General features: G+C 66.3%; 54 protein-coding genes and 1 pseudogene (1 of these 55 cut by a window edge). 21 read left to right on the forward strand and 34 right to left on the reverse strand.

Going from position 1 to position 56086, the window contains the following annotated elements; translation table 11 throughout:
* The 3 genes in view from ACETK3_RS04580 to ACETK3_RS04590 are tightly spaced (at most 54 nt apart) and all read right to left on the reverse strand, a layout consistent with a single transcriptional unit that may run on beyond the window.
* Positions 1-647 carry the 5' portion of a phosphoadenylyl-sulfate reductase gene (locus ACETK3_RS04580; protein ID WP_236799219.1) on the reverse strand. It extends 82 nt beyond the left edge of the window, so only the first 647 of its 729 coding nucleotides appear in the window; the start codon lies at positions 645-647; the stop codon falls past the left edge of the window.
* A complete protein-coding gene (locus ACETK3_RS04585; protein ID WP_236799220.1) occupies positions 647-2392 on the reverse strand; it encodes a nitrite/sulfite reductase in 1746 nt (581 codons plus the stop codon). The genes ACETK3_RS04580 and ACETK3_RS04585 overlap by 1 nt, the downstream gene beginning before the upstream one ends.
* 54 nt (positions 2393-2446) lie before the next feature.
* Positions 2447-3316, reverse strand: coding sequence for a sirohydrochlorin chelatase (locus tag ACETK3_RS04590; RefSeq protein WP_237428711.1), 870 nt, complete (start codon positions 3314-3316; stop codon positions 2447-2449).
* Positions 3317-3376: 60 nt separating this feature from the next.
* On the opposite strand from ACETK3_RS04590, the gene ACETK3_RS04595 reads away from it, so the two are divergent.
* Together ACETK3_RS04595 and ACETK3_RS04600 are read left to right on the forward strand one after the other, a co-directional pair.
* Positions 3377-4030, forward strand: coding sequence for a trimeric intracellular cation channel family protein (locus ACETK3_RS04595; protein WP_237428712.1), 654 nt, complete (start codon positions 3377-3379; stop codon positions 4028-4030).
* A gap of 52 nt (positions 4031-4082) precedes the next feature.
* Positions 4083-4511, forward strand: coding sequence for a hypothetical protein (locus tag ACETK3_RS04600; RefSeq protein WP_236799223.1), 429 nt, complete (start codon positions 4083-4085; stop codon positions 4509-4511).
* Between the two features lie 111 nt (positions 4512-4622).
* Here the strand turns inward: ACETK3_RS04600 and ACETK3_RS04605 are convergent, their stop codons facing one another.
* The 5 genes and pseudogenes from ACETK3_RS04605 to ACETK3_RS04625 all read right to left on the reverse strand — a co-directional run bounded on the left by ACETK3_RS04605 (position 4623) and on the right by ACETK3_RS04625 (position 9066).
* Positions 4623-5141, reverse strand: coding sequence for an endonuclease domain-containing protein (locus tag ACETK3_RS04605; RefSeq protein ID WP_237430531.1), 519 nt, complete (start codon positions 5139-5141; stop codon positions 4623-4625).
* A 234-nt stretch (positions 5142-5375) separates the two neighbouring features.
* Positions 5376-5462: pseudogene (locus ACETK3_RS04610) on the reverse strand (hypothetical protein); the annotation flags it as partial.
* Between the two features lie 386 nt (positions 5463-5848).
* Positions 5849-6949 (reverse strand): polyprenyl synthetase family protein, encoded by a 1101-nt coding sequence (locus ACETK3_RS04615; protein WP_236799224.1) that lies wholly within the window; start codon positions 6947-6949, stop codon positions 5849-5851.
* Entirely contained in the window at positions 6946-8286 is a 1341-nt protein-coding gene (locus tag ACETK3_RS04620; RefSeq protein WP_237428713.1) for a geranylgeranyl reductase family protein, read from the reverse strand. Before ACETK3_RS04620 ends, ACETK3_RS04615 begins: the two co-directional genes overlap by 4 nt.
* A gap of 3 nt (positions 8287-8289) precedes the next feature.
* Entirely contained in the window at positions 8290-9066 is a 777-nt protein-coding gene (locus ACETK3_RS04625; protein WP_236802912.1) for a demethylmenaquinone methyltransferase, read from the reverse strand.
* Between the two features lie 111 nt (positions 9067-9177).
* On the opposite strand from ACETK3_RS04625, the gene ACETK3_RS04630 reads away from it, so the two are divergent.
* The 4 genes from ACETK3_RS04630 (at position 9178) to ACETK3_RS04645 (ending at position 13549) form a co-directional block, all read left to right on the forward strand.
* Entirely contained in the window at positions 9178-10578 is a 1401-nt protein-coding gene (locus ACETK3_RS04630) for an isochorismate synthase MenF (protein ID WP_237428714.1), read from the forward strand.
* Between the two features lie 243 nt (positions 10579-10821).
* Positions 10822-11781: an ABC transporter substrate-binding protein gene (locus tag ACETK3_RS04635; RefSeq protein WP_236799227.1), complete on the forward strand. Its 960-nt coding sequence runs from the start codon at positions 10822-10824 to the stop codon at positions 11779-11781.
* A 35-nt stretch (positions 11782-11816) separates the two neighbouring features.
* The gene (locus ACETK3_RS04640; protein WP_237428715.1) at positions 11817-12776 is read left to right on the forward strand and encodes an amino acid ABC transporter permease; all 960 of its coding nucleotides are present in this window, start codon (positions 11817-11819) and stop codon (positions 12774-12776) included.
* A complete protein-coding gene (locus ACETK3_RS04645) occupies positions 12773-13549 on the forward strand; it encodes an amino acid ABC transporter ATP-binding protein (protein ID WP_306968954.1) in 777 nt (258 codons plus the stop codon). Before ACETK3_RS04640 ends, ACETK3_RS04645 begins: the two co-directional genes overlap by 4 nt.
* A 96-nt stretch (positions 13550-13645) precedes the next feature.
* Here the strand turns inward: ACETK3_RS04645 and menD are convergent, their stop codons facing one another.
* From menD to ACETK3_RS04685, 8 genes are all read right to left on the reverse strand, one after another.
* A complete protein-coding gene (menD, locus tag ACETK3_RS04650; RefSeq protein ID WP_373462154.1) occupies positions 13646-15463 on the reverse strand; it encodes a 2-succinyl-5-enolpyruvyl-6-hydroxy-3-cyclohexene-1-carboxylic-acid synthase in 1818 nt (605 codons plus the stop codon).
* A gap of 109 nt (positions 15464-15572) precedes the next feature.
* Positions 15573-17639: a PhoX family phosphatase gene (locus tag ACETK3_RS04655; protein ID WP_237428716.1), complete on the reverse strand. Its 2067-nt coding sequence runs from the start codon at positions 17637-17639 to the stop codon at positions 15573-15575.
* Positions 17640-17811: 172 nt separating this feature from the next.
* Positions 17812-18852 carry an o-succinylbenzoate synthase gene (locus ACETK3_RS04660; RefSeq protein WP_237428717.1) on the reverse strand — a complete coding sequence of 347 codons (1041 nt, stop codon included), beginning with the start codon at positions 18850-18852 and terminating at the stop codon, positions 17812-17814.
* A gap of 35 nt (positions 18853-18887) precedes the next feature.
* Positions 18888-20240, reverse strand: coding sequence for an Nramp family divalent metal transporter (locus tag ACETK3_RS04665; protein WP_236799231.1), 1353 nt, complete (start codon positions 20238-20240; stop codon positions 18888-18890).
* A 112-nt stretch (positions 20241-20352) separates the two neighbouring features.
* On the reverse strand, positions 20353-21369 hold the full coding sequence (locus ACETK3_RS04670; protein ID WP_236799232.1) for a magnesium and cobalt transport protein CorA: 1017 nt from the start codon (positions 21367-21369) through the stop codon (positions 20353-20355).
* Positions 21366-21860 (reverse strand): GbsR/MarR family transcriptional regulator, encoded by a 495-nt coding sequence (locus ACETK3_RS04675; RefSeq protein ID WP_236799233.1) that lies wholly within the window; start codon positions 21858-21860, stop codon positions 21366-21368. Before ACETK3_RS04675 ends, ACETK3_RS04670 begins: the two co-directional genes overlap by 4 nt.
* Complete coding sequence (locus ACETK3_RS04680) at positions 21857-23479, reverse strand: ABC transporter permease (protein ID WP_237428718.1); 1623 nt, start codon at positions 23477-23479, stop codon at positions 21857-21859. Before ACETK3_RS04680 ends, ACETK3_RS04675 begins: the two co-directional genes overlap by 4 nt.
* Position 23480: 1 nt before the next feature.
* Positions 23481-24464 carry an ABC transporter ATP-binding protein gene (locus tag ACETK3_RS04685; protein WP_237428719.1) on the reverse strand — a complete coding sequence of 328 codons (984 nt, stop codon included), beginning with the start codon at positions 24462-24464 and terminating at the stop codon, positions 23481-23483.
* A 53-nt stretch (positions 24465-24517) separates the two neighbouring features.
* On the opposite strand from ACETK3_RS04685, the gene ACETK3_RS04690 reads away from it, so the two are divergent.
* Together ACETK3_RS04690 and ACETK3_RS04695 are read left to right on the forward strand one after the other, a co-directional pair.
* Positions 24518-25711, forward strand: a complete 1194-nt coding sequence (locus tag ACETK3_RS04690) for an MFS transporter (protein WP_236799236.1) — start codon at positions 24518-24520, stop codon at positions 25709-25711.
* Positions 25712-25747: 36 nt separating this feature from the next.
* Positions 25748-26653, forward strand: a complete 906-nt coding sequence (locus tag ACETK3_RS04695) for a phosphatase PAP2 family protein (RefSeq protein WP_236799237.1) — start codon at positions 25748-25750, stop codon at positions 26651-26653.
* 303 nt (positions 26654-26956) lie between these two features.
* On the opposite strand, the gene ACETK3_RS04700 is transcribed toward ACETK3_RS04695, so the two are convergent.
* Together ACETK3_RS04700 and ACETK3_RS04705 are read right to left on the reverse strand one after the other, a co-directional pair.
* Positions 26957-27340 (reverse strand): VOC family protein, encoded by a 384-nt coding sequence (locus tag ACETK3_RS04700; protein ID WP_236799238.1) that lies wholly within the window; start codon positions 27338-27340, stop codon positions 26957-26959.
* A 400-nt stretch (positions 27341-27740) separates the two neighbouring features.
* Complete coding sequence (locus tag ACETK3_RS04705; RefSeq protein ID WP_236799239.1) at positions 27741-28340, reverse strand: TetR/AcrR family transcriptional regulator; 600 nt, start codon at positions 28338-28340, stop codon at positions 27741-27743.
* Positions 28341-28403: 63 nt separating this feature from the next.
* On the opposite strand from ACETK3_RS04705, the gene ACETK3_RS04710 reads away from it, so the two are divergent.
* A complete protein-coding gene (locus ACETK3_RS04710) occupies positions 28404-28772 on the forward strand; it encodes a cupin domain-containing protein (protein ID WP_373992582.1) in 369 nt (122 codons plus the stop codon).
* On the opposite strand, the gene ACETK3_RS04715 is transcribed toward ACETK3_RS04710, so the two are convergent.
* On the reverse strand, positions 28759-29427 hold the full coding sequence (locus ACETK3_RS04715) for a TetR/AcrR family transcriptional regulator (protein WP_236799241.1): 669 nt from the start codon (positions 29425-29427) through the stop codon (positions 28759-28761). The genes ACETK3_RS04710 and ACETK3_RS04715 overlap by 14 nt on opposite strands.
* 116 nt (positions 29428-29543) lie before the next feature.
* On the opposite strand from ACETK3_RS04715, the gene ACETK3_RS04720 reads away from it, so the two are divergent.
* Positions 29544-30674 carry a flavin-containing monooxygenase gene (locus ACETK3_RS04720; RefSeq protein WP_373992583.1) on the forward strand — a complete coding sequence of 377 codons (1131 nt, stop codon included), beginning with the start codon at positions 29544-29546 and terminating at the stop codon, positions 30672-30674.
* Here the strand turns inward: ACETK3_RS04720 and ACETK3_RS04725 are convergent.
* Entirely contained in the window at positions 30643-31344 is a 702-nt protein-coding gene (locus ACETK3_RS04725) for a triacylglycerol lipase (protein ID WP_236799243.1), read from the reverse strand. The genes ACETK3_RS04720 and ACETK3_RS04725 overlap by 32 nt on opposite strands.
* A 56-nt stretch (positions 31345-31400) precedes the next feature.
* Positions 31401-32621, reverse strand: a complete 1221-nt coding sequence (locus tag ACETK3_RS04730) for an MFS transporter (RefSeq protein WP_373992584.1) — start codon at positions 32619-32621, stop codon at positions 31401-31403.
* A gap of 161 nt (positions 32622-32782) precedes the next feature.
* Here ACETK3_RS04730 and ACETK3_RS04735 point away from each other — a divergent pair, with 161 nt between their 5' ends.
* A complete protein-coding gene (locus ACETK3_RS04735; RefSeq protein WP_373992585.1) occupies positions 32783-33448 on the forward strand; it encodes an ANTAR domain-containing protein in 666 nt (221 codons plus the stop codon).
* A 60-nt stretch (positions 33449-33508) separates the two neighbouring features.
* Here ACETK3_RS04735 and ACETK3_RS04740 read toward each other — a convergent pair whose 3' ends face one another.
* Positions 33509-33940: a hypothetical protein gene (locus ACETK3_RS04740; protein ID WP_236799246.1), complete on the reverse strand. Its 432-nt coding sequence runs from the start codon at positions 33938-33940 to the stop codon at positions 33509-33511.
* Between the two features lie 175 nt (positions 33941-34115).
* Between ACETK3_RS04740 and ACETK3_RS04745 the strand changes: the two genes are divergently transcribed.
* Positions 34116-34511 (forward strand): hypothetical protein, encoded by a 396-nt coding sequence (locus ACETK3_RS04745; protein ID WP_373992586.1) that lies wholly within the window; start codon positions 34116-34118, stop codon positions 34509-34511.
* Positions 34512-34518: 7 nt separating this feature from the next.
* Here ACETK3_RS04745 and ACETK3_RS04750 read toward each other — a convergent pair whose 3' ends face one another.
* Positions 34519-35133 carry a PAS and ANTAR domain-containing protein gene (locus ACETK3_RS04750; RefSeq protein WP_373992587.1) on the reverse strand — a complete coding sequence of 205 codons (615 nt, stop codon included), beginning with the start codon at positions 35131-35133 and terminating at the stop codon, positions 34519-34521.
* Positions 35134-35329: 196 nt separating this feature from the next.
* On the opposite strand from ACETK3_RS04750, the gene ACETK3_RS04755 reads away from it, so the two are divergent.
* The gene (locus ACETK3_RS04755) at positions 35330-35671 is read left to right on the forward strand and encodes a hypothetical protein (protein ID WP_373992588.1); all 342 of its coding nucleotides are present in this window, start codon (positions 35330-35332) and stop codon (positions 35669-35671) included.
* A gap of 90 nt (positions 35672-35761) precedes the next feature.
* On the opposite strand, the gene trxB is transcribed toward ACETK3_RS04755, so the two are convergent.
* Together trxB and ACETK3_RS04765 are read right to left on the reverse strand one after the other, a co-directional pair.
* Complete coding sequence (trxB, locus tag ACETK3_RS04760; protein WP_373992589.1) at positions 35762-36739, reverse strand: thioredoxin-disulfide reductase; 978 nt, start codon at positions 36737-36739, stop codon at positions 35762-35764.
* A gap of 22 nt (positions 36740-36761) precedes the next feature.
* A complete protein-coding gene (locus tag ACETK3_RS04765; RefSeq protein ID WP_373992632.1) occupies positions 36762-37196 on the reverse strand; it encodes an arsenate reductase ArsC in 435 nt (144 codons plus the stop codon).
* 156 nt (positions 37197-37352) lie between these two features.
* Between ACETK3_RS04765 and ACETK3_RS04770 the strand changes: the two genes are divergently transcribed.
* A complete protein-coding gene (locus ACETK3_RS04770) occupies positions 37353-37676 on the forward strand; it encodes a hypothetical protein (RefSeq protein WP_373992590.1) in 324 nt (107 codons plus the stop codon).
* Positions 37677-37837: 161 nt separating this feature from the next.
* Here the strand turns inward: ACETK3_RS04770 and ACETK3_RS04775 are convergent, their stop codons facing one another.
* Positions 37838-38338: a hypothetical protein gene (locus ACETK3_RS04775; protein WP_373992591.1), complete on the reverse strand. Its 501-nt coding sequence runs from the start codon at positions 38336-38338 to the stop codon at positions 37838-37840.
* A 62-nt stretch (positions 38339-38400) separates the two neighbouring features.
* Positions 38401-38919, reverse strand: coding sequence for a MarR family winged helix-turn-helix transcriptional regulator (locus tag ACETK3_RS04780; RefSeq protein ID WP_373992592.1), 519 nt, complete (start codon positions 38917-38919; stop codon positions 38401-38403).
* Positions 38920-39147: 228 nt separating this feature from the next.
* Between ACETK3_RS04780 and ACETK3_RS04785 the strand changes: the two genes are divergently transcribed.
* The gene (locus ACETK3_RS04785; protein ID WP_373992593.1) at positions 39148-39900 is read left to right on the forward strand and encodes an ANTAR domain-containing protein; all 753 of its coding nucleotides are present in this window, start codon (positions 39148-39150) and stop codon (positions 39898-39900) included.
* 483 nt (positions 39901-40383) lie between these two features.
* Here ACETK3_RS04785 and ACETK3_RS04790 read toward each other — a convergent pair whose 3' ends face one another.
* Positions 40384-41676: an MFS transporter gene (locus ACETK3_RS04790; RefSeq protein WP_373992594.1), complete on the reverse strand. Its 1293-nt coding sequence runs from the start codon at positions 41674-41676 to the stop codon at positions 40384-40386.
* Positions 41660-42970, reverse strand: coding sequence for a putative lipid II flippase FtsW (gene ftsW / locus ACETK3_RS04795; RefSeq protein WP_373992595.1), 1311 nt, complete (start codon positions 42968-42970; stop codon positions 41660-41662). The genes ACETK3_RS04790 and ftsW overlap by 17 nt, the downstream gene beginning before the upstream one ends.
* A gap of 203 nt (positions 42971-43173) precedes the next feature.
* Here ftsW and ACETK3_RS04800 point away from each other — a divergent pair, with 203 nt between their 5' ends.
* From ACETK3_RS04800 to ACETK3_RS04815, 4 genes are read left to right on the forward strand one after another with little or no spacing between them, the layout of a single operon-like run.
* Positions 43174-44709 (forward strand): LCP family protein, encoded by a 1536-nt coding sequence (locus ACETK3_RS04800; protein WP_236799258.1) that lies wholly within the window; start codon positions 43174-43176, stop codon positions 44707-44709.
* A 59-nt stretch (positions 44710-44768) separates the two neighbouring features.
* Complete coding sequence (locus ACETK3_RS04805) at positions 44769-45095, forward strand: helix-turn-helix transcriptional regulator (RefSeq protein WP_236799259.1); 327 nt, start codon at positions 44769-44771, stop codon at positions 45093-45095.
* A complete protein-coding gene (locus tag ACETK3_RS04810; protein WP_373992596.1) occupies positions 45092-45829 on the forward strand; it encodes a cation diffusion facilitator family transporter in 738 nt (245 codons plus the stop codon). Before ACETK3_RS04805 ends, ACETK3_RS04810 begins: the two co-directional genes overlap by 4 nt.
* A gap of 3 nt (positions 45830-45832) precedes the next feature.
* Positions 45833-46750: a cation diffusion facilitator family transporter gene (locus tag ACETK3_RS04815; protein WP_373992597.1), complete on the forward strand. Its 918-nt coding sequence runs from the start codon at positions 45833-45835 to the stop codon at positions 46748-46750.
* A 33-nt stretch (positions 46751-46783) separates the two neighbouring features.
* Here ACETK3_RS04815 and ACETK3_RS04820 read toward each other — a convergent pair whose 3' ends face one another.
* Complete coding sequence (locus ACETK3_RS04820) at positions 46784-47962, reverse strand: acyltransferase family protein (protein ID WP_373992598.1); 1179 nt, start codon at positions 47960-47962, stop codon at positions 46784-46786.
* 145 nt (positions 47963-48107) lie between these two features.
* Between ACETK3_RS04820 and ACETK3_RS04825 the strand changes: the two genes are divergently transcribed.
* Positions 48108-48845 carry a GAF and ANTAR domain-containing protein gene (locus ACETK3_RS04825; RefSeq protein WP_237428725.1) on the forward strand — a complete coding sequence of 246 codons (738 nt, stop codon included), beginning with the start codon at positions 48108-48110 and terminating at the stop codon, positions 48843-48845.
* A 450-nt stretch (positions 48846-49295) separates the two neighbouring features.
* Here ACETK3_RS04825 and ACETK3_RS04830 read toward each other — a convergent pair whose 3' ends face one another.
* Positions 49296-51008, reverse strand: a complete 1713-nt coding sequence (locus ACETK3_RS04830) for a phospholipase C (protein WP_373992599.1) — start codon at positions 51006-51008, stop codon at positions 49296-49298.
* A 238-nt stretch (positions 51009-51246) separates the two neighbouring features.
* Between ACETK3_RS04830 and ACETK3_RS04835 the strand changes: the two genes are divergently transcribed.
* Entirely contained in the window at positions 51247-51663 is a 417-nt protein-coding gene (locus ACETK3_RS04835; RefSeq protein ID WP_236799266.1) for a VOC family protein, read from the forward strand.
* Between the two features lie 47 nt (positions 51664-51710).
* Here the strand turns inward: ACETK3_RS04835 and ACETK3_RS04840 are convergent, their stop codons facing one another.
* The 3 genes from ACETK3_RS04840 to ACETK3_RS04850 all read right to left on the reverse strand — a co-directional run bounded on the left by ACETK3_RS04840 (position 51711) and on the right by ACETK3_RS04850 (position 56068).
* Positions 51711-52706, reverse strand: a complete 996-nt coding sequence (locus ACETK3_RS04840) for an FAD-dependent monooxygenase (RefSeq protein ID WP_373992600.1) — start codon at positions 52704-52706, stop codon at positions 51711-51713.
* A complete protein-coding gene (locus ACETK3_RS04845; RefSeq protein ID WP_373992601.1) occupies positions 52639-53169 on the reverse strand; it encodes an FAD-dependent monooxygenase in 531 nt (176 codons plus the stop codon). Before ACETK3_RS04845 ends, ACETK3_RS04840 begins: the two co-directional genes overlap by 68 nt.
* 121 nt (positions 53170-53290) lie before the next feature.
* Entirely contained in the window at positions 53291-56068 is a 2778-nt protein-coding gene (locus ACETK3_RS04850; protein ID WP_373992602.1) for a S8 family peptidase, read from the reverse strand.
* Between the last annotated feature and the right edge of the window lie 18 nt (positions 56069-56086).

Consider the following 56086-nt stretch of genomic DNA (forward strand, 5'->3'; position numbering starts at 1 on the left):
GTGCAGGGCTGGCAGCCAATGGAGGGGTAACCCTGGGAAAGCAGCGGGTTGACGGGCAGGAGGTTGTCGTCCGAGTACTGCACCAGCTGGTCGAACGTCCACGCGGCCATCGGGTTGACCTTGACCAGGCCGTTCTTCTCGTCCCAGCTGACCAGAGGCGTGTTGGTGCGGGTGGGTGCTTCGTCGCGGCGGACGCCGGTAAACCAGAGTTCGTAACCGGCAAGGGTGCGCTGCAGGGGCGCCACTTTGCGGAGGGCGCAGCACTGGGCAGCGTCGCGGGCAAACAGGTCCTTGCCCAGGAGCCGGTCCTGCTGCTCCACGGTGGTCTCCGGAAGCACGTCCACCACGTTGACGCGGAGGTTGGCGGCCACCTCGTCCCGCGTGGCGTAGGTTTCCGGGAAGTGGTAGCCGGTTTCCAGGAACAGGACGTCGACGCCGGGCATCTGGTCCGCGACCAGGGCCGGCAGGACGGCGTCAGCCATGGAGCAGGCGACGGCGACGGCGGGGAGTTCGAAGTTGCGCTCCACCCAGGCGATCACGTCACGCGCGGGGGCGTCCCAGCCGAGTTCGGCGGCGCCGGCCTCGGCCAGTGCCTTAAGCTCCTCCGTGGGGCGCTTGGCAGGTGCGGGTGCGAGATGCTTTGCCATTACTGCAGTGCCTCCTCGTCTGCTGTGTGGGCCCATTCGGCGAAGGTCTGGCCTTCGGCGCGGTCGGCAACGAACCGTCGGACCACGCGCTCCACGTAGTCGGGCAGGTCGTCGACGTATACCTTCAGGCCGCGGACGGTGCGGCCCAGGCCTGCTTCCTCTCGGTCGTTGTTTGCCAGCCCGCCGCCAAGGTGGACCTGGAAGCCCGGGGAGGGGTCGCCGTCGGGCGTTGGAAGCATCATGCCCTTCAGGCCGATGTCCGCCGTCTGGATGCGGGCGCAGGAGTTGGGGCAGCCGTTGATGTGCAGGGAGAGTGCCGCGGGCAGCTGGCCCGAGCCGGCGAGGTCCGCGAGGCGGCGTTCGAGTTCGGCGACGGCGGTAGCGGCCGTGTACTTGGTCTCGACGATGGCCAGCTTGCAGTACTCGATGCCGGTGCAGGCGATGGTGCCGCGGCGGAACACGGACGGGCGGGCGGAGAGGCCCAGGGCGTCGAGCTCGGCCACCAGGGGCTCCACCTGGTCCTTCTCGACGTCCAGGACCACGACCTTCTGGTGCGGGGTGGTGCGCAGCCGGTAGGAGCCGCGGGCCTCCAGGGTGTCCGCGAGCTTGACCAGGCCGGATCCGGAAAGGCGGCCCGCGATCGGGGTGGCACCGATGAAGAACTTGCCGTCCTTCTGCTCGTGCACGCCCACGTGGTCGCCGGGGGTTGAAGGCTTGGGCGCGGCGGGGCCGTCGGCCAGCTTGTAGCCCAGGTATTCGTCCTCCAGGACCTGGCGGAACTTCTCCGTACCCCAGTCGGCCAGCAGGAATTTCAGGCGGGCCTTGGTGCGCATGCGGCGGTAGCCGTAGTCGCGGAAGATGCTGGTGACGCCCAGCCACACGTCGGCGGCCTGGTCCGGCTGGACGAAGGCGCCGAGGCGCTTGCCCAGCATGGGGTTGGTGGACAGCGCGCCGCCCACCCAGAGGTCGTAGCCAACGCCGAGTTCCGGGTGTTCAATGCCCACGAATGCGCAGTCGTTGATCTCGTGGACCACATCCTGGCTGGGGTGGCCGGTGATGGCGGTCTTGTATTTGCGCGGCAGGTTGGACAGCAGCGGGTTGCCAATGAACCGCTCCCCCAGCTCGGCGATGAGCGGGGTGGGGTCGATGATCTCGTCCTTGGCAATGCCGGCCACGGGCGAACCCAGGATGACGCGGGGCACGTCGCCGCAGGCCTCGGTCGTGGACAGGCCAACACTTTCCAGGCGGTTCCAGATTTCCGGAATGTCTTCAACCCGGATCCAATGCAGCTGGATGTTCTGGCGGTCGGTGAGGTCGGCAGAGTCGCGGGCAAAGTCCACGGAGATCTGGCCGATCACGCGCAGCTGCTCTGTGGTGAGCGCGCCGCCGTCGATCCTCACCCGCAGCATGAAGTACTTGTCCTCGAGCTCGTGCGGTTCAAGCGTGGCGGTCTTGCCGCCGTCGATTCCCTGCTTGCGCTGGGTGTACAGGCCCCACCAGCGGAACCGGCCGTGCAGGTCCTGGCTGGGGATGGCGTCGAAGCCTTCCTTGGCGTAAATGGTCTCGATACGCTCGCGGACGTTCAGGCCGTCGTCTTCCTGTTTCCAGGTTTCGTTGGCGTTCAGCGGCGTCTTGCCGTCCACTTTCCACTGGCCGTGCGGCTTCGCGGCGGGGCGTGACGGGCGTGCGGGGCGCTTGGGGGCAGCTGAGTCCGCGGACGCTCCGGCTAGAGCTGTATCAGTCATGCATCGACTGTAGGGCGACGCCGAATAGCGTCACAAAGGCCCGGAAACGCTAAGTCACCTAGGGAAATATTTCGTCACGAAACGCCGGACGGCCTTGAACAAGCCACCCTGCTGTGCATCCTGGGACCCCGCGTCGGGCGCCTCCGCCGGGGCTGGCGCGGGACCTGGCGGAGCAGCTTCCGCGGGGGTTTCGTTCATCTTCGCGACGGCGGCGTCGTACCTGTCCAGCGCAATCTCGGCGAGTGTCGGGGACGGCAGCAGGGGTTCGGTGACGACGTCGGCCCCCGCCTTGGCCAGCTGGTCGTGGAAGAAGCCCGGCGCCAGCAGATACGAGGCAATCACGACGCGGCCGCCGACGTCGACCGCTCCTGCGGACTCCCCCGCCCCTGCACCTCCGGCGAGCTCCTCGCGCAGCATGGCGACGGCGTCGGGCACGGAAGGCTGGGCGGAGGCACCATAGGCGGCCACCATCCGGTTGGACCTCAATGCCCGCAGCTGGCCCAGCAGCTCCTCGACGCTCACTGCGGCGTTGGGGTTGGACGAGCCCGCCGCGGCCAGGACGATGACGTCGTTGTCCGTGGTGCCGGCCTCGCGGAGGCGCTGGTCCAGCAGCTGCGCGAGACGGGGATCGGGGCCGAGCGGGGCGGCCGCGGCGCTGCCGGGACGGCTCTTCACGGCGCGGGCGATGTCCACTTTCACGTGGTACCCAACGCTCAGCAACAGCGGCACCACCACGGCGGGCTCCCCCTCCGGCAGGCCAGCCATCACGTCCACGAGGTCGGGCTGCTGGACGTCCACGTACGCTTCGCGGACATCAAGCCCGAGGCGCAGTTCCGCGATGGCGGCGCGCAGGGCATTGACCTCCGCGGCCCCCTGTGCGTTGGAAGTCCCATGGGCGCAGGCGATCATGATGGGGCTGTTCATAGGGGCTAGCGTAACGTTGGAGCCGCCCTGTCCGCCCTCTTTGAAATGCCAGGACGCCCCATGACCTTCGCCTTTGACAACTCCCCGGTGTGGCTGGATCTGCTGGGCGTGTTCTTCTTCGCCGTCTCGGGCTCGCTGCTGGCTGCGCGGAAGCAGATCGACATTGTCGGGTCGCTGCTGCTGGCCTCTTTGGTGGGGCTTGGGGGCGGCGTGATCCGCGACATCATCCTGGCCATCGTCCCCGCGGCCTTCACCAACCCGGCCTATCTGGCGCCGCCGCTGCTGGCCACCGTGCTGGTGTTCTTCCTGTTCTCCAGCGTGCAGCGGTACACGTCGCTGCTGATCCTGTTCGACGCCGCCGGCCTGGCCCTGTTCTGCATGACCGGCACACTCAAGGCGCTGGCCACTGGGTTGAATCCCGTGGCTTCAGTGCTGTTGGGGGTTACGACGGCGGTGGGCGGCGGTTTGCTCCGGGACATCACGGCCAATGAGGTGCCGGAGCTCTTCAACCCGAAGGACATCTACGCGCTGCCGGCATTCCTCGGTTCCTCGTTGACGGCGGTGCTGTGGGTCCTTGGCGTGTTCAACGTCCTGACCGCAGCCGGGATTGCGGCGCTGGTGTTCACGTTCCGGGTCCTCGCCTGGCGGCGGTCCTGGCAGGCACCCCTTGCCGTGCGCGGGTGGCACCGGCGGGCCACAGATTCGGGGCTGTGAGGGCCGTTGTCGCTGGCATTCTGGGGTGGTCCGGATTGGCTAGGATATGAGCATGACTGACATGTTCCTCGAGAAGTTCAAAGCGCTTGTTCCGAAGTATCTCGAGGATGAATGGCAGGAAGAGGACGGCCTGGCTCCCGGGGAACTCGACTCTCAGCTTGCCGAGCACCAGTTCCAGATTCCCCTGGTCCTGCGCGAGTTCTACCTCGCCCTGGGCGGCTGCGAGGACCTGATGGAGGCGTACCACTACTTCTGGGACCCCGACGAGCTCGAAGTTGATGACGAGGGCTTCCTGATGTTCCTTGAGGACGAGGACGAGGAGTACACCTGGGGCTTCCGCGTAGGCGACCTCAGCGTGCCGGACCCCATTGTCTACCGCCGCAACAACGCCCGCGGCCAGTGGAAGTCCGAGGAAGGGACCTTCTCCGAGTTCGTCTTCGACATGTTCGAGTGGGCCTTCGAGGACGAAGAGGAAGAGTAGGCCCCTCCTTCCCGGGCGCCCTTCGCTCGTGGGGCACATTGACACGGACACGCCGCAACTTAAGCCCGTAGTCCCAGGTGCGGCGTCCCAAGTGCCCCACGACGGCGGCACTCACCTCGCGCTGAAGGCTCCCCGCCTCCTCTGCTCAAGTACCGCAAGCACCTGGGCCATCATCTGCTCTGGGTGATGAACGACGTCGGCATAGCTGAACCTGAGGCAAAGCCGGCCGCCGACCACCGTGGCGTTGTTGCGGGCCCGATCCTTCCTAACTTGCTTCGGCTCCAGATGGGTCTGGCCGTCCGTCTCCACCACAAGGCAGTCCTCAACCAGGAAGTCCACCTCGCCAACACCATCGAGTTCCACATGCCTGCGGACACTGAGCCCAGCCGCGCGGAGGTGGTAGTTGGCCAGTACCTCCAAGACCGAGTCCGCACGCGGAATGACGTAATCCAGGACGGCCCTGGCGCGGGCATTGCGGTTGCCGGGCAGTTTCCAGCGCAGGAAGTCCACCGTTATGTTTCCTCGCTGCGCAGCACACTGCACCATCACCAGGGCTTCCAGCATCGGAAGGCAGCGCAAGGCGTGCATCAGGACGTCTGCCAGACCGGCCGCCGGAAGCCAGGGGTGCACTGGATGAAGGATCCTGCCGTGGGGGAGCGTTCCCGGCACCGCACTCTTGTGGCCCGGGCTGACATGGAGCACGCTGGGCTTCTGCAGAGTCCACAGCTGGTAAAGAGGGGCAGCTGAAAGACCCGTCAGGTGTGCATTGTGCTTCAACGCGAAGCCGAGCGCTCCTCCATCGTCAGCCAGAGCGTAAACACCCCGCCGAATCCGGACTATGCGCCCCGCCTTCAAGGCCTTGTCCAGAAGGGTTCGGCGAATACCAGCCTTGCTGATGCTCGCAGTTCTGGGGACGCCTCCCCTGTCACGCAGAAAATCCTCAATCTCCACAGCTCAACGATGGCGCTGGCCGTGAGCAAGCGTCAGCCCGGGACTTTGTCATGTGGACAACGTGCCGTCGAGGGGCACTTCGACACGAACCCGCCGTACCATCTCGCCCCATTCGCGGTTCAGGCCGTCAATGTGCCCCACGACCGTCAGAGCAAGCAGGAAAAGTCCGTGACAGATCACGTAAAGAGAGACTTGCGCATTATGACAAAGCTGTCATAAGCTATTCACGGATCCGCTAAACGCCTCCGGCGGGTCTGATGCGAACGGAGAGATAGCCCCGGTTCACAGCAGCTTCGGTTGCTGAGGGCCGGGGCTGTCCCGTTAAAGCGAAGAAGCCCGGCCCTCCAGCGAATCACCAGAGGTCCCGGGCTCCTAACGAACGGGAATCAGCTGGCGCGGTCCACCACAGCCAGGGCGAAGTTGGACAAGGACTCCTTGACCACGCCCTCCGGCAGCGGAGACAGGGCGGCGATTGCTTCGCTGGCCCACTGGCGCGCCACCACCCATGACTCAGCGGTCACGGGGTGTTCGCGCAGCCCGGCGACAGCGGCAGCCAGTGCCTCGTCGGAGGACAGGTCGCCGTCGATGAGCTTCAAGAGGTCGACGGCGGACTGGTCGCCATCAGCGGCAGCCTTGCGCAGGAGCAGCACGGGCAGGGTGGGAACCCCTTCGCGCAGGTCCGTTCCCGGGGACTTGCCGGACTTCACTTTGACCCCGGTGACGTCAATGACATCGTCAGCCAGCTGGAAGGCCACGCCCACCTTCTCGCCGTACTCCACCAGGACGTTTTCATAGGCCTCGTCAGCGCCGGAGAAGATCGCCCCGAACTGGCCGGAGGCGGCAACCAGGGAACCGGTCTTGTCCGCGATCACTGAGAGGTAATGCTCGATGGGGTCCTCGTCCGGCCGCGGACCGACGGTTTCGTGCAGTTGGCCGAGGCACAGCCGCTCGAAGGTGCGGGCCTGGATGCCCAGCGCGCGGCCGCCCAGTTCGGACACCAGGATGGATGCCCGGGCAAAGATGAGGTCACCGGTCAGGACGGCCACGGAGTTGCCCCACACCTCGTGGGCCGTGGGGGCACCACGCCGGAACGGGGCGGAGTCCATGACATCGTCGTGGTACAGGGTTGCCAGGTGCGTCAGTTCAACCACGACGGCGGACTGCACCACGGCGGGCAGGGATGCGTCCCCGAGGTGGGCGCAGAGCAGGGTCAGCAGGGGCCGGATCCGCTTGCCGCCGGCCTCCACCAGGTGGCGCGACGTTGCGTCAGCAAGGGGGTCCGAGTTGGCGATGGCTTCGCGGAGTTTTTTCTCCACCTTGGCCAGGTTGGTGGTGATGGCCGGGCCCAGTTCGGGGTCCCCCGCAATAGCCGCAAAGCCTGCCGGCAGCTGGAGTCCGGTGGCGATCGCGGTGGTGTTGAGGCTGGGTTCGGAGTCCGGCAGGCCGTGCCCGGCGTGCGTCCAGCTCTGGTCTGCGGATTTGGTCACGGGTTAACCCTAACTTTTTGTTGCGGATACCGCTGGTTCGAAGCTGGCGGGACAGTGGATGTATTACTTGTGGCCGGAACCAGCGATTCCAGCACGCGGATCACCCGGTCCTCGAAGCCCTTCGCGGAGGGGTCCGTGAGGTTGGCAAGAAGCCGGACCACGAACCGCATCAGCACCGGAATCGGCATGCCGGTGCGCAGCGCAAGCTTCATGACGGCGGGCTTGCCGATCAGCGCGGCGAAGGCCCGCCCAAGCGTGAAGTGCGAGCCCCACTGGTCCCGCACGTAGTCCGCGTACCGCGCAAGGTGCGCATCGGCGTCGTACGTCCCGCCTGAAGCAGCCGAGCGCGAGGAAGCGTCGATGATGAACTCCGCCGCAAACCGCGCGGACTCCATGGCGTAGGAGATGCCCTCGCCGTTGAACGGGGACACCATGCCGCCGGCGTCACCCAGAAGCAACAGGCCGGGCGAGTAGTGCGGGGTGCGGTTGAAGCCCATGGGCAGCGCGGCGCCGCGGATCTCGCCCACCTGGTTCTCCCGGGTGAAGCCCCACTCCTGCGGCATTCCGGCGGTCCATTCGCGCAGGACCTGCTTGTAGTCCAGCTTGCCGAAATCCTTGGAGGAGTTCAGGATGCCCAGGCCCACGTTGGAGGTGCCGTCGCCCACGCCAAACACCCAGCCGTAGCCGGGCAGCAGCTTGCCGTCGCGGCCGGGAAGCTCCAGCCAGCCTTCCATCCAGTCGTCGTCGGTGCGCGGGGAGGTGAAGTAGGTGCGGACGGCGACGCCGAGCGGGCGGTCGTCACGCTTTTGGATCCCCAGGGACACCGATGTGCGGGTGGAGTTTCCGTCGGCGGCTAGGACGACGTCGGCGCTAAACTCGCGCGTCTCCCCCGTCTTGCGCCCGGCCTCGTCAAGGAGCGCTGCGCGGACTCCGGTGACGCGGCCGGCGTCGTTCTTAAGGGCATCGGTGACACTGTGCCGCTCAAGGATGGTGGCACCGGCCGACTCAGCGTGGCGGGCCAGTTCCTCGTCGAAGCCCAGCCGGGTGCGGATGAGGCCGTACTGCGGGAAGTCGGAGACCTCGGGCCAGGGCAGCTCGATGGTGCGGCCGCCGGCGATCAGGCGCAGGCCCTTGTTGCGCCGCCAGCCCTCACCTTCCGGGTGGGGCAGGCCGAGCTTCTGGATCTCGCGGACGGCGCGGGGCGTCAGACCGTCACCGCAGACCTTCTCACGCGGAAACGCAGTCTTTTCCAGGACCGTAACGTCCAGGCCAGCCTTGGCGAGGTAGTACGCGGCAGTGGATCCGGCCGGACCCGCGCCGACAATCAATACCTTCACAGGTCAGCGGACGATGTTGCGGCGCAGCTTGGCCACCGGGCCCTTGTGCGCGGCGATGGCGGCGGCAGCGCCCTCAGGCGAGGAATCGGCAGGCTTGAATGCCCGATGGACGGCAACGATGCCACCCGTGAGGTTGCGGTAGGTGACCTTCTCCCAGCCGCTCTCCTGCAGCCAGGCGGCCAGGTGGTCCTGGTCCGGCCAGGCCCGGATGGACTCGGCGAGGTACACGTATGCATCCGGGTTGGAGGCAACCTTGGTGGCGATGGCCGGCAGGGCCCGCATCAGGTATTCGGTGTACATGGTGCGCCACAGCGGAACCACCGGCTGCGAGAACTCGGCGATCACCAGGCGGCCGCCGGGCTTCGTGACGCGCAGCATCTCCTGCAGCGCCTTCTTGGGCTCGTTCACATTGCGCAGGCCGAAGGAGATGGTGGTGGCGTCAAAGGTGTTGTCGGCGAACGGCAGGTTGGTGGCGTCACCGGCCACGAAGTCGATATCCGGGCGGCGGCGCTTGCCCACCTTGAGCATTCCAAGCGAGAAGTCGCAGGCCACCACGTCTATGCCGGCATCGGCATATGGCTCACTGGAGGTGCCGGTTCCCGCTGCCAGATCCAGGACCCGCTGGCCCTTGGAGACTTCCATGGCATCCACCACGATCTTCCGCCAGCGGCGGGTCTGCCCCATGGAGAGGACATCGTTGACGACGTCGTATTTCGGTGCGACGTCGTCAAACATCGTGGCTACTTCGTCCGGACGCTTATCCAAGGATGCTCGGTTCACCATGACATTGTCTCAAATGTTCCCGACGGTCCTGACCAGCCCTGCTGCACGCCCGGTTCCCGCGGGGCGCCGGGAAGGGGGGACTCTACGCGGGAGTAGTGTTGTCTCATCATGACGAGCACGTTCCGCACCTTGACAGTCCCCCTGGATGGCAAAGCGTTCCCCGGGGGGCTGCCTTCGTTTTTGGTCCGGGACGACGTCCTGTGCTGGACCCGCCGCGAAGCCGGCCTGGCGGGCTTCGGCGAGATAGCGCGCTTCACCGCCACGGGCCCCGACCGCTTCCTGGAGGCGGACATCTGGTGGCGGCACCTGGTCCTTGAGGCAGACGTCACGGATTCCGTGGAGTTGCCGGGAACCGGTCCCGTGGCTTTCGGCTCCTTTGCTTTTTCCAAGACTTCCGCCCACGAGTCCCGGCTGATCGTGCCGGAAATTGTGGTGGGCGTGCGGGACAACCAGGCCTGGCTCACCCAACTGGCGTTCGACGGCGGCCCGCTCACCGAAGAGACGGCCCTCGCCGCGCTGGACCGTTGGCTCAGCAGTGGTTCCCTCGGCTCCCCGGTCGAAGAAGGCACGACGGCGGCAGCGGACTCCCCCGGGGACGCTTCAGTTGGTGACATGCCCGGTACGGCGGGCGGCGCCGTCGTACGCCCCCTCCCCCTGGCCGCCGGCGCAACACTGCACACGGGCTCGCTCAGCGAGGAAGCGTGGATGGATGCCGTCGCCGCCGGGGTTGAGGAAATCCGAACCGGCGCGCTCGAGAAACTGGTGCTTGCACGGGATGTGGTGGCAACTATTCCGTCCGGCGTACATGCCGCGGATGTCCTGCGCGAGCTCGCCGCGAGGTACCGCGAATGCTGGACCTACGGCGTGGACGGACTCGTGGGCGCAACGCCGGAGATGCTGATCCAGGTGGAGGGACGCACCGCCCAGGCCCGGGTGCTGGCCGGCACCCTTGACCGCCGGGACGCGCACGGCGAGGACGGCTCCCCGATGGACTACGCGACGCGGGTGCTCGCGGGTTCCGATAAGCAGCGGCACGAGCACGAGATCGCCATCCAGTCCCTCACCAGGCAGCTGGCACCCTTCTCCGAGGCCATGAATGCCCACGACGAGCCGTTCATCCTGGAGCTGCCCAACGTGTGGCACCTGGCCTCCGACGTCAAGGCGGAACTGACCGAGGTGGAGGGGCACGTCCCCACGTGCCTCGCCCTGATCAACGCCCTGCACCCAACGGCCGCCGTGTGCGGAACGCCCACGGCGGTGGCCGGAGAACTGATCCGCAAGCTCGAGCACCTGGACCGCGGCCCGTATGCGGGGCCGGTGGGCTGGCTTGATGCGGCCGGAAACGGTGAATGGGGCATCGCCCTGCGGGGCGCGGTCATTGAGTCCCCTGAGACGGTACGGCTGTATGCCGGCTGCGGCATTGTTGACGGTTCACAACCAGAGGCCGAACTGGCGGAGACCTGGGCCAAGTTCCGGCCGATGCTGGAGTCGCTGGGCATCAGCAGCTGACGTTTCGCGCCCCCAACTAGGTCGCAGTTAATGTCGTTTTGAGCCCCCTAAACGACATTAACTGCTAGCCAGTTGGGTAAGGAGTCTGGAATGACAGACTGCTCCCGCTCTGGAAGGCTTGATTTTGCCCCCGCTACAGTTATCCAATAGTGAAACTTAGTTGCGTGTGACGTACCTCTCTTGTTGAGCGTTACACTATAAGCCGCGTTAGTACCTCATAGCCCCTGCAACAAAAGGTAAGAAATGCAGACTCCCCGTACCCTCCTGGGCACCTCCAAGCTGACCGCTGCCACTATGATCGCCATCAGCGCCCTGGCCCTCTCAGCATGCACGAACGCCTCGGAAACGGGTCCCTCCAGCGCGGCCACCTCTTCAGGCAACGCCAGCGCCAGCGCCAGCTTTGATCCCACCACGGTCAAGAAGGACGATGCCCTCGCCGCCATGGTCCCGGACTCCATCAAGTCCAAGGGCACCATCACGGTCGGCTCCGACACCAGCTACGCCCCCGCCGAATTCCTGGGTCCGGACGGTCAGACTCCGGTTGGCTACGACGTGGACATCGCCAAGGCCATCGGTGCCACCCTGGGCCTCAAGGTCCAGGTGCAGACCGCGGAGTTCACCGGCATCCTCCCGGCCCTCGGCCCCAAGTACGACCTGGGCATCTCTTCGTTCACCATCAACCCGGAGCGACTGGGCGCAGTGAACATGGTCAGCTACTTCAACGCCGGCACCGCATGGGCCGTGAAGAAGGGCAACCCGAACAAGTTCTCCCTCGATGATGTCTGCGGCAAGTCCATCGGCGTCCAGACCGGCACCGTCCAGGAAGACCCGGATCTGGCCGACCGCAACAAGAAGTGCGTGGCCGACGGCAAGAAGCCCATCGACATCGTCACCCTGAAGAACCAGACGGATGTCACCACCCGCCTGGTCAACGGCAGCATCGACGCCATGGCCGCGGACTCCCCCATCATCGGCTACGCCCTGACCCAGACCAACGGCCAGTTGGAGAAGCTGGGCGACGTCTACGATTCCGCTCCGCAGGGGATCGCGGTGGCCAAGTCCGACACCGCCTGGGCCGAGGTCATCCAGAAGACCGTCACCAAGCTGATGGAAGACGGCTCCTACAAGAAGATCCTCGAAGGCTGGGGCAACGCCGAGGGCGCCATCACCAAGTCCGAGGTCAACCCGGCGGTTAAGTCTTGAGTTTTCGCGTTACCGACGACAAGTCAGGCGTGCACATGGAACACCATCAACACCGGGATGAACCGGTACTGAACAAGTCAGTACCGGTTCGCCACCCCGGAAGATGGATCAGCGCCGCCATCATCCTCCTCCTGGTCGCAGGCCTGCTTCAGAGCCTGTTCACCAACCCCAACTTCCGTTGGGACATTGTGGGCACCTACATCCTGGACGTGAAGGTTGTCCAGGGCGTGGGCTGGACCCTGCTGCTGACCGTGGCATCGATGGTTCTGGCGATTGTCCTGGCCATCCTGCTGGCAGTCATGCGACAGTCCGACAACCCGGTGTTCCGCTGGTCCAGCTGGGTATGGGTGTGGTTCTTCCGCGGCACACCCGTGTACACCCAACTGGTCTTTTGGGGCCTGATCGCAGTTCTTTATCCAAAGATCAGCGCAGGTGTCCCGTTCGGACCCGAGCTCTTCAGCCTTGATACGGCGAGTGTGGTCAACGCGACCGTCGCTGCAATCCTCGGCCTAGGCCTCAACGAGTCCGCTTACCTGGCGGAGATCTTCCGCGCCGGCCTTAAGTCCGTGGACAAGGGCCAGCAGGAAGCCGCCGAGGCGCTGGGCATGTCCAAGGGCAAGATCATGTGGCGGATCATCCTGCCGCAGGCCATGCGGATCATCGTTCCTCCCACGGGCAACGAAACCATCGGCATGCTGAAGACCACGTCGCTGGTACTCGCGGTTCCATTCACGCTGGACCTGACGTTCGCCACCAATGCCCTGGCGAACCGAACCTATCTGCCGGTTCCGCTGCTGATCGTTGCCGCCATCTGGTACTTGGTGATTACCAGCATCCTGATGGTGGGCCAGCACTTCATCGAGGCGTACTACGGCAAGGGTGTGGACAACCTGGCCCCGGCAGCGGTCAATCCGGCCGCAGCCAAAGCCGCCGGCGCGGGTGCTGACGCGCACCACTCAATGAAGACGGACTTCCCCGAGGAGAGTGCACGATGACGATCACAGCAGAAAAGCCGCTGGTCAAGATCGAAGGCCTGCACAAGTACTACGGGCACCACCATGTGCTTCGGGGCATCGACATGACCGTCAACCAGGGCGAAGTGTCAGTGGTGATCGGGCCCTCGGGTTCGGGCAAGTCCACCATGCTGCGCTGCGTGAACCTCCTGGAAAGCATCAGTGCCGGGCGGATCTCCGTTGGTGGCCAGCTGATCGGCTACCGCGAGGTCAACGGCAAGCTCCACGACCTGAAAACCAAGGAAATCGCCGCCCAGCGCCGCGAAATCGGCATGGTGTTCCAGCGGTTCAACCTGTTCCCGCACAAGACCGCGCTCCAGAACGTCATGGAAGCGCCGGTCCACGTGAAGGGCCAGTCGAAGGCTGAAGCGCAGAAGCGTGCCCTTGAGCTGCTGGACCGGGTGGGGCTGGGCGACCGCGCCGGCCACTACCCCTCCCAGCTCTCCGGCGGCCAGCAGCAGCGCGTCGCCATCGCCCGGGCCCTGGCCATGGAGCCGGAGCTCATGCTTTTCGACGAGCCCACCTCGGCGCTAGACCCGGAGCTGGTGGGCGACGTCCTGAACGTGATGAAGGACCTGGCCAAGTCGGGCATGACCATGATCGTGGTCACCCACGAGATCGGCTTCGCCCGCGAGGTGGGTGACACGCTGACGTTCATGGACGGAGGCGTGGTGGTGGAATCGGGCGATCCCCGCGAAATCATCGCCAACCCGCAGCATGCCCGCACCAAGGAGTTCCTCAGCCGCGTGCTCTGAGTTTCACGCTTCCGACGCGCAAATGCCCTGTCGCTACCCGAATTTCGGGAGCGGCAGGGCATTTGCGCGTCATGGGCGGATTTCCGCGTCGAAACCCTACTGCCCGGAGAGCACTCCCTCGACCGCGGCGGCCACGGCTTCCTTGATCCGGGCGTGGAGCTGCCGGAGCGACCGCCGGTCCGTCCGGACCTCCACAATGCTGCGCCCCTGCACAGGCCGGTCGAGCGCTTCGGCGAGTCCCGCCGTCGTACTGACCATTGAATGTCCGACGCCGTACGCTGCGGCGAGTGCCGCGATGTCCACGGAGTGCGGGGTGCCGAAGAGGCGTTCGACGGCGTCCCCGTAGCGGCCGCCTTCCTCCACTCCCCCGTGTTCGAGCAGGCCGAAGATGGCGCCGCCGGAGTCGTTCAGGACCACGATCCGCAGGTCCGGCTGTTCCTCCCCCGCGCCAAGGAGGAGGCCGCCGGCGTCATGCAGGAAGGTCACGTCCCCCAGCAGGACTGTGGTTTCCTGCCGGCCCCCGATCGCGATGCCAGTGGCCGTTGAGATGGTTCCGTCAATGCCCGCCAGGCCCCGGTTCGCATACACGGTGGCGGCGGGGTCCGGGGCAGGCAGCCCGGCAAGGTCCACGTCGCGGATGCCGTTGGATGAACCGAGCAGCAGCTCCCCCCGGGCATTTTTCCACACCAGCGCGGCGACGGAAGGACCGGTAGCAGCGGCCTCGGCGGAGAGCACCTGGTCCAGCGCGTGCTGCGCGGCCGAGCCGGCCAGCAGCCACGTGTCCAGCCAGGCGGACGCCCCGCGGCCGGCGAAATCGGCAAGGTCTGCGAGGTTCTCCAAGGGCAGCTCGGTGCGGCGCCCTGGCTCATACCAGGCGACCGGAACCGGCTGGTACAGGGCTGACTCGACGTCGGGGCGGGCCAGGAGCGCAGCCACCGGGCGGGAAAGAGTGGGCCTGCCGAACAACACCACGCGCTCAATCGGCTGTGCCGAACCCGGCCCGAAGTGCTCCAGCAGCAGCCGGTAGGGGCCCACCGCATTGGGTCCGAACCGGGAGTTTGAAGACGGCTCGGCCAGCAGCGGCAGGTTGTGGGCGCGGGCGAACGCTTCAGCCACCGGGCCGGCGTCATGGCCCGCCAGCACCACCGTGCGACGCTCAGGCATGGATTCCGGTGCCGGCGGAAGGTTCATGACCAGCGGCTCGGTGCCCACCCGGTAGCGCTGCCGCTCCACAGCCTGAGGCAGCCCCTCGCCAGCAGCAGGAACCAGAGGGTCGCGGAAGGCGAGGTTGAGCTGGACCGGTCCCGGGGGCAGGTCCGGGAAGGCGCCGGTAGCCGCGGACAGCCCGGTTTCTATGGCCCGCTGCGGGCTGCTTCCTGCGGGGACGTCGGCGGCGAACCGGACCTGCTCCCCGAACAGGTCCGGCTGCACGGTGGTCTGGTTGGCGCCGGTCCCGCGCAACTCTTCGGGACGGTCGGCGGACAGGACGATCAGCGGGACGGCGGCATGGTTGGCCTCCATCACGGCCGGCATCAGGTTTCCGACGGCGGTTCCGGACGTGGTGAGGACGGCGGCGGGCGAGCCGGTGGACAGGGCCAAGCCCAGCGCCGTGAATCCGGCGGACCGCTCGTCGATCCGGACCAGCAGCTCCACCCGGCCGGCCGCCGATGCCTCGGCCAGGGCGTACGCCATGGGTGCCGACCGCGAACCCGGCGACACCACCGCGTGCCGCACCCCGCCGTCGAGCAAAACCTCGACGGCGATCCGCGCCGCAGACAGCGCGCTCAACTCCTGTGTGTCCAGCTCAGGCGCGTCACTGGAGCGGACGGCACCTGCCGCGTCGGTGGAAGCAGGGAGGTCGGTGCGGGCCTCTGTGGAGGCGGAGTCGGGCGCGGGTTCGTTGAACGAAGTCACCCAACCAGTCTGCCACCCCCAAACGCCCGCCCACTCCTCGGATGCCCTATCACTTATGGTCCCTAAACCGGGGTTTTGGGGACCATAAGTGATAGAGCAACGAAAGGGCCTAGCCGCGGAAAACCTGGACCACCGCGGGACGGGGCGCGCGCACCTTGCCGGGTGCCGGCGTCGTACCTGCCGGGACGTAGTCCGGGAAGTAGGAGTTGGGCGCCTCGAAGGTGCCGTCCTCACCCGGGTGCTGCACGGAGACGAAGACCATCCGCTCGTCGTCGTGGATGACCGGCCCGCAGGTTTCGCCGTCACGCGGCACGGACAGGAACTGCTCCACCTTGCCGCGCTCTGCACCGTCGAGGGTGACCTTGAACAGGCCGTCGTTGTAGCCGATGCCGGAGGGCGCGCCGTCGGTGGAGATCCAGAGGTTGCCCACGGAGTCGAAGGCCACGTTGTCCGGGCAGGAGATGGGCGAGACCTTGTCCACCGGGTAGCCGGAGAAGTAGGTGACGTCGCCCTGCGCGGGATCGCCGCAGACCATCAGGAGGGTCCAGTTGAACCTGGTGGACGTCTGGTCGCCGGTTTCGGTGATTTCGACGATATGGCCGTCGCGGTTCTGGGTGCGCGGGTTGACCTCCGTGGCGCCTTCCTTGGTGCCGGTGCCGCGGTCCGAGTTGTTGGTGCAGACCACGTAGACCTTGCCGGTGTGCAGGCTGGGCTGGACGTCCTCGCAGCGGTCCATCTTGGTGGGGCCAACCTTGTCCGCGGCCAGGCGGGTATACACCAGGACCTCCTCGACGGACATGCCCGGGACGGCGGACTTGCCGCCCACCACCAGGGGCAGCCATTCGCCGGTGCCGTCGAACGCGCCGTCGGAGGGCAGTGCACCGGTGCCGGTGATCTCCGCGGCGGCTGAGTTGCCGGTGAACTTGGCAACGTACAGGTCGCCTTCGGTCAGCAGGTTCATGTTGTGCCGGCGGTCCCCCTCACGGTACTTATCCGCCGAGACGAACTTGTAGAGGTAGTCGAACTTCTCGTCGTCACCCATGTAGGCCACCACGTGGCCGGACTCGGCCACGATCACGTTGGCGCCCTCGTGCTTGAACCGGCCCATGGCGGAGCGCTTCTTGGGGGTGGAGGTGGGGTCGAAGGGGTCGACTTCCACGATCCAGCCGAAGCGGTTGGACTCGTTCTCGTAGCCGGGGTTGCGGGTGTCGAAGCGGGGGTCGTCCAGTTCCCACTGGCGCGCGGTCGGCTTGGCGGTGAGGCCGTAGCGCTTGTCGCCGGCGGAGGTGCCGCCCGCCACGAAGTAGCCGTTGAAGTTTTCCTCGCCGGAAAGGATGGTGCCCCAGGGGGTGGTGCCGCCGGAGCAGTTGCCGAACGTGCCCTTGATGGCGCGGCCGGAGGGATCTGCCACGGTCTTGACCAGTGCCGAGCCGGCAACGGGGCCGGTCAGTTCGTAGGTGGTGTCGGAGAGGTAGCGGCGGTTCAGCGGTGCACCCTTGACGTAGCTCCAAGGCTTGGTGGTGTTCTTGCGCTCCAGCTCCACTACGGCCAGGCCATGGGCGGCACGGCCAATGGCGCGGGTTTCCTTGGGGTCGTAGCCCGCGGGGACCATGATGCTTTCGTTGGTGTATTCGTGGTTGGTGAACAGCACCGCGCGGCGGCCCTTGCTGCCGGGGATTTCCACGATGTCCGTGTAGTCGTTGTTGTAGCCGAACTGGCGGGCCTGGGCTGCCGCGCTTTGGTTGTTCAGGTCGAACTCCGGGGAATCGTTGAACAGCGGATCGCCCCAGCGGATGATGGGCTGCCAGGTGAACCCTTCGGGCACGGTGAACGCGTCGACTGCCTTGTCCACGGGCTTGATGGCGGTGAACTGCAGCTTGGACTTGCCAAAGCCTTCCTTGGCGGCCTGGGACAGGCCGGCAGCGGAGGCAGGCTCAGCGGAGCCCACCACGGAGTTAAGGACGACGGCGAGTGCTCCGGCGGCGCCCATGCCCAGGGCGGCGCGGCGGGACAGGGTGGCGGAAGCGATATCGCGGAAGTAGCTGTTGGAGCTGGTGTTGCAGACGTCCCCGGCGCAGGCGTTGTCGCACTTGAGTGCGCATGTGACCGGGCTGCGCTTGCCCTTGGTGTGGCCGAGCATGGGCAACAGGGTGAACTTGCGGGCAATTTCAGACATGGGGAACCTTCCAAGGAATCTCTCTGGGGTGCCCGATCACCCTTCCAGCCGGTTCCTACCGGAAGCCATCAATTGGATGAACTCATGGTGAACCGCCCGTGACCTGCAGGAACGTTGCCAATCCCGCCATCGATTGCTGAGTAACTGCCGTTTAGGCCGCTCTAAACGGCAGTTACGGAGCAATCGATGGGGCGAGGAGGGCGTGGACCCGGCGGAGCCGATCCAGCCACCAGTCCCGGCGTTCCGCGGAAGCCGCAAACCGCTCAAGCAGCTCCGCGTCGGCGGCCACGTCGCGGAGGCGGATGGCGCCGTCGTCGGCCACCAAGGGATCCAGGGTGACGTCCGATTCGAACAGGGACACCGTCCCCAGGCCGCAGGCGTAGGGCAGCTCCGGCAGGGCGGCGGCGAGCGCCAGCCCCGCGCGGATGCCCACGGAGGTGTCCAGAGCGGAGCTGACGACGGCGGGAAGCCCGGCCTGTGCCACGATGTCCAGGGCGCGGCGTACTCCCCCGAGCGGTGCCACCTTGACCACGATCAGGTCCGCGGCGCCGGCGCGGGCCACGCGGAGGGGGTCGGTTTCCTTCCGCACGCTTTCATCTGCCGCGATGAGCACAGGAGTCCCCGCGTCCCCCAGCCGCGACCGGACCTCGGCCAGGCCCTCGATGGACGGCACCGGCTGCTCGGCGTATTCCAGCCCCACGGGCGCCAGCCGGGTCAGCGCCTCCACGGCGCCGGGCACATCCCACCCTCCGTTGGCGTCCACTCGGACGGCGGCATCCGGCAAGGCGGCGCGGACGGCGTGAAGCCGGGCGACGTCGTCGTCCAATGTCTGCCCCTGCTCCGCCACCTTGACCTTGACTGCGTCCACCCGGCCGAACCGGGCCAGGACGTCCGGCACCCGGTCCGCGGAAACGGCGGGCACGGTGGCGTTGACGGGAATGCTATGCCGCAGCGCAGGGGGGAAGCCCTCCCACCCGGCCTCGATCGCGGCGGCCAGCCAGCGGGACGCCTCGGCGTCGCCGTACTCAGGGAAGGGGCAGAACTCGCCCCAGCCCACGGGACCCCGGAGCAGGAGCGATTCGCGCTGCATAATGCCGCGGAACTTCACCCGCATGGGCAGGCTCACCACATGGGCACCCGCCAGCAGTTCTTCCAGCGGAGGAACTTTTTCGGGGAGGGCGGCGGGGGCTGGCGGGAGACCGGGGAGGGGCATGCGGTTTACTGTACGCGGGCAGGGGCAACTCCCCGTCAGGCTCCGGTAAGGGTGGTCCAGACGCCGATGCCTCCGGCCACGACCATGACGGCGGCGGTGAACCAGCCGAGCGTGGCGGCGAGCCGGCCGTTGGCGTAGTTGCCCATGATGGCTTTGTCCCGGGAGATGAGCATGGTGACCACCAGGAACGGGGCGGCCGCAATGCCGTTGACGGTGGCGCTGAAAACCAGGAGCCCGATGGGGTCGGCGGAGAAAAAGCTGATGAGGACGCCGGCAATGATTCCGACCCCCAGCAGCGTGTAGAACAACGGGGCACGCCGCGGGCTCAGGTCCAGGCCCCAGTCCTTGCCGAGCAGGCCGGCGAGTCCCGCTGCACCGGACGCGGCGAGTACTGGGACCCCCAGGATGCCGGTGCCGATGAATCCGGCGGCAAACAGGAACGTGGCGGCCGGCCCCACCACGGGCTCCAGGGCCTTGGCAACATCGGCCGCGGTGTTCACGTCCGTGCCGTCCTTGCCCAGGGTTGCCGCCGTGGCCGCCATGATTGAGAACATCACCAGGACGGAGAAGACCATGCCAATGAACACGTCGGCGCGGGCCTTCCGGAGGGTGTGGGCGGCGGCAGCCGCGTCCGGACGGTCCTTCAGTCCCACCGCCTCGTCACCGCCGTGCTCCTCGGCGCGCAATTCCTGGACCCTGTGCGCACTCTGCCAGAAGAACAGGTAGGGCGAGATGGTGGTGCCCAGCACGGCGACGATCAGGCCGAGGTATTCGGGGGCGAAGCTGAACTTCATTCCCAGCATGCCTTCCAACACGTCCGGCCAGTCGACATTGGCAACGAACAGGACCGCAACGTACGCCAGCAGCGTAAGACACAACCACTTGAAGACCTTCGCAATGACGGCAAACGATCCGCTCATGAGCGCGACGGCAATGCCTAAGCCCGCAAGCGCGCTCCACAGGTGGTCCGGGCCCGCACCGAGCATCTGCATGCCCTGCCCGATCGCCATCAGGTCCGCGGCGGCGTTGAGGATGTTGCCCACCAGCAGGGCAACGATCAGGATGCCGATCACCACCCGGGGACGGCGGGAGAACTTGCGGCGGGCCAGCCAGCCCAGGCTTTCCCCGGTGGCCAGTGCGGTGCGGTCGCAGATCTCCTGCACGGCCATCATCATGGGCAGCGTGACCGGCGCGGTCCACAGCATGCCGTTGGAAAAGGTGGCACCGGCTTTTGCATACGTGGCAATCCCTGAGGGGTCATCGTCCGCGGCACCTGTGACCAGGCCCGGGCCCAGCAGCGCCCCAAAGCGGCGCAGCAAGGACTTTTGCCGAGCGCCAGCTGCCGTGTCTTCGACCTGGGGCCGTCCGCTCGTTTGAGCCTTGCTCATACAGTTCTCTCCACTCACCATCGACCGCTAAGCCGCCCAACTGCTAAGCAGGCTTAGGATTCAGAGGCAATGGTAGGGCATGAAGCTGGGAGCAGCGGTCGCGTGGAGGCGCTCAGATCCACTTGTTGTGCTTGAACGCGAGGTAGAGGACCAGGCCCATGGCCACCATCAGGCCCAGCGCGTAGGGGTAGCCGTACGTCCACGCCAGCTCGGGCATGTTGGTGAAGTTCATGCCGTAGATAGAGGCCACCAGGGTGGGCGCGAACAGGATGGCGGCCCAGGACGAGATGCGCTTGACCTGCTCGTTCTGTTCCAGGCTGGACTCGGTCATGCGCTGCATTTCATCGTTTTGCCGCTGGGCCACGAGGGCTGCGTTGACGGCGAGGGCGTTCTGAAGCAGGGCCCGGAAGGAGGCCACACGCTCGTTGAGCCGCAGCACGTGGTCCAGGACGTCGCGCAGGTGGTCCTGCAGGACTTCCCCCGGCGGCCGCTCAGGGGTCCCCGCCATGAGTTGGCGAAGGATTCCGGCCAACGGGCTGGTGGCGCGCTGGAAGATGATTACCTGCCGGGAGAGCTCGTAGATCCTCCGCGAAACCTCCGGGTCGGCGCCAAAGAGGTCATCCTCAATTTCGTCGATATCGTTCTCCAAGCCGGCAGCCACAGGCTCATACTCGTCCACCACCTGGTCCAGGATGCCGTACAGCACGGCGTCGGGGCCCAGGGCAAGGAACTCCGGCATGGACTCCATGCGGCGGCGCACCTTTGCCAGGTCCGGGGACTCGGCGTGCCTGACGGTCACCACGTACTCGTCACCGACAAAAACGTGGATCTCGCCGAAGTCCACCTTTTCTACGTCGTCCCGGTACCGCGCCGGCCGGAGCACCAGGAACAGGCAGCCGCCGTAATGCTCCAGCTTGGCCCGCTGGTGGCCGGAGAGCGCGTCCTCGATGGCGAGCTGGTTGAGGTCGAATTCCTCGCCGACGGACTGCAGTTCCTCCGCGTCCGGCCGGTACAGGCCGATCCATGCCATCCCCTGTCGCTGCCGCAGGAGAAAGTAGGTTTCATCAAGGTCTTCGGGGTCCTCGGTGCGGAGTCCGTTTACGTAGACGGCGTTGTCAATGATGGTCACGGGTGGGCCTCCCGCTCGCGCTCCCAGTCATCCAGCAGCGCGGGCATCCGCGAGTTGAGGAACCGGTAGAACCGGGCCATCTCCGCTACCCGCGCCCGCGCGGCAGATCCCTCCGGGAGGGTTTCCGCCGTGGCATCGGTGAGTGCTGCCAGCTTCTCGTAAACGGTGCTGTTCCGCATCGACGCCACGTACCACTCATCGGTATGGAGGGCGTAGAGGTCCCGGCGGCTGCCGGGCTGCGAAATCCGGTGGACGAAGCCCACGGTCTGCAGGTACCGCACCGCCCCCGAGACCGCTGCGGCACTGGCGCCCAGCCGCTCCGAGAGCTCTGCGGCGGTGAGGCTTCCCTGTTCCGAGGAAACCAGCGCCAACAAGGTCCGCGCCGGCATCTTGGGGAACCCGGCCGCGGCGAAGGCGGCCGCGGTCCTTTCGGCAGCCGCGACGGTCAGTTCCGGGGTTTGCGCATCAGCCACGCCCATGTCAGTGGTCACATCGAACCCACCTCCCGCCGCCGCATTACCGAGACCGCCAGCACGGCTGCAACCGCGGCGATCAAGAGCATCCACCATGCGCCGCTCCAGTCCGTGGTGTCGCCGTGAGGAACCGGGGTGTGGGCGAATGGCGACAGGTCACGCAGGGCCTGATCAATCCCCAACATGGCGCCCAGGATGCCGAGCACCACGCCCAGGGCCAGCAGCGCCCAGCTGGCGGCGATGGTCGCTGCCGGCCACAGGACGAACACCAGCGCTGGAACGGAAAGGTAGATCAGGGCCGCCGGCAGCTGGGCCAGGGCGGTTTGCCAGAGGGCATCGGCGGGCATCGAGGTATCGCCGGAGCCGGTCAATGTTGCCCAGGCCCCCACACCTGCCAGGCCCACCACCAATACCACGGCCGCCGCCCCCAGCAGCAGGTAACCGGCCAGCCACCGGACCCGGCCCACGGGAGCGGACAGCAGCAGTTCGGCCGTCCCGGCCGCTTCCTCCTGCCGCAGCCTGATCACGGCCTGGAGCGCACACGCCGCCGCCAGGACCCCGGCCATCGAGAAGAGCACCGAGACCATGAGCTGGGTGAGCGAGGTGCCCTGGGACTGGAGCATGGCCCGCAGCATGGCGGTGATGTTGGTATCAGGGGTATCGACGGCGGCAATCGCCTTTCCGAGCGAGCCCGCCAGCAGGCCCAGGGCCAGGCCGCTGAGTCCCCAGCCGATAATCGATCCGGACTGCAGCCGCAGCGCCAGGGCCACCGGGCTCCGCAGCCCGGGCCGGGCTGCGGCGCGTCCCGGCCGTGTTCCCCACACGCTTGCCCCGCTGTCCCGCGTGCGGAGGATCAGCCAGGCGACTGCAAAGCAGGCGACGGCGAGGCCCACCGGCAGCACCAGCGGCCAGGTGCGGTTTCCCGAGAAAGCGTACGTCTGCTGGCCCCAGCCAATGGGTGAGAACCAGCTGGCGGACCCTTCCGTCATGGTGGTCCCGTCGGCACCGGGGGTCCCCGTGGCATCGCCGATCCCACGCAGGACGTAGGCCAGGACAACCAGTGCGGCGGACACGCCGTTCGCGCCGCGGGACGTCGGCATGAACTGGGCCACCAGCAGGCCCAGGGCAAGGAAGGCGAGCCCGACGGCGCCCGTTGCGGCTCCGGCGGTCAGGGAACCTTGCGCGTCCAGGCCCTGGGAGGCGAACCCTGCGAACACCGCCAGTGCCACGAGGATGTTCGCCGTGATGCCGTGCAGCAGGGTGGCGATGTTGGGCAGCAGGCGGCCGGCAGGCGTGGCGGCGACCAGTTCGGCAGTGCCGGTTTCCTCATCGGCACGCGTGTGGCGCACCGCCAGGAACGTGCTCATCAGCCCGGCCAGCAGGGCCAGGAACGCGTAGATCAGGAAGAACGTGAACGCCCCCTGGTCCGCACCGCGGGGTAGGCCGCGCAGCATCAGGATGGCGGGAGTGGCGATGGCCACCTGCAGGATCTCGGTGCGGCTCACCACACTGCCGTACGTCTGTGTGACGGCGGCCGCTGCAAACAGGGCGAAGGCCCCGATGGCCACCACCCAGCTTAGGAGCTGCCAGCGGTCCCGCCGCAGCCGCTGGCCCAAGAGGACCAGAAAGACTTCCATGTCAGCTCCGTCCCCTCGCACCCAGCAGGTGCCGCCGGGAACCGTAGCCAGCGGAAGCCGGAGCATCCGACTCCGGGGCAGCAGCGGTATCCCCGTAGTGCCGCAGGAACAGCTCCTCCAGCGACGGCGGGACAATCGTCAGGCCCTGCACGCCCAGCGCGCCCAATGCGGGAAGCACCTCCGCAATCCGGTCAGCGTCGGCGCTGAACCGGACCCGGCCGGCGTCCACCGTAAGGTCGTGCACCGCGCCGAGCCGGGACAGGGCTTCCGCGTCCAAACCGTCCGCAGCGAAGGAAACCTCGGACCTGGTGAGGTGCCGCAGGGACTCCAGCGTGCCGCCGTCGACGATTTTTCCGGCGCGGATGATGCTCACCCGGTGGCACAGCACCTCCACCTCGGAGAGGATGTGGCTGGACAGCAGCACCGTTGCGCCGCGGTCGACGGCGGCCAGCAGCTCCCTGCGGAAAACCTCCTCCATGAGCGGGTCCAGGCCGCTGGTGGGCTCGTCCAGCAGGTAGAGCTCGGCTTCAGTGGCGAGGGCCGCGATCAGGGCGACTTTTTGCCGGTTGCCCTTGGAGTAGGCGCGCCCCTTCCGGGCCGGATCAAAGTCGAACACCTGGCACAGGCGGTCCTTCCGGCGGCGGTAGGCCTCGCCGTCCGCCGTGCCGCCGCGCAGCCGGGACAGCAAATCGATGGTCTCGCCGCCGGACAGGTTGGGCCAGAGCCGGACGTCGCCGGGAACGTAGGCGAGGCGCCGGTGCAATTCTGCGGCCTGAGTCCAGGGTTCGAGGCCCAGAACCGTGGCGGCGCCGGAAGTTGCCCGGGCCAGGCCCAGGAGGACGCGCAGGGTAGTGGACTTCCCGGCGCCGTTGGGGCCAAGGAAGCCGTGGATCTCCCCGTGCTGGACTTCGAGGTCCAGGCCGTCCAGGGCCCTGACCCGGCCGAAGTGCTTATGCAGGTTCGCTGTCTGGACAACGGTGTTCATGATTCAAGTCTTCGAAGTTTTCACAAGTTTATGAAGGCACTAAAGTCCCAACTATGAGCCCCGACAAGCCCCTGTCCACCGGGCACGCCACCCGCACGGCAACGGCACCTCTTTACGCCGCCGGGTTCGTCACCGCTTTCGGCGCCCACAGCATCGCGGCAGGACTCGGTTCGCAAAGCGGGAACGTCGGCCTGACGCTGCTGAACCTCGGCATCCTGCTGGCCCTCTATGACGTGGCCGAAGTCTTCCTCAAGCCCGTGTTCGGAGCGCTCAGCGACCGGATCGGGGCCAAGCCTGTCATCGTCGGCGGACTCTTCGCCTTCGCCGCCCTGTCCCTCATCGGTTTGGGAGCCGCGGACCCGTTGATCCTTGCCCTGGCCAGGCTGGGACAGGGCGCTGCGGCATCTGCCTTCTCGCCGGCGTCGTCCGCCATGGTGGCAAGGATGGCCCGCGGCGGCAAGGCGGGCACCTACTTTGGCCGGTACGGGTCCTGGAAGAGCCTGGGCTACATTATCGGGCCGCCGCTGGGCGCGGGCCTGATCCTTGCCGGCGGGTTTCCGCTGCTGTTCGGAACGCTCTCAGCGCTGGCCGCCGTGACCGCCGTGTGGGTGCTGGTGTCCGTGCCGCATTTGGCGCCGCTGCCGCGGAAGCGGTACACGGTGATGGACCTGGCCCGGCAGGTCGGCGAGCGCCGTTTCCTGGTGCCCACACTGGTGCTGGCCGCAGCAACCGGCGCGCTGGGTGCCGCCGTCGGATTCATCCCCGCCCTGGCCACCCGCCATGGCATGGACGCATTCGCGGGCACGGCCGCGGTGAGCGTGTTGGCGCTGGGCTCGGTACTCACCCAACCCTGGATCGGAAGGCTGCGGGACCGCAACGCCATCACGGACAACAGCGGCACGACGACGGGCCTGCTGCTGATTGCCGCGGGCATCGGTCTGGTGGCGGTGGCCCCGGGTGTGGTCACCATCTTCGTGGCCGCGGCCTGCATTGGGACAGGCATCGGCGCGGTGACCCCCTTGGGTTTCGCGCATCTGGCCGACACCACCCCGCCGGAGCGGATGGGCCGGACCATGGGTTCGGCCGAACTGGGACGGGAGCTGGGCGACGCCGGCGGCCCGCTGCTGGTGGGCGGCATCGCCACGGCCACGGCGCTGCCGTTCGGGCTGGGCGCGCTGGCGCTGTTGGTGGCCGCGGCGGGCATCCCCCGGCTGGACCCGGTCAAACCCGCCGCGCCCAACTCCTGAGCGGCCATCCAGCTTTTTGTGTCACCCTTAACCGCGATGACTTCTTCACGGCAACTGCCCACCAGGACTCCGGCCCGGCCTGCCCCGGGTTCGGCGTTCCTGTTCGTGCTGTCCACTGCCGCGTGCATTGCCGGGCTGATGGCCACCTACTACTTCTTTGTCCAGACCACCACGGGCCAGTTCATTGATGAGTCCGCGCTGGTGGAAGCGGTGGAAATCCACGGGCCTGCGGGCAAGGCGGCCACCAAGTTCCTGGACTGGCTGCCCACCATCTCGCTGGTGATGGCCGCCGTCGTGGTCCTGTTTGTCACGGTGATCCGGCGGCACTGGGCCGAGGCCGGCATCGCCGTCGCTGCGTGCATTGGCGCGAACGTGGCCACCCAAGTGTTGAAGGACCTGCTGCCGGCGCGCCCGGACAAGGGTGTGCTGACCCTCGAACTGAATTCGCTGCCATCCGGCCACACCACCCTGGCGGCTTCAGCGGCGGCGGCAGTGTTCCTGATGGCGTCCCCGCGCTGGCGGCCCATGGCAGGCTTCGTCGGCGGCACCTTCGCCATTGCCTCCGGCGTGTCCACGCTGATCAACCAGTGGCACCGGCCCGCCGACGTGGTGGCGGCGTTCCTGCTGGTAGGGGCGTTCATGATTCCGGCCGGTTGGTTGATCCTCCGGCGCGGTTCGTGGAACGAGTGGGACGGGTTCGGTGAACATCTCGGCTCGGCCCGGATCTGGCTCACTCTGCCGGTGCTGATCGGCCTGGCGTCCGCGGGCGTTGCCGTCTATTCACTGATTCGGATTGCCCCCAGCCCTTGGCAGGAGGCCAGCACCACCAATTACTTTTGGGCCGGCATCTCGCTGATCGTGATCGCGGGGTACCTGGCCACTGTGGCCACTACGTCCCTGTTTGCGTTTGCCTCCCGACGGCGGCACGCGTCCCGCCGCTGACACGGAACGGCGGGTGCAACGCGCAGGTCAGTCCGCGGCGCCAAGGCGGGCCAGGAGGAAGCCCCGGCCAGGATGGCGTTCTCGATACCGCCTTGCTCCCCCCATGGCGGCGATAAGCTTCACGGCCCGCCTGGCCCTAGCACGAAACGGGCTTTTGCGGGGAGATCTTGATCAAACCTTGAGGATATTGAGGCCCTTAGCTTGAGGGGTGCGGCGGATAGTTAAAGGTGCCCGGGCGGCGTCTAGAAGCAGGCACCGCCGGGCAACTCCCTCTACGCGTCCCGCACGGATGTGCCTCTGTTCTTACTCGAGCGGGTCGAGCCGCTTGCGCAGAAGGCAGAACTCGTTGCCTTCGGGATCCTGCAGGACGTGCCACTGCGCCTCGCCGGTCTGGCCTACGTCCGCCGGCCGTGCACCGAGCGCCAGCAGGCGTTCCAGCTCGGCGTCCTGGTCCCGGTCCACCGGGTTGATGTCGATGTGCAGCGGAAGCCTCCCCACCCGCGGGTTGCTGCTTGGACTCAGGAAGATCGTTGGCTGCGCTCCCCCGAACCCGGCGTCCGGCGGCCCGATCTCGATCGCCCCGTCCTCCCGGTCAATCTCCACGTAGCCAAGCACGTCGCTCCAGAACTTCGCGAGCAGTTCGGGGTCAGCGCAAGTAAGGACCAGTTCACTTATACGGCATGACATGGTGCCAGTCTACGGAGGGGCTGCACCTGCCAGCTCGCTGACACATTCTTCGACGGCCTTTTCCATCCTCGAGGCGCATCTTCACCAGCGCGGCCCAGGTATCAGGAGCGCAATTGAAGCTGCGCGTCGGGGTCGAATATGCGCGTCGCGGGAACCACATTTATGACAGAACCAGCTCGGCGGGAGGCGGCGCCGCTGCCTTGGGGGTGTTGCAGCGGCACCTTCTTCCGCCGAGCGTGGCCTAACTGAGGACTACTATGAACGCTCAACCTCAGGAAGTGAGGGAGTAAATCGTCAACAAAAGCTCAAGTTATTTGAAAGCTCAACCGCCTCTGACCTGCGCTTCTATTCCGATTGCCCTACTTATCCACCGCCCTCCAAAGCGGCGGGACAGCCTGCTCTAGGCAGCGAGCGCAGCGTCAAGAATGTCCAAGGCGTTGGCACGCATGACCCCAAATGCCTGGTTCGGCCGGAGGCCTGCAACGTCCCGCAGCCAGACATAGGCTTCAATGCCGGCAACCGCGCGAAGCCTGACAGCCAGGGCGGCAGTGTCGATGCCGGATCCTCCGGTTTCCAGCGGGGACAGGGCGTCGCGGTACCAGCCCACAGCCCGGCCGCCGCGAAGCGTGGGCCGGGCCGCGCCCGGGGTTAAAGACAGCCGGAGCGATGCCCGCAGCTGTGGTTCCCAGGTGCGGATGAAGTCGAAGTGCGCGTCCAGGGTGCGCTCCAGGCGGTCACGCACGTCCGACGGCGGGTCCTCACCCAGCAGCGATCCCAGACCGGTCTCCGGGAGGGCCGCGTGCAGCAGCGCTTCCTTGTCCGGAAAGTACCGGTAGGCAGTGGTGCGGGATATGCCCGCTGTGGCAGCAACTTCTGCAACCGAAGGGTCCCGCCCGTCTTTCAGCAGATCCCGGAGGACGGACACCAGCTCGTCCCGCGTGCGCGACTTCTGCCGGGCCCTGCCGGTCTCCAGATACTTTTCATTGTGGCGTACGGACACAGGACTTATGATACATACGTACCGTAATGGTACGGACGTCCCATAAAAAATGAGGGGTTTCCCATGGCCGATCCCATTGCAGTGAATCCACAGCACTACCGGCTGGTCTTCGAGAACGACCGGGTCCGCGTCCTTGAGTACAGTGACGGCCCCGGCGACAGCACCGGCACCCATTCCCACCCGGACAGCGTGATGGTCACACTCACTTCGTTCGCCCGCCGACTCCGGTCGGGAGGCCGCGAAGTGGATGTGGAACTCGGGGCAGGGCAGGCCCGCTGGCTCGACGCGCAGGAACATTCGGGGACGAATACCGGCTCTTCCCCCACGCACTGCCTCTTCATTGAGCTGAAGGAACCGCGTCCGAAATCCCCCGGCGACCAGGAGCGTTCGCCGGCCACCCACACCGGGCGCCTTGGCCCTAGCGCTTCTTAGCCTGGTCCACGGTCAGCAGCAGCCGGCACCACGCATCAGTCAGCCAGCCCGCAAACTGCTCCGGGGTCCACCCGCGCTGGTCCACCAGCAACACCCAGTACTCGGGCCCGTTCATGCTCCAGACGGCGTCGGCCAGCTCTGCGGCCGGCCGGTCGGTCCGCAGCTCCCCGGTAGCGGCGAGGTCCTCTACAAACTTCAGCATGTTGGCCGCGCGCCGGTCGGAGATCTCCCGCCAGAGCGCAGCGCAATCGGCGTCGGTCCCCGCGGCATCCCGCAGGGCCACATACACCGGCGCGAGCCGGGGCTGGATGGCGGCCAGGGCGTGGGCGTAGATCGAGATCTTGTCGGCCGCGCGCTCCGCTTCCCTCAGGCGAATGACATAGTCGCGGCTCTCGGCGGGAACCGCATGGCCGGTCCCGGAGATGGCAGTTTCCACTACTTCCCGCAGCAGGTCAGGCTTGCGCCCGATGGCGGCGTAGACAGTGTCGACGGCGACACCCGCCCTCCGCGCAATGCCCGCCACAGTGGTGGAACGGTACCCCTCCCCCACAAACAATTCACGAGCGGCGGCGAGTACGGCATCCCGGGTTGCGGCCGCCTGTTGCTTCCGCCGGGGCGAGTGGTAGCGGCGTGCAGGGGCATTGACTTCACTCATCGCCGGGCCTAGCCTTAATCCATCCGAGTACACTTCGGATGAATTCTAGCAGGAAGCCCCAGGCCGCCAAGAGACCATCGCAAAGAAGCGGCAAAGGGGTGGAAGGGCAGGCCATCATGTCAGAGCACTACGACACCGTCGTGGTCGGCGGCGGCCAGGCCGGATTGGCCATGGGCTACCACCTGTCCCGCCTCAAGCGTCACTTCGTCATCCTCGACGAGAACGCCAGGACCGGTGACAGCTGGCGTGCCCGCTGGGACTCGCTCCGGCTGTTCACCCCCGCCCGGTACGACGCCCTTCCCGGCAGCCGCTACCCCGCCCCGCACTGGTCCTACCCGTCGCGGGAAGAGTTCGCCGACTACCTCAGCGGCTACGCGGACCGCTTCGCACTGCCGGTCCGCAACAACATCCGGGTCACCGGCGTCAGCCACACCGGACAGTGCTTCGTCATCGAAACGGACAACCAACGCATCGAAGCCGACAACGTAGTGGTCGCCCCGGGCTGGGACCGGAGGCCCAAAGTGCCGGCATTCGCACAGCAACTCAGCCCGCACATCAAACAGCTCACGGCGGGCAGCTACAAGAACCCAGCGGACCTCGCGCCAGGCCCGGTCCTGGTGGTCGGCGCCGGCAACTCCGGCGCGGACATCACCCTGGAGCTGGCCCGGACCCGCAGGACATACCTCTCCGGCAGGCACCCCGGCGAAATCCCCTGGCCCATCGACGCCCTGGCCACCCGCCCCCTCACCCTCGCCGTCTTCTTCGCGTTCTCGCACGTCCTGAACCTCAACACGCCTGCCGGCCGGAAGGCCCGCCCGCAGGTCCTGGCACACAGCGGGCCCCTGGTCAGGGTGAAGAACCGCGACCTGGTGCGTGCCGGCGTCGAACGCGTTCCCAGGACGGAAGGAACCAGGGATGGGTTTCCCATACTCGCGGATGGCCGGGCACTCGAGGTGGCCAGCATCATCTGGTGCACCGGTTTCACGCCGGACCTGGGGTGGATCCACCTGCCGGTGTTCGGCCCGGACGGCGAACCGGAACAGGACCGCGGGGTGGCCAAAGCGCAGTCGGGACTCTACTTCCTGGGCGCCATCTTCCAGCAGTCGCTGGCGTCCTCCATGGTCCACGGGGTAGGCCGGGACGCGGCCTTCATCGCCCGGCATATCGCCGCACGCACGCCACAAGCACCGGCAGCACGCCCCCGGCAAAAGGACGTCAGGCCGGAAGGTTCAGCTGCTCCACAATGATGCGGGCGGTTCCGGGGTCGCCCAGGATCTTGAAGTGCCCGGCCACCGGCAGTTCGATGTTGGTGGCGCCGGGCAGGACGCTTCCCTCCGGAATGTGCGGGTCAAAGGGTCCGTAAATGGATGTAATCCGGCTGTTGATGGTGAGCTCGCGGGACATCTGGAGCGTCAGGGCGTTCCGGGGCGAGAAGATCCGCAGGCTTGGCAGCAGCATGTACCGGGCGTAACGCGAGCCGGAAAACGGTGCGCATACGGAGATCATCCGGTCGATCCGGTGTTCGGGATCCAGGGAAAGCATGGTGTATTTGCCAATCAGGCCACCCTTGCTGTGCGCCACCAGGATTGCGCCGCGCAGCCCCGCCTCCTCCAGGTGCTGGGCCACGAGCTTGGCGGCCTCCGGCACCTTCAGCTTGTTGCGCTGGAGTACGGTGACCACGTGGACGGGATGCCCGGCGTCGTGGATGGCCTGGATGACCGGCATCATGAACTGCCAGTTTTCGTACACGCCGGGGATGATCACCACGGGCGCGCGGGTCCCGTTCCGGAAGGACGCCGGCTGCACGCGCGACAGGAAGCCGCGCACCTGCCAGCCCGCGGCGTACACATAGTCCTGCGCCCACCACACGGCCTTCTGCAGTGGACTGATGCGGGCAGCGGCGCCGGGATGACTCATGTGTCGAGAATAACCTCGACGGCCGCGCTACCCACCAAACCGGCCCGCAAACACGGTCAGTAGTTGCGGCGGTGCTTCAGGCGGGGAATCACGACGGCGAACACGGCTGCCGCCGCGAACCCCAGGATTCCGGTGGCTGAGATCCCCGGGCCCAGGGAGGCGAGCGCGGTCACCCCCGACAGGAGGACGGGACCGCCGGTGGACCCGGCGTCGGCCATGAACCGCCAGAGGCCCAGGAACTGCCCCCGGCCGCGGTCCGGCGAGAAGTCGGCGCCGAGCGTCATCACCAGCCCGGAGCTGATGCCGTTGCCGAAACCGATCAACAGCGCCGCCAGCAGCAGCCCAACAAAGGAGCCGGTGAGCGGGATCAGGAGCAGCGCCGTCCCCATGAGCAGCGTGGACGGGATTGCCACCCACTGCCGGCCCTTGCGGTCCATCAGTTTCCCGGCGGGATAGAACACCAGCATGTCGATCGCGCCGGACAACCCATAGATAAGGGAGGCCGAGGTGGCGTCCATCCCCAGGTGGTCGGACCAGAGCGGAATCACCACCTGGCGGGACGACCGCAGCGCGCTGAGCAGCAGGATGCCAACGCCCAGCGAAAGGAACACGCCCGCGTGCGAGACCGCGACGCTGCGGAGCGTGGGCTGGGGGCCGGCATCCCCACCCGGCCGGACCTCCGGCGTCGCCAGGTCCGGAATGGTGAGCGACAGCAGCGCGGCGGCCGCCATGGCCACCACGCCCACCCAGTAGGCGCCTGCAAGGCCGAAGAACTGCATCACCGCGGCCCCCGCAAACGGACCGATGAATACGCCGATCCGGTTCACACCGCCCAGGGTGGACAGCGCCCGGGCACGGAACGCCACGGGCACGGCCTCGGTGAGGTACTTCTGCCGGGCCAGGCCAAACACCGCCCCGGACATTCCGACGACGGCCATCGCCACCGCGAGCAGCCACAGTCCGTTCGAGGCAAGGGTGGAGGAGACGGCGGCTGCTGCCAGCGCCAGGCCGGCAGCGACGGCGGCGCCCACAATGGACCAGCGCTCACCGAAGCGGAGGGTCACCAGGGACGCGGGCAGGTTGAAGAACCAGGACCCCAGGCCGATCAGGGTGACGACCAGGGCCGCCACTGCCACCGACGCTCCCAGTTCGCGGGCGGACAACGCCACCACCGGCAGGATGGCGCCTTGCCCGATCCCGAAAAGCAGTGTGGGGCCGAAAGCGGCAACGGCAATGCTGCGCAGGCTGAAAGGCTCAGGATCATCAGGGGAAGTCATCGGATTTATCCTATGGCCGCCCATTGTGGTCCCCCTGCATTGGAAAGGGGGCCTGGTACAGGGGTTCCTCGCCCGCCCTTCCTCCTAGAATCTCCGTACGCAGCACATTGGGGTGATGCCACATGGCGGGAAAGCACGAAACTCCGCGTGAGGAAGGGATCGTGGAGCGTCTACAGGACCTTGTCCTGAGGACTCCGGACATGGCGGAGCTGCTCCACGAACTCGTGACCCTCTCTGCCGCGGCGCTTTCCGTCCACACCAGGCTGCTCTGCGGCGTCACTATGGTGCGGAAGAAGAAACCGGCAACGGTGGCCACCAGCCATTCGCGGGTCAAAGCCATGGATGAGCTGCAGTATGCCTATGGCGACGGGCCTTGCCTGACCGCCCTCCGGGACCTGGTCACCGTCTACATCCCCACATTGCATGAGGAGAGCCGCTGGCCCCATTACTGTGCCACGGCCTGGGACGAAGGCATCCGCTCCATCCTCTCCGTTCCGCTGCCGCTGGAAGGGGAGGCAAGTGCGGCACTCAATCTGTACGCCGCCCAAACGCACGCCTTCAGCGATGAAGCAATTCACAAGGCGGAAGTGCATGCGGGCCAGGCGTCCAAGGCGCTGCGCCTGGCCGTGCGCCTGGCACAGCTGACGGAGGACCGCGACAATCTGGCAGCAGCACTGGAGTCGAGGACCATCATCGACCTGGCAACGGGAATCATCATGGCCCAGAACAACTGCAACCAGGACACCGCCATCAAGGTCCTGCGGAGCGCCTCCAACACCCGCAACCGCAAGCTTCACACGTGGCAGCCTTGCTGGTGGCCTCGGTGAGCAAGGATCCCAACGTCATTACGCACTTCGACTGAGGCTTAGGTTCAACAGGGGCAAGGTTCACCGGACGCGCGGCTCGAACCCGGCCAGGGCCCGGAAGAAATTCACCAGCTCAACAATGGCGCCAATGATCGAACCCACGATCCCGAGCACCAGGAACACCCGCACCACTACGGGCCAGCCCGACCAGCTGGTGCCGAAATCGAAGGGGAAGACCTGCCACATTCGCAGCATGGCCGCCACCCCTATGCCCATGACCACAATGTTTCCCAGCGAAAGGAGGGCCCGCGAATGGATCACCGCGCAGACCAGGTTCACAATGATGCCGGCGATGAGGGATGCGTTGATGAGGTCAAGGACGCGGGTCATGTCCGCGGTGAGGAACGGAACTATCTGCCAGCCCGGCCAGACGTTGATCCCCCACAGCAACAGGGCGTTGATCACGGCGGAGCCAACGTTGCCGCTCCGGCTGGTGGTAGTCCTGGCCGCCATGCCAACAGCGTCCCGCATGGACACCCGCGGCAAAAAGTGCCGAAGGTCCCCCGACGCAGGAAGCGCCCGGGGACACCGCCCGCAGGGGACGGCAGGCCGTTCGGCACTGTTCCAGCGGTCCCGGCAGCACGGAGCCTATTTGGAAACGGAGCCTTTTTGAAGGAGGTGGTTGGCAGTGTTCACTCTTCGCACCCTTGGCGGGATCGCCCTCCTGATGGCTGGGAGCAGCTGGCTGTGGCTGACGCCCACGTTCGCCAGTAAAGGGGTCAACACCTCCGGCGTCTGGTGGGCCATCACCATGGTGCTGTCGCTGCTGACCGTGCTGGGATTCCTGGTGGCCACGTGGGGACTGTTCGCCCGGTGGAGCTGGTGGGAGTACGCAGCCCTGGCCTCTGCGGCGCTGGGGCTGGTCACCCTGGTGCCGTTCTGGGTGGCGGCAACGGGCGGAGGCGAGACGGTGGGGACCACCGCATGGAACGTCTTCGTGCACGTCCTGATGGTGGCCGGCGTCGCGGTGTTGCTGCTGGTACCGCCCCTGGAACGCTGGGTCAACCAGCAGGTGATGGGCTAGCTGGAGGTCAGTAACCGGCCAGGAGCTCAGCGGCCTTGCCGTTCGCTGCCGCGTTCACCAGTTCTTCGGCCACGATATGCAGTTTGGTGTTGGCGTGCTGGCTCCTGCTGGCCAGGAGCTGGAATGCGGCAGGGCCGTCCGCCCCCTGCAGTGCCATGACAATGCCCTTGGCCTGTTCAATCAGGGCCTTATGCCCGAGGGCTCCCTCGATGGCTTCCTCGGCGGCGTGCTGGGACTCGATGCGCAGGCTTTGGGTCACGTCCACCATGAAGCCGCGGACGTAGTCCACCTGTCCGGATGGTTCCACAACAGCCTGGATGGCAGAAAAAACGCGCCGTTCCCTGCCCCGGACGTCAACGACCCGGTGCAGCAGCGCTCCTTGGCCGCCGCCTTCCAGGAGGTCCGCCCAGATCTCCTGGATGCGCTCCCGATCCAATTGGTGCTTGTGGGCCATGAACAGTTCGAAGGTGGGCACCACCTCACCCTGCTTGAGTCCGTGTATACCGTACATGCCCTCGGACCACACCATTTTCCCGGAGGGGACATGCAGTTCGAACGTCCCTGAGGGGCAATGGGCAGAGGGCTGCAGCGGATATAGATACGTATCAAGCTTTGACCACATACATTCCTCCCAAAGTCAGGTACACCCCCGGCGGGCTAACGGCACCCACCCTAACCGACCAGTATGAAGAGGACACGTCATATTCCGCCCAGCAGATGCCGGAAAAGTACAGGGGTCACAAAGATGCGGGAACGGAGTACTGTTCGCCCTAGGGGGCGCTGGTGGTCTGCGCCCACAGCCAAGGGGAGGTCATTTCATGGGTGAAGTGTGGATCCGCACGCTGGGCAACGGGCTGGTCCGGGCCGATCGAGTCACCGAGATTACATCCACCCGCGGGTCACGGCAGGAGGACCGCGGGTATTCACTGAAGGTCATTGTGGACGGCAAGAGCCACGCGCTGATTGACGACGGCGGGCTGCAGGGTTCCCTGCCTGAGCGGCTGGAATATGCCAGGCACATGGAGGACGCCCTGCTGCTGGCAATCGACGAGGCGCGGGGAAGCGACGTGTCCATGGTGGTCTCCTACGAACCGGAACGCGAGCGCTGGTCGACCGCTCCCGTATCAGTATTAACGGGAAAGCTCCCCGAAGTCGTCTAACAGGCAAAGCCCCAACTGGGTCGCAGTTGTTGTCGTTTTCGGGGCTGATAACGACATTAACTGCGACTCAGTTGGGGCCTCGGACGGACATCAGCTGTGTGTCGGTTCCTCGACGAGCGCAGTGGCGATGCTGGCAGCGTCCTCCAGCGCGGCGAGGAACCGCTCGGCGTCCAGGGCTGCGGCGCAGCCGGTTCCGGCGGCGGTGATTGCCTGGCGGTACCGGTGATCCACGGCGTCGCCGCAGGCAAAGACCCCGGGCAGGTTGGTGCACGTGGTGGGCGCGTCAACCTTGATGTAGCCTTCCTCGTCCAGGTCCACCTGGCCGGCCACGAGGTCGGTGCGCGGCAAATGGCCGATGGCCACGAAGATGCCGGTGGCGTCCTGGTGCCGGGTTTCCCCTGTGCGGGTGTCCGTGAGGGTGACGCCGGTGACTTTGCCGTCGCCGTGGATGGCCGTGACGGCGGAGTTCCAGGCGAAGCTGATCTTGGGGTTGTCCTTGGCACGCTGGGCCATGATGCGGGAGGCCCGGAGCTCGCCCTTGCGCACGACGACGGTGACGGACTTTCCGAAGCGGGTCAGGAAGGTTGCTTCCTCCATGGCGGAGTCACCGCCGCCCACCACGATGATGTCCTGTTCGCGGAAGAAGAAGCCGTCGCAGGTGGCGCACCAGGAAACGCCGTGGCCGCTGAACTTTTTCTCCTCCGGCAGGCCGAGTTCCTTGTAGGCGGAGCCGGTGGCCAGGATGACAGCCGTTGCCTCGTAAGTCTCCCCGCCGCCGGTGACCACGCGCTTGACGGGACCTTTCAGGTCAACGGACGTGGCGTCGTCGTACTCAATACGCGCACCGAACTTTTCCGCCTGCTGCTGCAACCCGTCCATCAGCTCCGGGCCCTGGACTCCGCCCGGGAAGCCCGGGAAGTTTTCCACTTCGGTAGTGTTCATCAGCGCTCCACCGGCGGTGACGGACCCGGCCAGGACCAGGGGGTTCAGGCCGGCGCGGGCGGCGTAAATGGCGGCGGTGTAGCCGGAGGGGCCGGAGCCGATGATGATCAGCTGTTCTTTGCTCATTGGTTGTCCTTCGGTGGCGGTACTACTGGGCGTCCGCGTGCTGCGCGGGCAGGAGTTCGGTGATCAGTTTTTCGATGCGTGCCTTGATCTCATCACGGATCGGACGAACCGAGTCAACGCCCTTGCCGGCCGGATCCTCCAGTTCCCAGTCCTCGTAACGCTTGCCCGGAAAAACCGGGCACTCGTCACCGCATCCCATAGTGATCACCACGTCCGATTCTTTCACTGCCTCGGTGGTAAGCATCTTCGGGACCTCCGCGGAGAGGTCGATACCCACCTCCGCCATGGCCTCCACGGCGGCGGGGTTCACCTTCTCCGCGGGCTGGGATCCGGCGGAACGCACCTCCACGGCTCCCCGGGACAGGGAGGCCAGGAAAGCGGCCGCCATCTGGGACCGGCCTGCGTTGTGGACGCAAACAAAGAGGACGGAAGGCTTGCCGGCGGGATCGGCGCTCAGGGGTGCTCCTCAAACTGATAGGAAACTACTTGCGGTGTAACAAACGTCACTGTGTTGCGCTCATCACATTCGTTGCCTAACCTAGTGGAGGCTTAAGCAAACAGGCCATGCAAGAAGCTGCAGCGCCGCAGCCAATGCCGGGGAAGGCTTTACAACTTGAACTCTAAGCTGAACATTGTGGTCCGGGTGGATCTGGACCACAGCAAGGCCCAGGTGATTGCAAAGGGGCATATCACCATCCACAGCGTCAACGCCCTCTATGTAGTGGCAAAGCGTGCCAACTCCCTCAGGGGAGGCCTGGACCTGGAGCTGGACGTTTCCAGCGCCCTGGTTGATGAGGAGGCGCTGGACATGCTCCATACCGCCTCCGAAACACGGCACCTGCCCGCGAAGATCGATCCGGACCAGGCACCCTGCACCATCAGCGTGCTGGCCGAGCGCCGTCATCCGCGGCCCAGGGCAGTCCGCCTGGCCGCATAAAACCTTCCGGCCGCTCGCCGCGCCCACTTTTCGGGCCAGAGCCGGCCGGCCACCACTTTGCTTTACCGCTCCCAACGACCCGAAGTGCAGCCGCATCTGAACAGACGGATGGCTGCACTTCGGGGCCCGGGGAGCCTATTACATGCCCCGCCTGCCAGGCGTTAGAACAGCTGAACGCTGCGGGCCAGGATCTCCTGGAGTTCCTCGGCGGTGAGGCCGGCAGCTTTGCCAAGAGCTTCGGGGGCCGCGCCCAGCCGGGAAGCGGCCCGCACGGCATTCTCGAAGCGTTCCTGTGCTGCGTCCATTTCCCACTGGAGGCTTTCCAGCATGGCGGATTCCAGCCGCACGGCCTCCATGGAATCAGCGGTGATGCCAACGTCCATCTTGAAGCCGCAGGCGCAGGCCCACTCCCTGGAGTCAAGTTCCGTCGAAGCCCAGCTCAGCGACGGCACAGGCACTGGAATCGAACTCATTGCGGTGCCGCAGTGGAAGGGGGCGGCAGGGTCAGCCAGGGCACGATCCGAGGCATTCACGGCAACGGAAGAACCAGGCAATCCCGACGGGTGGTCCAGGGCAATGGGCACGGCCTTCTGCACACATTCGACGCGACGGCCCGTAAAGGTCGATTGTCCCGGTGCCTGAGGTTCAAGTACTGCAGTCATTCGATCCGCCATCCGATTGATAAACAAGTATGTAGCTATTCTAACTAGGATTCTCTACGTGTCTAGCGTACGGAAACGCCGGGTTTGGCATTGACGGCGTCCACCGCTTCACGCATCCGTTCCAGGAAGTGCATCACGGCTTTGATCTCCTCGGGAGACAGCGATTCGGCAGCCTCCAGCATGCGCTTGTGCATCTGGTTCAGGTTGTGCCGGACCTCTTCGTCAGCACCGGGAGTGGGCCTCAGAATCACAGCGCGCCGGTCCGTGGGATGGGGTTCCCGAAACACATACCCACCCGCAACCAGCCGGTCGACCAGGCTTGTCATTGAAGCGGAGGTGATGGCCAGGCGGGCGGCAAGTTCTGTTGGCCGGATGCCGATTCCGGCCGATTCCGCGTCTATGAGGTACCGCAGGGCCAGGAGGTCCGTCTCCCCCATTGCCACGGAGGAACGGGTGCGCCTTCTCATGGCGCTTTCGGATGTCCGGAACTCCCGGAGGGCGTTGATGACGTCGACTGCGCGGGGCTCGGCACCCGCCAAGGATGGGTACCGTGAGCCTTCGCTTGCACCATGCGGGTTCATGCGAATTCCTTCGATATCCTACTTGCTTGGCTGTCTAACAAACCCATCGTAGCCCACTCGCCGTCCCTCCACCTCCATAACGATGCAAAGCATGCTCAGGTACCTCGCGCAGCCCGACGGGAAAAGTAGGGTACTGGCTACTCGTGCCCCGGCATCGGCAGCCCAATAGGTTTCTATGCAACCCGCCGCGCCTGTAGCTGGTGGGCGTAAAGGAATGGGGGTGCGTCAGTGGCAGTTGGCCCGGCAAACAACAAGGCGCTTGAGCGGCAGGGGTTCCTGCTGGACCTCGTAACGGGGGCCGACGGCGAGGCGGGGTCCCTGCAGATACTCGCCGACGCTGCAGCCCACTGGGTCAGTACCACGGCAGGTGCGGCGATGGAATGTGCCGTGGTCCTGCACCGCCAGCGGTCCTGCCTTGCCACGGCCGGAAGCACATCCGGCGCGGCTGGCCTGGCAGCGTCCGAGGACGAGCACGGAGACGGTCCCACAGCACTCGGTTCCGTGCTGGCTGCTCCAACAGTCATCAATCAGGCCGGCGGGCGCTGGCAGGCCTACCGGAGGCGGTTGGTGGACAACGGCTTCGGCGCAGCCCTTGCCGTCCCCCTGGATCTAAAGCCCGGCTTGGCCGGCGCACTGGTCTTCCTGGCCCCGGCCAATGTCGGATTCAGCGCCAAGGTTGTCAATGACGCCGCCTGGTTCGTCGAGGTGGCATCGCACAGCCTGAAGCTGGCACTGGACGTCCACGGCGTCATCCGTGCCGGCGACAACCTTAAGCAGGTACTGGAGAGCAGGACCAGCATCGACGTTGCCTGCGGAGTGCTCATGGCGCAGAACCGCTGCTCCTATGCTGAAGCCTTCAGCAAGTTGGCCGGCACCTCCAGGAACCGCAACCTCAAAGTGCGCAGCGTCGCGGACAGCATCCTCCGGGCGATGCCCAGCGGCCCGCCGGGAACCCGCTTCGAGCCTCCGGCAATCGCCTAATCCCGCCGCGCAACTCCCCGCGGCCAATGGCGGGAGGCAAGGCAAGGGTGACCGCGCGGCTAATGACGCGCCCGGGCCCGGATAAGTGCTGCCGCCAGAAGTCCTGCACACCCGAGTGAAGCCAGCATGCCACCAAGAGCCACGAAGAAATCGGTAATGGTCATTGTCCTGCGCTCCTTCCCTGCTACCGCCTGATGGGCACAAGCTACCCGGCGAAACTCAGGCTTCCCTGAAGGATCGCCGGCAGGTTTGATCAAGATCCGGTTAAGGAGACCTGCGGGCATCCGCATACTTTGACCCGCGATCTTCCCTGCATCACGGCATTCCGTATTATTCAGGCATGTGGACTAAACAAAGCCAGAGCTTCTGCCCCCGGTGCGGCAGGAACACCAATCACGTCACCCATTTCCAAAAGGACGACGCCGGCAGCCTGGTTGCGGACGTCCGCTGTGCAGAATGCCGGGAGGCTGCGGGGGCGGTCGCCTAGGCAGTTAGGTCCCCGGAGCGGCCAGGACGGACGACGGCGAAAATCGCCAATGCTGCTGCCTGCACCACCGTGACGGTGACGGCCAGGGCAAAGACCGATTGCTGATAGAGGAGGCCGATGAGGAAACTGCCCGCCAGCCAGGCCAGGCCGTAGCAGGCGGTGAACATTCCATAGGCGCTCCCCCGTTTGTTGGCCGGTGCCAGGCCCGCCACGCCGGCACGCATAGTGCTCTCCTGCATCCCCATCGCCGCTCCCCACACCAGCACACCTGCCACTGCAAGCCCGGTGTTGTTACTGAAGCCAAGCCACGGAACCGCGGCGGCCAGCACCGGCAGGACCAGCAGGACCCGCAGCCCCACCCGGTCAAAAAGCCAGCCCGAGCCCAGGGCTGCCACCGCGTCCACACCCATTGCCGCGGCGTAAAGCACCGGAACCAGCGCCGGCGGGAGCAGCCCTGTGGCCACCAAGTGAAACGAAAGCAGTCCAAACGTGGCGTAGCCGAACATTGTCAGGCTGCTGAACGCAGCGTAAAGCCAGTACTGGCGCGGCATTCCGGCAGCGCCGCCGGGAACAGGAATGGCCGCGTTGCGCTCCGCTCCAGGGGGCTCCGCATCGGCCTGCTCCACGCCGCCTGCAGGCTGCGGGTTGCCCGGCTGGGCGGCGGCGAGCTCGTAGACGCCAGGATCGGGAACCCTGCGCTTCAGCCAAAACAAGACCAGCATGGCCGCAAGTCCGGGCACAGCCAGCAGCAGGAAACCGGGCCCGTAGCTGCCGGAAAGCGCCAGGGCCACCCCAACCAGCAGTGGCCCCACCAACGCCCCCACCTGGTCCAGCGCCTCATGAAGCGCGAATGCCTTTCCCTGGCCCAGCGCGGAACCGGCCTCCGCCAGCATGGTGTCCTTCGCGGGGCTCCTCACGGCCTTGCCCAGGCGCTCGGCCAGGACCAGCAGGCAGGCGACCCACAGTGCGTCTGTGACTCCGAGCAGGGGCACTGAGACCGCGGTCAGGGCATAACCGCTGATGGCCAGCGCCCACCGCAGCCCGGGCCTGTCAGCAAGCCGCCCAAACACGAGGCGGAGGACCAGGGCCACGGCTTCACCGGCACCGGTGACCACACTGATCAGGAGCGCCGATGCGCCCAGCGCACCGAGGAACGGCCCGGTAACGCTCCGCGCACCCTCGTACACCATGTCCATCAGCGCGCTGATGATGCCGAAAGCCAGGATGAAGCGGACGGCAGTCATGGGCGCGGCGGGAAGCGCCCCTCCGGCGTTACCGCTGGTGCGCATGCTCCCGGGCCTGCTTCACAGCACTATCAGGCACAGCGCCATTTGATCCACCACGATTCGACCCGGCACCGCGCCGGAGTGCGCGGCCCACGCGGGTGCCACGACGGGATGGTGGAACAGTACCTTCCGGACGCGTCACCGCCAGGATCACCCCGATTCCTGCCAGCGACGAAACCATCGCCGAGCCGCCGTAGGAGATGAACGGCAGGGGCACGCCAATAACGGGCAGCAGCCCGCTGACCATGGAAATGTTGATCACCGCCTGCCCCAGGATCCAGGTGATGACACTGCAGGCCACGATCCGCGAGAACGTATCTGTGGTCCGGGCGATGGTCTTGAACACGGCGATGGCCAGGGTGGCGAACAGGCCCAGCACCAGCAGCGAGCCGGCCAGGCCAAGTTCCTCGCCCAGGATGGAGAAGATGAAGTCGTTGTGGGCTTCCGGAATCCAGTTCCACTTCTGCCGGCTCTGCCCCAGGCCCACGCCGAACCAGCTGCCGGAAGCCAGTGCGTACGTGCCGTGCTGCGCCTGGTAGCCCATGCCCTGTGCGTCCTCGTCAGACCCCATGCCCAGCCAGGAGGAAATGCGCCCCATCCTGTTGCCGCTGGTGGCTGCCAGCACCAGGGCTGCCGCCGCGCAGATCAGCCCGGCCACGGAGAACACCTTCATCCGCACGCCGCCGTAGAACATGGTGGCGGCCAGGATCATCATGATGATCAAGGTGGTGCCCAGGTCGTGCCCCAGCGCCACAATGCCCATAATCAGTGCACCGGCCGGTGCCAGCGGCATGACTGCATGCTTCCACTGCCCAAGCAGGGCCTGCTTCCGGTCCAGGATCCAGGCTCCCCACACAATCAGCGAGAGCTTGGCGAATTCGGACGGCTGGGCCGTGAAACCACCCACACTGAGCCAGTTCCGGTTGCCGTTCACGGTCATGCCCAGCGGCGTGAACACCAGCACCAGGGCAAACAGTGAACCGATCAGCATCGGCCAGCCCAGCCACCGGATCCGCCGCACGGGCATCCGCGCCAGCACCAGCATGATCACCACGCCGGCCACGGTCCACATGGCCTGTTTCAGGGGAAGATCGTACGGATTGTTTCCTGCCGCCACGGATTCCACGGACGACGCCGACGCCACCTCCACGAGTCCGATCCCTGAGAGCGTGAGCACCACTGCCAGGATCAGCGGCCGCAGGCGGCCCGGCGATTCGTCCTCCAGCCATACCGCCAGTTTGCCCAGCCTGCGCCGGGCAGGAGGACGCGTAACGCGCTGCTTTTGTCCTGTACTCATCTGTCCGTTCCTCAGCCTGAACATCCGGGGTTTCCCGCAGGGCCGGGCCAGCGGCCCGGGCGGGTACCGCCGAAAAGAAAGAGTACGCCCACCCCGCTACTGGAGGGCGACGGGACACCCGCCAAGTCAAGGGTTTTAGGCGAATTGCCAGCTTCGGCCTGTAGGGTAGCGGAAACCTGTCCCCTCCCGAAGGTCCTTTTGTCGTGTTCGGTTCCAGAAAATCTCCCGGCCCGGAACAGGAAAGCTCCAGCCCCCTCGCCTACCCCGGCCAAGGTGAGCTGTACGCCACCAGTTCGCGCCACCTCCGGCCCCTCCGCCGTCGTGCCCCACGCTGGGTCAAGGTCCTCACTGCTGTGGTGTCCGTGCTGCTCCTGGCCGTCCTGGCGTTTGGCGGCTACTGGGCCTGGCGCCTGCAGTCCAACATCAGCACTTCGCAGCTGTCCGCGGGCGGACAGCGCACGGAGGGGGCCGCGAATGACAACACGGACCGGCTGCAGATCCTGGTGCTGGGCTCGGACACGCGGAGCGGCAACAACAGCCAATACGGCACCGCGGACCAATCCTCCGGCTACGGGCAGTCCGACGTGATGATGCTGCTGGACATTTCCGCGGACAACAACCACGTGAACGTCATCAGCTTCCCCCGCGACCTTTTGGTGGATGTGCCTTCGTGCACGGATTCCAAGACCAACCAAACGTATCCCGGGCAAAAGAGCGCGATGATCAACAGCGCCATGGCCCAGGCAGGCATCGGCTGTGCCGTGGATACGGTGAACAAGCTGACGGGCCTTGAGGTGGACCACTTCATGATGGCGGACTTCAACGCCGTCAAGGAGCTGTCCAACGCGGTAGGCGGCGTGGAGGTCTGCGTGACCGAGGCCGTCAATGATCCCGATTCGCACCTGAACCTGCCGGCGGGCACCTCTCAGGTGCAGGGCGACCAGGCGCTGGCCTTCCTGCGGACCCGGCACGGGTTTGCCAACGGCGGGGACCTGGGCCGCATCCAGGCGCAGCAGGGCTTCCTTGCCTCGCTCAGCCGCAAGCTCAAGTCCGAGGGCACCCTCGGCAACCCGCAAAAGGTCCTGAGCATCGCCGACACCATCACCAAGAACCTGACGGTGGATTCCGGCCTGGCCTCGGCCCCGTCCCTGCTGACCATCGCCAACCGGCTGAAGAACATCGATCCGGCCAACATCAACTTCATCACCGTACCCACCGTCCCCGCGCCGCAGGACCCCAACCGGCTGGCTCTCGATGAGCCGGCTGCATCCAACTTCTTCAAGGCCCTGCGCAACAGCCCGGACCTGAGCCAGCCTGCGCCGGCAGCACCTGAGACGCCGGCAACGCCCGCTGCACCGGCCTATGACAAGTCGCTGCAGCCGGTCTCCATCGCCAACGGCACCGGTGTGACCGGCCGCAGCAAGGCGATCGCAGGGCTGCTGTCCGACGCCGGGTTCACCAAGCTCACCCAGTTGCCGGCCCAGGCGCAGGGCCAGACCATGGTGTACTACTCCGCCGGGTTCGAGGACGTGGCAGCCGATGTTGCCGCGCTGTTCGGCCTTCCGGCAAGCAGCGTCCAGCAGGTTGCCAACATCCAGGGCGTGCAACTGTACGCCGGCACGGACTTTGCGTCAGGCACCAAACCCGCCGCACCGCCGTCGTCCGCTGACTCCTCCGGAAGCGTGGTGGCTCAGACCGGCAGCGACCAGAAGTGCCAGGCGGCCAACCCGCTGGGATAGCAGAACCTCCAGCACGATCCAGCTTTGCCTGAATACAGCCCCGGCTGTACCTTTAGGACATGCAGACCCTCACCCACGCTCCGGTGCTGGCCCGGTTCGGTTATGCGGTATCGGATCCCACCCGCGCCCGCGTGCTGCTGGCCCTTGCGGAGGGTCCGTCATATCCGTCGGACCTGGCGGACAGCCTTGCCGTATCCCGGCAAAGCATGTCCAACCACCTGACCTGCCTGCGCGGCTGCGGCCTGGTGGTTGCGGTTCCGGACGGGCGGCGGAGCCGGTATGAGCTGGCGGATGCGCGGATCGGACATGCCATCAAGGACCTGCTGAGCGTAGTCCTGGCGGTCGATCCTGCCTGCTGCGCACCCGACGGGGAGTGCCTGGCATGACCGCCCCCAACGTGGCCGGCACCCAGCGGCGGCGGGTCCTGAGCCGTCGGATCAGGCTCTTCGCGGCGGCCACCATCACGTACAACATCATCGAGGCCATCGTGGCGCTGTGGGCCGGCGGCACAGCTGATTCAGCTGCGCTGATCGGCTTTGGCCTGGACTCCGTGATCGAAGTAGCCTCCGCGCTGGCGCTGTCCTGGCAGTTCTCGGCCAAGGACCCAGAGCGGCGCGAGCACCTGACGCTGCGGATCATTGCCGTGTCGTTCTTCGCCCTGGCCGCGTTCGTGGCCGTGGACTCCATCCGCTCCCTGGCCGGCGCCGGGGAAGCGCAGCACTCCCTGCCGGGCATTGTGATCGCCGCGCTTAGCCTGTTCATCATGCCCGTCCTGTCCTGGGCCCAGCGCCGGGCCGGGCGGGAGCTCGGGTCCAGGACGGCCGTGGCGGACTCCAAGCAGACGCTGTTGTGCACCTATCTTTCCGCCGTGCTCCTGGTGGGCCTGGTCCTGAACAGCACACTGGGCTGGTGGTGGGCCGACGCCGGCGCAGCACTGGTCATCGCGGGCATTGCCGTCCGTGAAGGCATCAACGCCTGGCGTGGGGACGCGTGCTGCACTGTTCCGCACGCGGCGGAAGCCGCCGACGAACAGGACGGCTGCTGCCCGGGCTGCGCCAGCCCTGATTCAACATCAGCCGGCCCGCAGCCGCTTGGCCTGCCGACCATCGGGAAGGGCTGACCCGTGGGCCACGACCACAGCCACGACGTGGCCGATCCCCAAAGCCAGCGCGGCAAGCTGTTGCTGGTTTTCGCCATCACGTTCACGGTGATGGTTGCCGAGATCGTGGGCACGGTCCTCACCGGCAGCCTGGCCTTGCTGGCCGACGCCGGGCACATGTTCACCGACTCCGCCGGGCTGCTCATTGCCGTGATTGCGGCGTCGCTGGCCCTGAAGCCGCCAACCTTCAAGCGCACCTGGGGCTACAAGCGCGCCGAGATCCTCGCCGCGGCCGGGCAGGCTGCCCTGCTGCTGGGGGTGGGCGGCTTCGTGATCGTGGAGGGCATCCGCCGCCTGTTCGAACCGCCGGAGGTGGGTGGTTCGCTGATGCTGTGGTTCGGTGTGACCGGCCTGGCCGGCAACGCCGTGGGGCTGCTGGTGCTCGCCTCCGGCCGCCACCACAGCTTCAACATGAAGGCTGCGTTCCTCGAGGTGCTCAATGATGCCCTCGGTTCCGTTGCCGTGATCGTCGCCGCGCTGGTCATTGCCCTGACGGGCTGGACCCGGGCTGACGCCGTCGTATCCCTTCTCATCGGCGTGCTGATCATCCCGCGGACGCTGAAGCTGCTGCGGGACACGGTGAATGTGCTGATGGAAAGCACTCCCCCGGGCCTGGACCTGGCCGAGGTCCGCCGGCACATCCTGGCGCTGCCCCATGTCATCGACGTCCACGACCTGCACGCCTCCCTGGTGGCCTCCGGTGTGCCGGTCCTGTCCGCACATGTCACCGTGCAGGACGGGTGCATGCATGACGGTCATTCGGCCACCATCCTGGCGGATCTGCAGCGCTGCGTGGCCCAGGACTTCGACGTCAGCGTGGAGCACTCCACCTTCCAGATCGAACCCGCCGCGCACCGCGACCAGGAAAGCATCCCGCACTGATTTCCAGAACCGGCGTTTGGTCGGCCGAACGGTTCAGCCTGCCGACGCGGAAACGGGCGTCTTGGACGGCTCCGTCGTGGAAGGCACGACGGCGGGTTCGAGCCTTTTGTTCGCCCAGCGGCGCAGCGGGCGCTCAACCCAGCGGAAGGACGCGAAGGCCAGCAGCACGGTGAGTGCCGCGGTCAGGACGATCCGGAGCGGCAGTTCCGGGATCAGCGGCATCAGCAGCAGGTAGACCGGAAGGTGCCAGAGGTACATGCCGTAGGACAGGTCGCGGCCGGGGCGGGCAAGCCAGGGGTGGCTGAGGATGCGTGACAGGAAGCCGGCCGGCTGGAGGACCAGGGAACCGATCAGCACCGCGGACAGTAGTGCGAGCGCGGCGGGCCCGGCCGTCCAGAACACGTTGAACCAGGTGCCGGGGGTGTCCGGTTCCTTCAGCAGGAACAGTGCGGCCACAAGGGCGACGCCGGCCAGGGGCGCGGCCCAGCGGGATGCCGACAGCAGCCCTGCATGCAGCCGCGAGCCGTGGCGCACGGCGGTGAACAGCAGGGCCAGGGCGCAGCCAATCAGCAGTTCGTCAGCCCGGGTATCCGGACCGTTGTAGATGCGGTCCAGCGGTTCGCCGGCGTTGACCAGCAGGAACCGGTTCAGTACGAAGGCGGCCGCCAGGGCCACGGTGGCGACGGCTGCGCTGCGGACCTTCAAGAACCGGAGCATCACCAGCAGGAGCAGCGGCCACACCAGGTAGAACTGTTCCTCAACGGCCAGGGTCCAGGTGGGGCCAAGCGTTTCACCGGCGATGGAGTCACCGAACATGCCGAAGTGGGCCAGGTTCATCACGTAGGCGGCGGCCGGAAGGACAAAGCCCGCCTGCCCGCCCCAGCCTGAGGCAGGGAACAGGAAGCCGCCGGCGAGGATCACCGCGCAGAGCACCAGCAGTGCCGGCCAGAGCCGGGCCAGGCGCTTGCCGTAGAAGATGCCGAGATGGAGACGACCGGTGGCGAGCCGTTCCTTCATGATCAGCAGCGTGATGACGAAGCCGCTGAGCGTGAAGAACACGTCCACCCCGATGGACCCGCCGGGCATCGCCTCCGTCGCGGTATGGAAGAAGAAAACGCCGGCGACGGCCACGGTCCGGAGGCCGTCCAAGGCATGCTTGCGTCCGGCGATGAGGCCCGTTTCGGGCGCCGCCGGGCGATCTGGCGCTGACATCAATCCGCTGCTCAACCTCAAAACCACTAAGCAAGCATATATAACGTTTCCATAACTGGACTGACAGGAGGCTGGGAGAACGCTGACTTCCGGTCTGGAAATATCGCCCCTTGTGGCTGCCAGCCCACGCTTCTAGGGTGAACTCATGGTTGAGCAGGACATGGTGGATGACCTCGAGGGGCTTGTGGATCTTGTCGCAGGGATGGAGGACATCAAATCCGTGCTGGACGGCCTCACCGGACTTGCTGCGGCCAGCATGAGCGGCACCCTTGGAGTGCCCGTTGAGTGCGCCGTGACACTGCACCGGCGAAAACGAACGGCCACCATCGGCGGAAGCAGCGGCCGGGCGACGGTAATTGACCGCATTGAACAAAGCCTCGGCGACGGCCCCTGCATCGAGGCCCTGGAAAGCGGCGTTCCCGTTCTGCTGGGTGACGTGGCGTCGGACCCACGTTGGCCGGAGTACCGCAGCGCATTGTCCGCCGCAGGCATCGGCGGATCGCTGGGCATCCCGATGGATTTGGAGGACGACGCCGGCGCCGTCCTTGATTTCTTTGCTCCCGTCAGTGGAATCTTCAATGAGCAGGCGGTGGCCGAGGGCGTGCGGTTCGCCGATATGGCAGGCAAAGCGCTGAGGCTGGCTGTCAGAATCGCTTCGTCAGACCAGCGGGCTGAGAACCTCAGGGCGGCGATGGACACGAGGACCGTGATCGACTTGGCCTGCGGGATCATCATGGCGGAGAACAAGTGCAGCAAGGACAGGGCTTTCGAGATCCTTCGCAGCGCCTCCAATACCCGGAACCAAAAGCTCAATGATCTGGCCGAGTCCCTCGTGAACCGCTATGCACCGCCGGAGGAAGCCAAAGCGCACTTCGAGGATTAAGGCCCAAAAACCAGACCGGGAGCCAGCGACGCTGCTGGCTCCCGGAGAGTACGACGCGAATGTGGCCCACCCCCGAAATTGGATTTCCCTGGGCCACACCCGCGCCAGCTTGCGGTTGATTGCGTCACAGGGAGCGGCGGCCTGCCAAGGGGCCCGGCATGACCAGGCGGGAGGCAGGCATCGTTAGTTCCCGAGACGGCAACAAGAAGGCCGTCTGCCTGACCTGGTCCCAGCCTAGCGCTCCCCAGTGCCCGGACATAGGGACTAAATCCCCAATTATTTCCCCCAATTAATGATTCTGTCGCGTGCGGCCCCTTGACTACCTGACACAACAAGAATTCGCCCTCTCAGTGCCCTTCACCAGCAGCTGCACCGCCGGCTCGGGCATCACAGGAGACACTGAAGAGCCCGGCGCCCCAGGAGGGGCGCCGGGCTCGGCAGGTACGCTGTTTACTGCGGACCGCGGCCCTTGCCGGACGTGTCGTTGCCCTTACTGGAATGGGTAATGGACGCGACGGCGCCGGTCTGCTCATCGAGCATCACCTTGTCGTTCCGCGAGTGGTGGAAGTTGAACATGCCGCTAAACGATCCCGCCACGGCGTCGGCTGAAGAGTCGCCGATCTGCCCGGTGTTCCAGTTGTCTTCGATGAAGCGCAGGACCGAGGCCTGGTCGGTCTGGGTGTGGTCCACGAAGTTCTTCTTCGCGTACGGGGAAATGACCACCAGCGGCTGCCGCGGGCCCGGGCCGCAGCGGTCGGTGTAGCCGCCGGCCATGGGCACTCCTGCGGCCGCGGCGCTTTGGCACCAGCCGGCGTCGTCTGTGGTGTTGGAGGAATTCTTCACCTGTGCGGCCACGTGGTCGTACCAGCCGTCGGAGTCGTCATAGGCGATCACGACGGCGGTGTCCTCCCAGTTCCTGGACTGCTGGATCTGGTTGACGGTTTTGGTGATGAAGTTCTGCTCGTCCACTGGGTCCGAGTAGGCGGCATGGCCGTCCTGGTACATCCCCGCCTTGAGGAAGGACACAGCGGGCATGTTGTCTGTGTTGACCACCTTGTCGAAATCGGTCAGGTCGTACTGGTGGTTGGCCTGGCCGTTGTGGCCGATCTCCTCATCTGAGGCGGGGGCCAGGTGATGGGGGTTGGCCGTGGAGGAGTAGTACTGGAACGGCTGGTGGTGCGGGGAGTAGTCCACCACGGAGGCGCCGGCGGCATTGGTGTGGCTGGACAGGCAGGAGGCCGGCGTGGTCGCTGTCGCCGGGGTGGTGGGTGTGAACCCGCCCTGGAACCAGCCCCATGAGGTGCCCTTGGCGTTGAGCAGGTCACCGATATTGGTGCCGCTCATGCCAGCGAGGTTGTTGCTCTTGACATGGCTGTTGTTGGAGCAGTCGTCGTAGACAGGGTCGGGGTCGTTGATGACGGTGCCCACTCCGTTCGCATCGGGCTGGCGGACGGTGCTGCTGCCGGCTGCCGGCGTGGCCACGGGCGCTCCAGCGGCGGTGTACTCCTTGGCGCCATGGGTTTGGCCGGAAACCAGGTTGAGGGCGCCGGGGGTGGACGGACCGAAGACCGTGCTGAAGTGGTTGTCGCTCATGGCGTAGTTCTGGGCGTAGTTCCAGATGCCGGTGACGGTGTTGCCGTCGTAGTAGTCCATAGTCAGGCCGGGGCGGCTGTACTGGTTGGTGCCGCAGGCGTCGCGGCTGGTGAACTGGACAAACTGGTCCATTGCCCCGCCGTTGTAGGCCTTTTGCTCGGCGGTGTAGCCGTGGTCCTGGTCGCACGTGACGGCCTGCATCGGCGAGAGCCGGGCAGGCTGGACCGAGTTTGGGTTGTTGGGTGCCAGCAGGCCCGCCTTGGCCAAGGTGTTGATGTCCTTGGGCGTGTCCCCCGCCGCGGTGAATGCGGACGCCGGGGTACCTGTGCCCTGCTGGGTTTCACCTGCTATGTTCGCCGCCTTGGGGTAGGTGGCGAAGTAGTGGTCGAAGGAGACGTTCTCCTGGAAGATCACCACAACGTGCTTGATAGGAGTAGCTGTGCTGCCGTCACCATCGGCGGCGGCGGGGCCGGCGAAGCCTGCGGTCAGGGTGCACGCTGCAAGTGCCGCCGCGCCCGTGGCGGCGGCCATCCGCTTTCTGCTGATTCGTTGTCCATGGGACGAACTCATTGGGGGAGCCTCTCAAATTGGTAATAGCCGGGGCCCCCCAAGCTACTTTCGCGCAATTAACCCCTCCCGCCTTGCGGATGAACGGGTGTTCACCTTCCGGTCACGCGCCATCTGCCTGGCGCTGCCGGCCCGGGCTCTCGGTCATCCCCCACCCTGCGGACGGGACCCCTTCTCGGCATTCCCCGGCGCTGTTAGCATGGCCGTGCTGACAACGATGTCCGTCTATGAAGGAGCCCAAATGCCAACGCGCCTCAACCCCTACCTGAGCTTCCGCAGCAACGCACGGGAAGCCATGGAATTCTACAAAGACGTCTTCGGCGGCGAGCTGAACGTGAGCACGTTCGCAGATTTTCATGCAAGCCAGGATCCCGCTGAGGACAACCTGGTGATGCATGCACAGCTTGACGGCCCATCGGGGCTGACCTTGATGGCATCGGACACTCCGGCCCGCATGGACTACAACCCCGGGAACACCTTCAGTGTGTCCCTCAGCGGTGACGATGAAGCCGAGCTGCGGGGCTACTGGGACAAGCTGTCCGAGGGCGGCACCGTGACAATGCCGCTGGAGAAGGCCATCTGGGGCGACGCCTTCGGCATGTGCACCGACAAGTTCGGCATCCAATGGCTGGTCAACATCGCGGGCCCCAAGGAGTAGCTGCCGGATCCAGTAACTGCAGCACCCTTGGCGGCCCAAACAACCTCTCAGCAGCCAACGCCACTGCGACCAAACCAGGTGGCAAGCGCCTCAGGGAGCCCCTCCACTGAGCCTTCACCCACCCAGGCGACGTAACCGTCGGGCCGGACCAGGACCGCCGTGGGTGCATCCACCGCGCCCAGCACGGGAAGCTGCCACGCGCCGTCGCAAATTGCCCGGACATGCTGCACCCGGCCCGCCCATGCGCCCGGCTCCAGCGCCGGGCCGCTGAATTCAAGAAGCACCGGCCGGCCCTGGTGCAGGAACTGGTACACCCGGCCTGGACCTTCGGCAGTTGTGATGTCCAGGTCGGGCATGCGGCGCCCAAGCAGCGGATGGCCGGGCCCCAGGTCGTAGGCGACGTCGAGTCCGCTGACCAGGGCGGCGATCGGTGCGCCGGCATCATCGACGCGGAGCACCTCGTCCAGCAGGTCGCGCAGGGCCTCCTGCCGGGGATCGGCCTTCTGGAAGAGGGACTGGGCCATGGTGTATTTGAGCGACCGGGCCCCGGCAGGATGGCGCTCCGCATGGTAGGTCTCCAGCAGCTCCTCGCCCGAGATCCCCAGCACCACCTGCCCCAGCTTCCAGCCAAGGTTGACCGCGTCCTGCAGCCCCAGCCCGATGCCCAGGCCACCTGTAGGTGAGTGGATATGCGCCGCGTCTCCGGCGAGCAGCACCCTGCCCTTCCGGTAGGCCTCTGCCTGCCGGGTGGCGTCGGTGAAGCGCGAAAGCCAGATGGGGCTGTGCACGCCGAAGTCCGTGCCAAACACATCGATGAGAGCCTTCTTCAAGTCGGCCAGGGTCGGCTCGGTGGCCGGGCCCAGCGCGGCCTCGGTGACCACCACCCGGACCACGCCGTCCCCCATCGGGTACAGTCCATGAATGCCCCGGGCGTCCACTTTCCCCTGCTGGCCGGGCTCCCCCGCCACCTTCACCTCAGCGATCAGGCTGCTCCGGGTCGCATCCGGACCCACCAACGGGATGCCGGCCGAACGCCGCACCACGCTGCGCCCCCCCGTCGGTGCCCACGACATACCTGCCGCGCACCGGCCCCTCGCCTGCGAGCTCTACGTCTGCGCCGACGTCGTCCGCTGAAACACCGGTCACCTCCATGCCGCGACGGATCTGCACACCCAGCTCCTCCACCCACTCAAGCAGCAGCCGCTCAATGTGGTTTTGAAACAGAGCCAGCGTGTAGGGGTGGCGCGTGGGCAAGCCGGTCAGATCCAGCTGGGTGCTGCCGAAGGCGGCGGTCTGAAGCGTCTTGCCCTCGGCGAGGAACCGGCCGGCGATGCCGCGCTGGTCCAGCAGCTCGATGGTGCGTGAATGGATGCCGCCGCCACGCGAGCCGGCCAACTCCTGGGACGGTCGCCGCTCCAGGACAAGGGCGTCCACCCCCGCCAGCCGCAGCTCGCCCGCAAGCATCAGCCCCGTGGGGCCGCTCCCCACTATTACTACGTCGTGCATACCCAACCGTCCCCTTCCTTTTCGACCGCCAGTATGCGGCGCGACGGGGGCCTTGCGGCAAGGCCCCCGTCGCGCGGTACTTTGGAAATGGAAGGAACGGTCTGCGGCGGAACGCCGGCTGTCAGCCGGGCAGGAAGTACCCCGAGACGTCCGCTACCAGGTGCGTACTCCCCGAAGACCAGTTGAAGAGGCTGACTTTGCCATACCAACCAATGGGCACTGTGACGGAGTTGGCAATGATCTGCCCGGTCGAAAAGTTGACACTGGAGACGTCCGGCCGGAACTTCCCGGTGGGATACGCGGTGATGTAGCCGAAGGAGTTTGCCTGGGCCACCGTCAGGTTGAACACCACGGCGGTTGCCCCTGCAGGAATCCCGTGCTCCCCTGTCACCTGGAACGCCGCATCCTTGTCCGGTTCGGCCGGGTAACCCTGGCGGGTGTCCAGGAAACGCGTGGGGACCATGGGCTGGAAGGTGCCGCCTGCCGTCGGCTTCCCAGCCAGGTAATAGCCGGAGACGTCGGCCACCAAGTGGGTGGCACCGCTGGAGCGGTTGTAGAACACCACTTTGCCGTCGGCGCCCACAGGGACAGTGACGGAGTTGGGGATGATCTGGCCCCCCTTGAAGTTGATGTTGGAGGCATCCGGCCGGGCCGCTCCCGAGGGATAGGCGGTGATGTAGCCAAAGGATTTCGCCTCGGCCACCGTCAGGTTCATCACCACAGCGGATACGTTGGCGGGGAGGCCGTTCCTGCCAGCCACCTGGACCGAGGTGGTGCTGTCGGGCGCCACCGCAGAGCTGGTCCGGGTGTCCAGGAACCGGGCGGGTGCAATCGGCTGGAAGGCACCGCCCGCCGTCGGCGTTCCGTCGAGGTAGTACCCGGAAACGTCAGCCAGCAGGTGCGTGGTGCCCGATGACCTGTTGAACAGCGTCACCTTCCCATCAGCGCCCACCGGAACCGTCACCGAGTTGGCCACGATCTGGCCGGTATCGAAGTTGAGGTTGGATGCATCTGGGCGGGCTGAGCCCGATGCATAGGCAGTGACGAAGCCGAAGGACCGGGCTTCGGCCACTGTCAGGTTGAACACCACTGCCGAGACTTTGGCCGGAATTCCGGACTGGCCGGCCACTTGGAAGGAGACTGTGCCGTCCGCCGGAACCGGAGACCATTGGCGCGTGTCCAACGCACGGAAGGGGGTGACGGTAATAAGCGAACCGGGAACGGGTGCAGTGGTGGTGGCGAACGTGTAAACCCACTGTGAGGTGGCTCCGGCCGCCATGGTGTAGCCGGGCAGTGCCCGGGCCGAGACTGTCACGGTGCCGGAACCTGCGCGCACGCCTGGCGGGACCACGTTTCCATCCCGAAGGTACTCCACGCCCTGCTGCGTGGGGATGGTGAAGGTGTCCTGGGCGGTGCCGTCCTTGTCCGTGAACGTCACCGCTGCGGGGATGACAGTGTTGGCGGGCAGGTCGGCGGAGGTGAAAGCAAGGGCCTTTGCAGCATCTGCCAATCCGGCGCCGCAGCCTTCGGGGCAGGCAATGGGCAGTGGGCGTGCAGTGGCTTTGAGCCGCTTCTCCACCATCTCCGGGGTGAAGGTGCTGCCAATTTCGGACATCATCATCGCGGCGATGGCGGACACGTGTGGAGCCGCCATGGAAGTTCCCTGCAGGAATTCGTACGCCTCACCCTCCGGTGCCGTGGACCCGAAGTTGGAGGTAGACAGGATTCCCGAGGTGTTGTCGACGTCAAGGTCACCGCCGGGAGCGGTGATGTCGACGGCGGCTCCGTAGTTTGAGTAGTTGGCGCGGGCACCGTTGCGTCCCGCTGCGGCCACGCTGATGACGTTTTGGCAGTTTGCCGGGCTCATATCTGCTGCGGGGCGGTTCGCGTTTCCTGCCGCCACCACCACTGCGGTGCCGGCGTTGTAGGCGAAGTTGATGGCATCCTGCTCGATGGCGGAGCACGTGCCTATGCCGCCGAGGCTGAGGTTGACCACTTGCGCCCGGTTAGGGTTCGCGGGAACACCGGGGACGGTTCCGCCGGCGGCCCAAATGATGGAGTCCGCTACATCGGAGGAGTAGCCGCCACAGGAGCCAAGGGCCCGCACGGGGAGGATCTTTGCCTCAGGAGCAGCGCCCGTGATGCCGTCATTGTTGTTGCCGGCCGCTGCAATGGTCCCTGCCACATGGGTCCCGTGCCATGAGGAGATGGACGCCGGGGTTCCGGCGCCGCACTCATCCGCGCCCATCCAGTCGCCCTCATCCTGCGGGTTGGGATCGCGCCCGTCACCGTCGCGCGCCCAGTCCGCGTTGGACATCATGTCGTAACCAGGCAGGACTTTGGCATTCAGTTCCGAGTGGCTGGTGATGCCACTGTCCACCACGGCCACCACGGCACCTGTACCGCGGTTCACGTCCCAGGCGCCAGGAGCCCGGATGCCGGAGGCGTCTTCCCACAGGCCCCATTGCGCAGTGTAGCCGGGGTCATTGGGGGCTACCGCTGTCGCCTGCACAACGACGTCGGGTTCGGCGGACTGGATAGTGGGATCTGCCCTGAGCGCAGCCAGGAAAGCCGTGGCGTCCGCGGCAGGGAGGGCCTTGCTGGTCTTGATGACCTGCGCTCCCGTGGCGGCGGACCTGACGTTTCGGGCGGAGATGCCGACTTTTCCGGCCGCTAACCTGGCGGCTTCTGCCGTGGCTGTCGCCTCGGAGGCGATCCCCCGTCCCCCCTTGATCCGCACGATGAACTGATCCGTGGGGACAGCGGCAGGGGTTGACCGCGGCGGTGCGTCCCGAATGGGCAGTTCGTCTGCGTGTGCGGGGAGGGCCATCAGCGCGGCATTAGCCACGACGGCGGCCAGCACGGTTGCGGCGGCAGCCAAGGGCCGGAAATGGAACATGGGCGGGCATCCTCAGGG

Origin of the sequence: Arthrobacter sp. E44, assembly GCF_041877125.1 — a bacterium.
In the GTDB taxonomy this organism is placed as follows: domain Bacteria; phylum Actinomycetota; class Actinomycetes; order Actinomycetales; family Micrococcaceae; genus Arthrobacter.

Coding starts and splice junctions, on each gene's coding strand:
- ACETK3_RS04585 (WP_236799220.1), bottom strand. CDS start 2,392: ATGACTGATACAGCTCTAGCCGGAGCGTCCGCGGACTCAGCTGCCCCC.
- ACETK3_RS04590 (WP_237428711.1), bottom strand. CDS start 3,316: ATGAACAGCCCCATCATGATCGCCTGCGCCCATGGGACTTCCAACGCA.
- ACETK3_RS04595 (WP_237428712.1), top strand. CDS start 3,377: ATGACCTTCGCCTTTGACAACTCCCCGGTGTGGCTGGATCTGCTGGGC.
- ACETK3_RS04600 (WP_236799223.1), top strand. CDS start 4,083: ATGACTGACATGTTCCTCGAGAAGTTCAAAGCGCTTGTTCCGAAGTAT.
- ACETK3_RS04630 (WP_237428714.1), top strand. CDS start 9,178: ATGACGAGCACGTTCCGCACCTTGACAGTCCCCCTGGATGGCAAAGCG.
- ACETK3_RS04635 (WP_236799227.1), top strand. CDS start 10,822: ATGCAGACTCCCCGTACCCTCCTGGGCACCTCCAAGCTGACCGCTGCC.
- ACETK3_RS04640 (WP_237428715.1), top strand. CDS start 11,817: ATGGAACACCATCAACACCGGGATGAACCGGTACTGAACAAGTCAGTA.
- ACETK3_RS04645 (WP_306968954.1), top strand. CDS start 12,773: ATGACGATCACAGCAGAAAAGCCGCTGGTCAAGATCGAAGGCCTGCAC.
- ACETK3_RS04655 (WP_237428716.1), bottom strand. CDS start 17,639: ATGTCTGAAATTGCCCGCAAGTTCACCCTGTTGCCCATGCTCGGCCAC.
- ACETK3_RS04660 (WP_237428717.1), bottom strand. CDS start 18,852: ATGCCCCTCCCCGGTCTCCCGCCAGCCCCCGCCGCCCTCCCCGAAAAA.
- ACETK3_RS04665 (WP_236799231.1), bottom strand. CDS start 20,240: ATGAGCAAGGCTCAAACGAGCGGACGGCCCCAGGTCGAAGACACGGCA.
- ACETK3_RS04680 (WP_237428718.1), bottom strand. CDS start 23,479: ATGGAAGTCTTTCTGGTCCTCTTGGGCCAGCGGCTGCGGCGGGACCGC.
- ACETK3_RS04685 (WP_237428719.1), bottom strand. CDS start 24,464: ATGAACACCGTTGTCCAGACAGCGAACCTGCATAAGCACTTCGGCCGG.
- ACETK3_RS04690 (WP_236799236.1), top strand. CDS start 24,518: ATGAGCCCCGACAAGCCCCTGTCCACCGGGCACGCCACCCGCACGGCA.
- ACETK3_RS04695 (WP_236799237.1), top strand. CDS start 25,748: ATGACTTCTTCACGGCAACTGCCCACCAGGACTCCGGCCCGGCCTGCC.
- ACETK3_RS04700 (WP_236799238.1), bottom strand. CDS start 27,340: ATGTCATGCCGTATAAGTGAACTGGTCCTTACTTGCGCTGACCCCGAA.
- ACETK3_RS04710 (WP_373992582.1), top strand. CDS start 28,404: ATGGCCGATCCCATTGCAGTGAATCCACAGCACTACCGGCTGGTCTTC.
- ACETK3_RS04715 (WP_236799241.1), bottom strand. CDS start 29,427: ATGAGTGAAGTCAATGCCCCTGCACGCCGCTACCACTCGCCCCGGCGG.
- ACETK3_RS04720 (WP_373992583.1), top strand. CDS start 29,544: ATGTCAGAGCACTACGACACCGTCGTGGTCGGCGGCGGCCAGGCCGGA.
- ACETK3_RS04725 (WP_236799243.1), bottom strand. CDS start 31,344: ATGAGTCATCCCGGCGCCGCTGCCCGCATCAGTCCACTGCAGAAGGCC.
- ACETK3_RS04730 (WP_373992584.1), bottom strand. CDS start 32,621: ATGACTTCCCCTGATGATCCTGAGCCTTTCAGCCTGCGCAGCATTGCC.
- ACETK3_RS04740 (WP_236799246.1), bottom strand. CDS start 33,940: ATGGCGGCCAGGACTACCACCAGCCGGAGCGGCAACGTTGGCTCCGCC.
- ACETK3_RS04750 (WP_373992587.1), bottom strand. CDS start 35,133: ATGTGGTCAAAGCTTGATACGTATCTATATCCGCTGCAGCCCTCTGCC.
- ACETK3_RS04755 (WP_373992588.1), top strand. CDS start 35,330: ATGGGTGAAGTGTGGATCCGCACGCTGGGCAACGGGCTGGTCCGGGCC.
- trxB (WP_373992589.1), bottom strand. CDS start 36,739: ATGAGCAAAGAACAGCTGATCATCATCGGCTCCGGCCCCTCCGGCTAC.
- ACETK3_RS04775 (WP_373992591.1), bottom strand. CDS start 38,338: ATGACTGCAGTACTTGAACCTCAGGCACCGGGACAATCGACCTTTACG.
- ACETK3_RS04780 (WP_373992592.1), bottom strand. CDS start 38,919: ATGAACCCGCATGGTGCAAGCGAAGGCTCACGGTACCCATCCTTGGCG.
- ACETK3_RS04790 (WP_373992594.1), bottom strand. CDS start 41,676: ATGCGCACCAGCGGTAACGCCGGAGGGGCGCTTCCCGCCGCGCCCATG.
- ftsW (WP_373992595.1), bottom strand. CDS start 42,970: ATGAGTACAGGACAAAAGCAGCGCGTTACGCGTCCTCCTGCCCGGCGC.
- ACETK3_RS04805 (WP_236799259.1), top strand. CDS start 44,769: ATGCAGACCCTCACCCACGCTCCGGTGCTGGCCCGGTTCGGTTATGCG.
- ACETK3_RS04810 (WP_373992596.1), top strand. CDS start 45,092: ATGACCGCCCCCAACGTGGCCGGCACCCAGCGGCGGCGGGTCCTGAGC.
- ACETK3_RS04820 (WP_373992598.1), bottom strand. CDS start 47,962: ATGTCAGCGCCAGATCGCCCGGCGGCGCCCGAAACGGGCCTCATCGCC.
- ACETK3_RS04825 (WP_237428725.1), top strand. CDS start 48,108: ATGGTTGAGCAGGACATGGTGGATGACCTCGAGGGGCTTGTGGATCTT.
- ACETK3_RS04830 (WP_373992599.1), bottom strand. CDS start 51,008: ATGAGTTCGTCCCATGGACAACGAATCAGCAGAAAGCGGATGGCCGCC.
- ACETK3_RS04835 (WP_236799266.1), top strand. CDS start 51,247: ATGCCAACGCGCCTCAACCCCTACCTGAGCTTCCGCAGCAACGCACGG.
- ACETK3_RS04845 (WP_373992601.1), bottom strand. CDS start 53,169: ATGCACGACGTAGTAATAGTGGGGAGCGGCCCCACGGGGCTGATGCTT.
- ACETK3_RS04850 (WP_373992602.1), bottom strand. CDS start 56,068: ATGTTCCATTTCCGGCCCTTGGCTGCCGCCGCAACCGTGCTGGCCGCC.